Genomic DNA, 57,671 nt, shown 5'->3' with positions numbered 1-57,671 from the left:
TTTGTCTTAAATATCCTTTTGAATCAAAATAATAATATGCACCACAAACTTCATGCATTAGATTTGATATATATTCCCTATCTTCCTCTGCAACCCAAATTCCATTATCACTTGGAATACTCCCAGCTTGTTGTAATATATCTTGAGAATTGAATACTGATTTTGATTTATTGTTTAAAGCTGCAAATGTTGCTGTATAATCATTAACTGTTTTCAAAGATTGATTATTGTCTGTTGCACTATTAGGTTTTACATTTATTTTATAAATCCCACCTTGTTTAGGGTAAAACCGCAATACTCTATTTAAAGTGTCTAACTTGCAATACTCCACTTCCTTGAAGCTTCCATTTGTTTGTTTTTGATATACCGTTAATTTAGAATCATCAATTTGTGAACCATAATCTAAAATATATCTTATATCTACAGCATGTCCCACGCTTTGATTTATGAAATCATTGCTGACTTCTACCTCTTCATTAATTGCAACTTCTCCACAGTTTTCTATTTTTTTAATTGAATTTAATTTTTCTTGTGTTCCTAAACTCGATAAAATATTGGTTTTTTTAAGATTTTCTGTTGTTGTAGCTTTAGCCATACTTACACCAACTGTATTAAACAATGTTGCCATAGTAAAAGCTGTTAATGTCACACCACCAATAAATTTTCTGCCTCTCATAATTCTCCCCCTTAAACATTAATATGCATAATATTAACATGCGAGTTTAATTAAGTCAATTAGCTATAAATACGCCTACATTTGCTAATTAACTTTTTTAATATTTTCGATTTATTCCTTAACTATTAATCGTAATAGTGGTAAAATATATAATTAAGCGTACATAAAAATTCAGAATAATTTCAAAAATAAATGTGGGAGGTATTTTTATGTCTAAAGAAGTTAATATCGATTGGGGAAATCTTGGATTTAGTTATATAAAGACAGATTTTCGTTATATTTCTATGTGGAAAGACGGTAAATGGGATGATGGTAAATTAGTTGAGGATAACATGATTTCCATCAGTGAAGCGTCTACTTGCCTACATTATGGTCAAGAATGCTTTGAGGGGCTAAAAGCATACAGAACAAAAGAAGGAAAAATCCAATTATTTAGAGTTGATAAGAACGCTGAAAGAATGAATACTAGCGCTGAAAAATTACTTATGCCAGAAGTGCCAAAGGAAAAGTTCATTGATGCTTGTATGCAAGTTGTAAAAGCAAATGAACATTATGTTCCTCCATATGGAACTGGTGCAACCTTATATCTAAGACCATTCTTAATTGGTGTTGGTGATAACATAGGGGTTAAACCTGCTCCAGAGTACCTATTTGGTGTATTCTGTATTCCAGTTGGACCTTATTTCAAGGGCGGAATGGCTCCTTGTAACTTCAACGTTGCAGACTATGATAGAGCTGCTCCTAGAGGAACTGGTGGATATAAAGTTGGAGGTAACTACGCTTCTTCTTTAAATTCTCACAAAATGGCTGCTGATGCTGGTTTTGCAGATTGTATTTACTTAGATCCTGCAACTAATACTAAAATTGATGAAGTTGGTGCTGCAAACTTCTTTGGAATTACAAAGAATGATGAATTCGTAACTCCAGTTTCACCTTCTATTTTACCTAGCATAACAAAATATTCTCTTATGCAAATAGCTAAAGATTATTTAAAAATGCCTGTTTATGAAAGAGAAGTTTTCATAGATAAATTAGATGAATTCAAAGAGGCAGGTGCTTGTGGTACTGCTGCTGTTATCACTCCAATTGGAGGAATTGAATACAAAGGTAAGTTTCATGTTTTCTATGATGAAAAGGAAGTTGGACCTGTAACAAAAGAATTATACAGAATTCTATGTGGTATCCAAGTTGGAGATGTAGAAGCTCCAGAAGGATGGATATTTGAAGTAAAATAGATAAGTCCATATACTAGTCTATTTTTATATTCCCAAATTTAACAGTAGACAGTTTTAGAATTTATCTGTAAACTATATATGTTTGTATAATCAATAATTAATTAACCCCTACTGAAGTAATTCTTCAGCAGGGGTATTTTTTTGTTTAAGCATTATTCTATATTTAAAACTACTATATCAACTACGAAATAGTATATTTTTCATTTAATCTAATTATTGGGGTTATCAGCAATTGTCTCATCTGCAAAATCTGAAGTTATACCATCTTGAAGAATTGCTTCACCTCCAACATCAATCACTATATCCTCTTTAACATTACTAATTGTTTCATCCTCAGTTCCATTAACCACATATTTTTCTTTTCTAAAGTATACTAAGAATAATACTACCGCTACAACACATAATCCTACACAAAACTTAAAGGATATGTCTAATGACATGTCAGCAGCCTTACCTATCATAGGATTTATAACTGTAGCTACTAAGTCTCCTATAATAGCATAAATTGATAAGATTGTTGCTCTATCTTGAGTAGTTATAGTTTTATTCTCAACATCAGCTACAATGGGATGTATTAATGCCATTGAACCAGACACTATCATCACACTTAACACACTTAAGATAGGACTTCTAGTAAGAACTAATATAATACAACTCATCATCATTGCTAAAATTAATCCTAAAATACTCTTATGGTTTCCAAACTTCTCTGTTATCTTATGAACCTTAGCAGAAGCAAGAGCAATGATCTGCACTGCAGCTAACAAAATTCCAAAATATTTAACATCAATTCCACTTCTAGCATACTGAGGTTGATTTAGAACTACTGTTATAGCTTGATATACCTCTGTTATTAATGCCACAGAAACTAATAAAAAGAAGATATTCTTATTCCCAAGCACTCGTTTAAAACTCTCTTTAAAGTTCTGCTTTTCCTCTGCTTCTCCTTTTACCTCCTTTAGAAATAAACTTGCAATAGTAGCAAGTCCATAAGGGATAATAGTAAGTAACGCTGCTAAGTCCATAGAACAAGCAATTATAGGTGTAGACATCAATGAACAAATCAAAAATCCAGCTGTCATACAAAAACTATATCTGCCAAAAACCTTTTGTGATTCCGCTTCATCTATAGAAGAATATAAAAATGCCATGTCACATCCTGATAAACCTGATAAAGCTATAGCAAGAAATACTCTCTCCAATAAAAACATAGGAAAAGAATAAGCTCCATAAAAAACAATCTTAGATATAAAAAATATAAGGTTAGCAATTACAAGAGTTTTCTTGTACCCAAATCTATCTGCAAACCAACCCCAGGGCACCTCTCCTAAAATTGCTATAATCCAATATACAGACTCAATCACAAATATATCATAAATAGTTATGCCTCTAGCCTGTCTATACAGAGTTGATATAGGAGCATAGAAAACAAAACCTTGTAAAAATACAATCAAGTACATAAGGTACACGTTTTTCTTATTATTCAATTTAATTCACCATCCAATTTTTTGCATAATTAATAAAGGTACTAGAAATTAAATTTTTCTCTACCTTGTAGAACTCTATTAATTATTTACGCATTAAATTGGACTTCTCATAAAACAAACCTCCGTGATTGTAAACTTGCTTTCATATTATCATAACTATGCTATTAATTGCAATATATTTCCTATTTTACTCAATAACCTTATCTAAAACGTCCATAAGCCTTTCATCTGTCCAGTTATTTTTTTCTTTAATTTCTTTGAACTTATTTCCTAGATTGAATTTCAAATTTTCTATATATTCCATACTAAACGGAAGAAACTCTTCTTGAATTCTTATATATTCTTCTGAAAAATACTCCTTACTTAAAATCATAGAAAACAATATTAAAAATACACAATTATTTTTTATAAGATTCTTTAAATTACTAATATCTCTTCCTTCATCAGCTTCATATTCTTCTAATAAACCTATGGTAAAATTAATTAATTTATTTGCTAATGGATCTAAGTTATATTTTCCTGCCAGCTGTGACATTATTGTGATGTGATTATTCTTAAAGTCTTCTTTTACATCTTGCAAATCATCTGCTACCTGAAGCAAAAATCCATATCCAACACAAAATTCTATATTCTTTGATGTAAGTTCTCCATTCACAAGATATCCATCAACAAGAACTGAAGCTCCTCCCTTCTCTATAGATATCCCTAGTATATCTCTTTCATAAGGAATTGTTACCTTGTCCTGCTGAGTTAAGCTTTTAATTTGTCCTTCATGTATTGTGTATAAGCTCTCATAAACTTTAGGATACCGTTTTCTACCAAAAATGCTTTCTATGTCTTCTACCAACTTATAAACCTTTTCTTCATTAGGATTTACAGGTTCTATGTTTTCTCCTCTTAACCTCTTATAAAATCTTTCATTGAATTCCTTCTTATCCTCAATGCTTACTTCTGGACTATCCAAATAATTATCTGTATATGGATAAAGCATACTATATCCATATATGGCCCTGGTAAACTTAATTTCTTCTCCTAGTAAAGACTGAATCATATTTATGATCCAAACATTTCTCATTGCCTGACCAATATCGGCTATTGAAAGATTTTTATCAAATTCTCTAGCTGTCTTAATAAAAGTTTTAGTACTTTCAATAAAATTATCTCTTAACCTATTATCTACGTCACCAATATTGAAATAATCATCTTTTTTTATAGCTTGACCTATGATTCGTCTTCCCTTCTGCTTCCACTTATCTATATCTTCATCATTAACCGGTACACTATCAAGATGTTTAAAAAGCTTATTAAGCATGCCATTCAGTTTCTTTTGTCTTTTTTTCTTTTCCGCAGGTGTAACTCTATCTAAGCATTGTTTGAAATTACTACTAGAATTCCACCATTTCATCCTAAATAATTCGTAATAATCCTCTAAGCAATGAATATCTCTCATTATGTATCCTCACACATTCAAATTTTTCTAATATAATTATACTTCAATTATATACTGATACTAACAACTAAATGCAAGATAGTAAATATATTTAAATTTATGTATTTAAATATATAACTTTAAACATACATTTATAGATATATATATAAATATTTATAGTTAAAATGCCACTTTGTATAGAAATTTAGAGTCTAACCTCTAATTTAAAATCTGACTCCATTTTCTTATAACATTGAATAATTTTTTTAAAAAAAATCATTTTCCAAACTTAAATAGCTTCCTGTGAAATTCACAGGAAGCTATTTAACTATTATATATAAGCCTTCTCTTACTCAATTTGTATTCTATTATTATTTTCAATAACTTTATTTATCTTTGGTAAAATAATCTTCAATTGTCCATAATGTCTTTCTCTCCTAATATAATTATCTTTGCTTTCATCCAATGTTTCTTCTCTCTTTGCAGAAATAATTAAATTATTATCTCTGTATTCTAGATTTATGTCCTCTTTATTAACTCCTGGCAATTCAGCATCCACCAAATATTCATTTTGAGTTTCCTTTATATCTGCATTGAAGTTTCCTGGCATATTCATATTTCCAAAGAAATCATCATTGAAAAATCCATTAATAAAATCTTCAAAGGAACCTCCTGTTGTTTTGACTCCATTAGTTTTAAAAGGTATTAATCCAAACATACTAAAGACCTCCTTAAAATATTTATTCTTTATCTTTTTTACAATTACATTTTAATTTTAAAGTCAAAGAAAGTCAAAGTTAGTAAGAGCTATGTTTTGAAACTTTATTATCATTATCATCCATTACATGAAAATATCTTAAATTTGCTGCTATTTACTCAAAAATTCTAAATATAGCTTCAACTAAATGTAAAAATGCTAGAGAACCTTGCTCTCTAGCATTTTTAACTTAAACATCTTCAAAAATGACATATAAACTTACTTACTTTTTAGGTTTCCTTAACTATTTAACATTTTAAGTAACTCATTAACTGAACTTTTTGCTCTGTCTGGCAAATGATCAATAGCCTTCTGTCTCTTTTTTTCATTATCTATTTGTGCAATTTTCATTACTTCTTGTTGCAATCCAGGAATAGAGTTAAGTTCGCTGGCTATAGCATTAAATCTTTGTGCAAAAGCTGGATCTTGCATCTTTTGTCTTAACTTCATGATTAATTCAAAGCCATTCATCTCTGCATTCTCCTACTAATATTTCTATATTATAATATTCAATTTAACGAAAGTTGTTACAACAAACTTATACCTCTATCACTAAGATTTAATGAGTGCTTTATTTCATATTTTATCTATTTTCTAAGATTGTATTTATTTTAATATCATCATCAAATAAATCCTTCTTATATTTATTCTTAAGTTTTAACAAATAAATATCATTGTGAATATGCTCTGAAACAATAGATGCAAATAAGCTATTTTCTGTGAATGCTCCCATAAATTCTTCTCTGTGAGGACCTCTATCTGCCACCAATGTTCTTTTGCAATCTATCACTAACATTATTCTTGTTTCCTTACCTACACATTCTAAATTCCCATGATTATATAACTCTACAGGAAGATTTTCTGCTTCCATCTTTGAAAAAGAAAACACTATAATTCTAACTTTTCGCTCTTTAAGTTCCATAAATTCCTTTTCAAATTTATATAAATTAATATCAGTATTTATATATACCTCTTTTTCCGCTGTTAGTAACAATTCTTTTATCTTTGAAATAATATTATCATAACCTTGTATATTCACATATCTCTCTTCAGAATTCGATGTTTCTATTTGCTCTAGTTTTGTTTCAAGCATATCTGCAGTTTGGATAAAATTGTTCTTCATATTATTTATTAATACATTAGGGTTTTCTGCCTTATATATCTGAGAATCTCCTGGTAACAAAAACACTACCCCTCTTTTATATAAATTATCTAATGCTGAATAAACTGATGACCTAGACATATTTAATATTTTTGCAATTTGATAACCATTTAGACTTCCATTTTTTAATAAAGTTATATAAACTGCTGCCTCAGTTTTTGAGAAATTCAGTTTTTCTAAAAGACCTATGATTTCGTCCATAACAAATATCCCTTCTTTACACAACTAATTTTTCTTTTGCTAACAGCAACTTTCACTTAATGTTATATACTATTATTATTTAGTCGTACACCATGTTCTGCTAAATAAAGTCTATTTTATTCATAGTATTTAGTCAAGATTTATATTCAATGTATCCTCAATAATTACTCTTATAATTTTTCCTATTGTTTAAGATATAAACTTATTTGAAATTTAAGTTTTACATTTTTGTCTTCTATCTTCTATTGTTTTTTTTAGATTAATAAATAGAATTATATATATACTCAAATTTGATTTAACGTATCATAATGATTTAAAAATATTTTATTCTGTTAAATCATTTGTTATAAATTTTATCTAAATATATAAAGGAGATCTATCTTATGGCTTCACTTTTTAAAGAACAAATAAATATTCTTGTAGTAGATGATGAACAAAGTATCGTTGATTTTATCAAAATGGGCTTGGAAGCGGAGGGTTATACTGTACATACCGCCTTTGATGGTTATGAGGCAATAAAAGCAGTTCAAGAGATTAATCCTCATGTTGTTATATTAGACATAATGCTACCCGGCATGAGCGGCTATGAAGTTTGCTCACAAATCAAAAAACTTACTAAGGCAGCTATAATTATGCTTACAGCTAAAGATGAAGTTGATGATTTAGTTAAAGGCTTGAGTTTAGGCGCAGATGATTATATGTCTAAACCCTTTAGTTTCAAAGAATTAATTGCTCGTATTGAAGTAAGACTAAAAAGTACTTTTCCGGAACTGAGTGAAACAAATACTATGGGAAATTTCTCTATAGATGATGGCGCTCATGAAATATCCTATAACGGCAATATATTAGATTTACCACCTACACAATACAATCTTCTTAGATACTTGCTTTTAAATAGAGGCTTAGTTATCAGTAAATCTACAATACTTGAAAATGTTTGGGGTTATGATTTTAACGGCGATGAAAATATCGTGGAAGTTTATGTACGATATCTACGAGATAAAATTGGAGATAAGGATCATAACATCATAAAAACAGTACGAGGTGTTGGATATAAGGTGGTAATCTGATGAAAAAATTCATTCCCAAAATTAACAAGAAGAGCTTACAATGGCAGCTACTATCTAGATTTTTTGCTATATTAATCACTTCTTTAGTAATAATACAATCTGCACAATTTTTACTTATGAGGGACCATCTATATAAGAGCAAAATGCAAATTTTATTATCAAGATTTCATGATGAAAAAATAAAATCTCTGTTCTACTTACAAACCATGGATGGCATAAAACAAAATAGTTCAGATTTAATCCAACAGCTTATTGATGTAAATATGAGCGTTGCAATTATTGATTCAACTGGTAACATAATTGATAGTTGCGGCAAGGTAAATATATCCAACATGGATGAACACGATCAACATGAGTTACATGAGAAAAAAGTCAACTTAATAACTCCTGTTCCTAAATTATCGAATGATAAGTATATAGAACTTCTTAATAGCAAGGAGAACTTAGAAAAAAGCTATAAGGTTATTGAGGATGAAACTGATTCTTGTCAACTTGTTATATGGAGAAAAATAGGTCCAAAGGATGCCCCTATTGGATTAATTCAACTAAGTACTTCTGTAAAAGATATTGATTCTATGCTTCACAATCAATTATATATCTATATTACTTCCTCCATTCTAATTCTATTTATAGGAATTACTGTAGGTGGCACTGTTATAAAAAGAACCTTATTGCCTCTTCACAACATGACCAATACTGTTGAAGAGATAAATGTAGGGCAGCTAAACACAAGGCTTCCTGAAAATAATGAACAATTGGAGATTGATAAATTATCTGTTTCTTTTAATAACATGCTTGAAAGAATAGAAACATCATTTGATAAAGAACAAAAAACTCAAGAAAAAATGCGAAGCTTCGTTTCAGATGCCTCACATGAATTAAAAACTCCTCTTACATCAATACATGGGTTTGTGGAAATCTTATTAAGAGGTGCTGCTAAAAATGAGGATCAATTGAATTTAGCCTTAAACAGTATTTTATTAGAAAGTGATAGATTAACAAAGCTAGTAAATGACCTTTTATTATTAACTAAGCTTGATCAAAAAGTTTCTATAGACTTAGTTCCAGAAGACATTAACAATGTGATCAAAGAGGTACTGCCACAACTTGAAGTACTTTGTGATAAAAGAAAAGTTAATCTACAACTTCATGATGATATAAAAGTAAATATAAATAGAAACCAAATAAAACAAGTTATATTCAACTTGGTACAAAATGCTGTACGACATACTGATCCTATAAATGGCTTAGTAACTATATCTACAAATACAGAGAATATTGCATCTGAAACCTATTCAGTATTAAGAATATCTGATAACGGTACAGGTATTACCCCTGAACATCTGGATAAGATATTTGATAGATTCTTTAGAAGTGAAACTCACAGAGCTAGAAAAGATGGCGGCTACGGGCTTGGTCTTTCCATCGTAAAATCTATAATAGATGCTCACGAAGGAAAAATTAATGTAGAAAGTACAGTTGGCGCTGGAACTACGTTTATAATTTATCTAAAAATATTTGATAGACAGTAAGTCTATTATTTTACTCCTTGCAATTTAAAAATTTCTTCACTTACAGTTAACTCAATTCTCAGCAAATTCTCAGCCTACACTCATGGATAATTAAGATTGCCTCTCTATAATCTTAATTATCCTAGTAATCAATTTACTTCAGGTGGGGTTCTCGCTTTCCCTATTAATAATCCCCACCTGAAAATTCTTTTATAGGTGGTGAATTTTCTTGAATCCAATTAATTTAATTCTACTGATTACCATAGGAATTACAGCTCTCATTTTGTTATCAATCTTAATTCTTAGAAAAAAGACTTATGAACCTATAACTAAAAGTTTTTATGCTCTAGGCACGTTGATAAACTTAAAAGCTATCGGCAAAAATGCTGAACTTGCTATAGAAGAAACTGTTCTAAAGCTTAATGAAATTGATGATAATATGTCAGCTTTTAAATCCTCTAGTGATATATCAAAAATAAATATGAGTTCCGGAAAAAATTTTCAATCAGTAAATGAAGATACCTACTCTGTAGTGAAAAGTGCTGTAAAATACAGTGAGATATTAGAAGGAAGCTTTGATCCTACAATTCGTCCTTTAGTTACTCTTTGGAACATAGGTAAAAGCAACGAATCAATTCCTGCTCAAAAAGAAATTGATGAAAAAAGAAAGCTTGTTAATTACAAAGACATACTATTTGATGACACTACTTTTTCAATTAAGTTAAGCAAACCAAATCAAGCTATTGATGTAGGTGGTATCGCTAAAGGTTTTGCTGCTGATGTGGTTAAAAATATATTTTTAAAACACAAGATTAACAGTGGAATAATCGATTTAGGTGGTAATGTTTATGCCTTAGGCTGCAAAGATGACAGAACTGATTGGAAAGTTGGCATCCAAGATCCTTTTAAACTACGTGGAGAATTCATGGGCATAGTTACTGTAAGGAATAAATCTGTAGTTACTTCAGGTAATTATGAAAAATACTTTATGAAAGATGGTAGAGTTTTTCACCATATAATTGATCCTACAACTGGCTATCCTTCCGAAAGTGAAATCATAAGTGCCACAATAGTATCAGATAACTCTATTGATGGAGATGGATTATCTACTGGAGTATACATTCTTGGTGTAGAGAAATCTATGAAACTTATAGAATCTATGGAAGGTATAGATGCATTATTCATAACTAAAGACAAAAAAGTCTTTATTACCTCTGGATTAAAATCATATTTCCAAATTGCTAATAAAGATTATACATATAAACCATTATAAAAAAGAAGTGAGAAAAGGAGTAAAATCTATGAAAAAGAAGATACAAACAACGCAAATTTTTAGACACATTGTTCAGATAGTTTTATTTTTCCTGCTGCCAGGATTATATATCTTAACCTTCAGTGAACTTAAAAACATTTATAAAATGATAATAAGTGGCAACTTCCACTTCCTTCAAGCCTTCCCTGCATTGATTGAATTCACTACAGTTATTTTTGCTACTATCTTGTTAGGCAGATTTTTCTGTGGTTGGTTCTGTGCCTTTGGTACATACAATGATTGGATTCATCTAATTTCAAAAAATATCTTTAAAATAAACTACAAAGTAGACGAGCAACTTGATGCTGCATTAAAATATGTTAAATATATAATTCTAATAATTATCTTAGTTGTTTCTTGGAGCTTTGGTAGTACTATTTTTAGTAGTACAAGCCCTTGGGATACCTTTGCTCAAATAACTGATTTTTCATATGTTTTATCAAACTTAACTTTAGGTCTTATACTTTTAGCATTAATAACAGTAGGTGCAATATTCATAGAGAGATTTTTCTGCAGATACTTATGTCCTTTAGGTGCTGTATTCTCTATAATCTCTAGATTCAGTATTTTTAAAATAAGAAAACCAAATGAGAAATGCGGAAAATGTAGAATATGTACAACTAACTGCTCAATGGGACTTCCACTTTATAAAATGCAACAAGTTCGTGGTGGTGAATGTATTAACTGCTTAAAGTGTACAGAAGTTTGCCCAAGAAAGAATACCAATGCTAACCTACTTGGAGAAGATGTTAACTCAAATTTAGCAAGCACAGTAGCTCTAGCTACAATGGTTGGTCTTTATGGTGGTAACAAATTAGGTGCATCTGTTTTAACTAAAGCAGGTATAGCTTCTACTACAATATCAAGCAACGCAAGCACTGCAAAGACTTATAAGGATGGTACTTACACTGGTACTGGTACTGGTTTTAGAGGTGCTACAACTAAGGTTTCAGTTACAGTAAGCGGTGGTAAGATTACTAAAATCGAAACAGTATCAAATGGAGATACTCCTGATTTTTATGAAAGAGCTATTAATACTATTTCCGGAGAAATAATTTCAGCACAATCTGCTTCTGTTGACACTGTTTCTGGTGCTACTTTTAGTAGTAATGGAATTATTGAAGCTGTACAAAATGCTTTAAGTCAAGCTGAATCTGGTACTTCTTCAAACAATGCAACTACTTCTGATAACAGTAATTCAACAAATGGAAACAATACAACTAATTCAACTGCTACTCCAAAGGTTCCTTACAAGGATGGTACTTATATAGGGACTGGTACTGGCTTTAGAGGAGCTACAACTGAAATGTCCGTTACAGTAAGTGGTGGTAAAATCACTAAAGTTGAGACAGTATCAAACGGAGATACTCCTGATTTTTATCAAAGAGCAATTAACACTGTTTCTCAAGAAATAATTTCAACACAATCTACTTCTGTTGACACTGTTTCTGGGGCTACCTTCAGTAGTAATGGAATTATTGAAGCCGTACAAAATGCACTATCTAAGGCTGCATCTGGTTCAACATCAAGTAACTCAACAACAACTAATGACTCAGCTGCATCAAACAACAGCAGTTCTGAAAGCAATACACAAACTAATGAACAAGCAAGTAAAACTGAAGATAGCACTTCTACTGAATCAAATGATAATAACACTACTACAAATAACAACACTGCTAATTCAAACACTACAAAAAGTACTACTGATTCAACTTCAACTACTAAAAGTAGTTTAAAGAACGGAACCTACACTGGAACTGGTACTGGCTTTAGGGGTGGTACAACAAAAATCTCTGTTACAGTAAGTGGTGGTAAGATTACTAAAATTGATACAATTTCTTCTGAAGATACCCCTCGATTTTATAACGGTGCAATTAGCACAATATCTGATGAAATAATATCTACTCAAACTGCTTCCGTAGATACTGTTTCTGGTGCTACTTATAGTAGTAATGGAATCATTGAAGCTGTACAAAATGCTTTAAGCCAAGCAAAATAAAAGAGGACCTGAGTATACATTGCCTTTCCTAACGAGACAGAAGAAATTATATTTATTCATCTTGCAGCTAATATTTTTCTGCTCATTGATACACTCATATGCAACTCCTGTGATTTAGTATAATGGTCACAACAAAAATAGACCCTATAAGATGTGGGCAGTTTTAAACTGTCTATCTTATAGGGTCTATTTTAATAGTGTGTAGTTTCTTTTTTAATATCCGTTATAAATTTCTCCAAAACCATTATTACCAAACTGATTATTAGAATCGTCATAATTTTTAGTGAATTTTAAATTGGCTCCTGATATACTGCTACTTTTCCCGTGAATTACCACTTGTCTAGGAGAATTAGGATTATTCCCTATTACATTAATTGAACCCCATTCGTTATCTCCATACCAATGTTTAATAACTACTGCATAGTTAATATTAGAAGTGTCAGGTGGAGTATATTCAGCCCATTGACGTAAATTTAACGTTACTACAGAACTAGAATTATTTACATCAAATGTATTTATAGAATACATAGTTCCATTTAGGTTTGAGAAATTCCATGAAGTAAGCTTTGACGATGAAATACTATTAATAGTATTTGAACTTTTAGAGATAATAGCCTTTTGCATTACAGTAAAATCTTTATCTTCAAGAGAATTAGCAGTTACAATAACCTTCCATTTATTGTTGCTAAATTTCACATTAAATGGAACCTGAGATATACTACCATCTTTCATCTTTAGCTTTGTAATAAATTTATATTGGTCTTTTCCTAATTGTTCCTGTCTTAAAATTGAATAAGACGATAAAACTTCTCTATCATTATTAAAATTTTTTTTGTGCCAATCTGCTAATTCTGATGAATCTAACCTATCATCTTCTTCCAAAGAAATTATTTGTTCAATATTTTGAGATTTGACAGCATTTAAAAATGACTTAATGGTAGACCCTGGACTATTAGCAATAGTTGTACTTGCATAAGCTTGTGAAGGAATTATTAAAATGATTGATAGCATAAGTATTAGTATTTTTGACTTTAGTTTTAGTTTATTATTCATAAAAAGCACCTCCATATTTCCGACTTGAATATAATATTCTACATAAAATGAAAAAAACCTCTTATATTCAATAAAAAGTAAAAATATATTTATACTTCTATATACATCTGATTGCGATGTATGTTATAATAATTGTAAATACTTCAAATGAAAGGTGGTAAAATGTATACAGAAATATTAAAAGGAAATATTGACACTATTATGTTAGCTTTAATATCTAATGAGGATATGTATGGATATGATATTGCTAAATTAATCAAACAAAAAACTGATAATTCATATCAAATTGGTGAAGGAACTCTTTATCCTGCATTAAAAAGATTAGAAGATAAGAATTATTTGCAATCTTATTGGGGAAGTTCCGATGGAGGCGTGAAAAGAAAATATTACAGCATTACAGAAACCGGCAAAAATGAGTTGCTTATAAGAATAGACAGTTGGAGAAAAATTAATAATCTAATAAATAGTTGTGTAGGAGGGGGGATATAGTTTATGGATAAAATATATGACCATATTGAAATGATTATGAGTAATTTGGTTTGTAGTAAGAAAGAGAAGGAGGATTTTAAATCACAGTTTATAGATCATTTAAATTTGCTAAAGGATGAATATATTAAGAATGGAGTTAATGAAGAAGAAGCTACAAATTTAGCTATAAGAGATTTTGGCGATGGAAGTAGTATTATAAATGAACTTAATTATAATAGTCTCAAATACAGTAAGAAATTAAGAATTTTCTGTGGGATTTGCTTTAGCGTATATATTATTTTTTTATTTTTTGTTTTATTAAATCCTTTACGAAATACAGCTCGATGGGTTGCTACTGCAAGAAGTGGTGGAGGATATTTAGGGGTTACTATTAATGTAATTCCACTAAAGACCATAATCGGTTACTGCGCTAATATTTTTAGAAATAATCTTAGTGTATTTTTGTATAATATTTTCGGTGAAATAATTTTATTTGTTCCCCTAGGAATTATACTTCCTTTTATTTTTATAAAGGCGAGGTTGTTTAGAAAAAATATTAAAATTGCTTTCTTAATTAGTTTACTTATAGAGTTAGTAAAAGTTATATTACCTTTAGGAGTTGCAGATGTTGATCACATTATTCTGCATATAATTGGATCTATAATTGGTTGGCTAATTTACTTATTTCTATCATTAAAAGTGATTAAACCCAAATACGTACAACAAAGATTTTATTAATTATATCCACTCAATATCAAGTAGCTGCTAGAACTTGAATCAGCTACTTTTATTGATAAGACTAAAAACAGTAGATAGACTTTGTAAAAACAAATCTACCTACTGTCTCTTTTTCTATTCTATATTATTATTTTATTAAATTGCAAACGTCATTAGCAAATTGTACTGGGTCTTCTATTGAAAGTCCTTCAATTAATAAAGCTTGATTATATAAAATGTTAGAAAGTACTTTCAATTTGTCTTTATCGTTAGCGAAAGCTTCTTTAACAGCAGTAAACATCTCATGATTTGTATTCACCTCAAGAATCTTTTCTGCTTTTAAATTAGGATTGTCTGGCATCATGCTAAGAACCTTCTCCATCTCAATAGAAAGATCTCCTTGGTTTGCAAGGCAAACTGGATGAGTCTTTAGTCTCTTTGAAGCTTTTACTTCTTTAACCTTTCCACCTAATGCATCCTTCATGAATTCAAATAAATCTTTATTTTCTTCAGTATCCTTTTTGCTGTCTTCTTCATTATTTTCAAATCCTAAGTCGCCACTAGATACTGATTTAAATTCTTTTTCTTTATACTTCATAAGCATCTTGATTGCAAATTCATCCACATCATCAGTGAAGTATAGAATTTCAAAACCTTTGTCTTTTATCATTTCAGTTTGAGGTAATTTTTCAATTCTATCTATACTTTCACCAGTTGCATAGTAAATATACTTCTGATCTTCTTTCATTCTAGAAATATATTCATCAAGGCTTACAAGTTTCTTTTCTGTTGATGAATGGAACATAATTAAATCTTGTAAGTCCTCTTTGTTAGCTCCAAAGTCAGCATAAATTCCATACTTTAATTGTCTACCAAAGTTGCTGTAGAATTGATCATATTTCTCTCTATCATTCTTAAGCATTAATAATAGTTCACTCTTTATTTTATCTTTTATCTTCTTAGCTATAAACTTAAGTTGTCTGTCTTGTTGTAATAACTCTCTTGAAATATTAAGTGAAAGATCTGCAGAATCCACTAACCCTTGAGCAAAGCTGAAGTAATCTGGCAATAACTCTGCACATTTCTCCATTATTAATACTCCATTTGAGTAAAGTTCTAGCCCCTTCTCGTATTCCTTTGAGTAAAATGCATATGGTGTTCTAGCTGGTATGAAAAGTAAGGTATTATAACTTACCGCACCTTCAACACTTGCATGAATTACCTTAAGAGGCTTCTCATATCCAAAGTGCTTATCCATATAGAATTGATCATAATCTTCTAGTTTCAATTCATTCTTATTTTTTCTCCATATAGGTACCATACTATTTAAAGTTTCATCTTCAAGATAATCTTCGTATTCTTTATCGCTGTCTTCTTTTAACTTGCTCTTCTTTACAAGCATCTTTATTGGATACTTTATGAAATCAGAATATTTTTTGATTAATGCTTTTAATCTGTATTCCTCTAAATATTCATCAAATTTTTCATCTTCATTGTTTTCTTTAATCTTTAATATAATTTCTGTTCCTACAGTTTCTTTACTACATTCTTCAATATCAAAGCCTTCTGCACCCTTTGATTCCCATTTATATGCCTTATCAGAATCAATAGATTTACTCTTTACTGTGACCATATCTGATACCATAAATGCAGAGTAGAAACCAACTCCAAATTGACCTATGATATCTACGCCTTCTTTTGCTTCAGCTTCATTCTTAAATGCAAAAGAACCACTCTTAGCTATAGTACCAAGATTATTTTCAAGTTCCTCCTTTGTCATACCTATACCCTTATCTTCTATTGTAAGAGTTCTATTCTCTTTATCGGCAGTGATTCTAATATAAAAATCATCTTTATTAAAACTAATATTTTGATCTACAAGTGAACGATAGTAGCTTTTATCAATTGCATCACTTGCATTAGATATTAGCTCTCTTAAAAATATTTCTTTGTTAGTATAAATTGAGTTAATCATTAAATCTAAGAGTCTTTTTGACTCTGCTTTAAATTGTTGTGTAGCCATTGTATCATTTCCTTCCATTTTATTTTATTAAATACAAAGTAATTTAAAGGCTTTGTATTTTGCTTACATAAGCACAAAATAACCACCCAGCGATTATATCTGGCGTGGTTATTTTTATTTAATCAAGCCGTTCTTATAAATTCACTGGTTTAAATCAATCTTATTTAATATAAACATAAAAAACGTCTTCTTTTTAACTTTCTTTTGTTAGCACTCCTTACTGTTGAGTGCTAACTTTATTTTAGCAATTTATACTTTTTTGTCAATATATTTTTATAAATTTGTCAATTTACACTAAGCGATCTATTATTTCAGTATAAAAAATAGAGACAATAGCAAAAAACCATCATCTCTATTTTGGATTTACTAAAAAGTATTTTTTTCAAGTGAAACATTAACATCAATAATCAGGTCACCAACTCCCATTGTTATACAAAGGACTTTATCTGCACTTGCATTTGCTGTAAAAGTACCTTCTATAAGTGTAGGCGTTGAAATATCAATAATTATATTGTCCTTTGAAAAATTAGTAGCCATATTAGCAGTTAACATATTAATTAACTCTGAAATTGCACTTTGAGACAATTCATCAAAAGTTTCTACTGGCATTCCCATCATCATTGTAGATGCTATCTTCTTTGCATCTTCTGTGCTAATTGCATAAATAATATTACCTTTGATATCACCTATAAGTCCAATGATAATTACAACACCAGGACTTTCTATGTATCTTCCCTTTACCCCGACATTAAGTCTTCTAATTTCACTAAAGCCTAATTGAGGTAATATATTAGTAAATGATTCCAATATTGGATTTATATGATTGACATCCATTCCCCATCACCTCTTTTAAAGCCTATATTTATAAATAAATCACCAAATTGTGTTTTTACATGCGCTGAATATGTGTTTTCTAATTCGGCTTTTGATATATTAATTGATTCTCCATGGAATGTCGTTGGTGGAGCAACTCTTAAACCAAATAACTTATTCTTCTTATTTATCATTGAACATGCATTTCCTGCAAACATGTTAGCTATTTCAGACATTACATTAAGCACTTCTTCGTTATTCTTAGGATCCCTTCTAAGTAATACTTTTGCAAGATTATTAGCTGTTTCAAAAGACATATCAAATATTAATCTTCCTGAATACTTTCCTATTATACCCATAACTATTGAAATACCTTCACTATGTATCGCTATATCTACAGTACTTTCATCTGTAAACTCAGGTACAGTTTTAGTTAACTTGTTAAAAAGATCTAGTACTGCTTCTTTAAAAACATTTGCATACATACCTTCTAACTCTAGATACAATTCCTCATCAGCCATAACTCTGTTAATTAATAGTGTTAATTCTTCTGCATCAACTGGCTTTTGTACATATCCAGATACATGAGTTCTTTTAGCCTTTTTAATTAATTCTTCATCCATCATTGAACTTACAATAATAACTTTTATATTGCTATCTATATCATGGATTGCTCTTGTACATTCAAATCCATCTGTTCCTGGAATGGTCATGTCCATAGTAACTAAATCTGGCTTTACTCTATTTACCTCAGAAATAACTTCCTCTAAAGATTGTGCTTCTCCAACTACATTAAATCCATTTTCAGTAAGAGTATCTCTTAATAATGCTATTTGGAAAGGTGAATCATCAACAATTAAAATTTTAACATCTTTCATATTTCTATCTACCCCTTCAACATTTTTATACAAAGTTCTTATTAATTTGCAAAATCTACAATAAACGCAAAACTGTAATATCTGTTATTATTACTGGCCTATATATAAATTTATCCTTATAAATATTATATTTAATAACGAAGACTTATTCAATGTTTTTTTATTGAATTTTAAATATGATTTAATTTATTTTTCACTATTCCACCCAGCAATATTTACTTCGATACATAGAAGGAGATAATCCTACATATTTTTTAAACATTCTCCAAAAGTTTGCATCATCATTAAAACCAACCTTCTCTTTGATTTCTGAAATTGGAAGTAATGTATCTCTTAAAAGAGTAGCCGCAATATTAATTCTATGTTTAATAAGATAATTTATAATTGATATATTCTTTGCTTCATAAAACTGCTTACTTAAAGTGGTTCTATTCGTATTAAAAGTTAAAGCCAATGAATTGAGGGTAATCTTATTCTGATAGTTATCACATAAATAAGTAATAATATCCTCAACTATTTGAGGTTCATTAGCTTCTTTATTATCAGAAACATAATTATTTTTATCAAAAAGTCTAGTTGTTAAAACTAATATTTCCAAAAGAAATGATCTTGAACGACATGGCCAAAACATATCCCTTTGCAAAATAAGTTCTTTATTTACACACTCAAAAAGCTTAGCTATATAATTGGCTGTTTCAAAATCAAGATTAATAATTCCACTAAAATTATGATTCCGCTCAAGCCATGCAGTAAGCAAATAGGAATCCTGAAAATCTGTATATGAAAAATTGTTTTGTTTTTCTCTAATGTTATAAAAATTAAACTTGCTATTAATATTGCCTGGATGAAAACTTATTGATTTAGCTGATATATCAAAGCTGTATTCCAGCTTTGGATACTCATTCTCATTCATACATAAAATTGCAGGTGCCGCAATGCTAACTTTATCTTCATTAAGGATTATTATACAAGATCCATTTTCTATGTATATCAGTCTAAACCTTTCACAATTTTCCTTCTCATCTGCAAAGGTTTCATTAGCATTATAGCTAATTAAACTTTCAAATCCATTAAGTTTTTCTTTTTCTCCAATAACGTCCCCCATACTCCACTCTCCACGATGACTTTTTACCATTTTACCATATGTGTAATATAATCTCAAAGTACAAGTTTGAATTATAACGCCAATAAATCTTACATAAAGTTTTATTAATTTTAATTTTGTAAAAATGCAAAGACCTTTTGTTGATATACAATGTAATCCATTATAAATATTCATTATAATTCTATTAAACACAAAAAATGTTAGGGGGATTAATAATTATGAAATTAAAAATAAAAATATTATTGCCATTATTAACACTCACTTTGTTATGTGGTGGCATGACTTCCTGCTCCACATCTAATAAAAAGGCTAGTGACTCTGCCGCACCAAAGACTCAGAAAGAATCTAAAGTAGACTCATTAAAAATTAAATATGTTGGGAACTCATGTTTTTACATTGCATTTCCTGATGGCACTAGACTTATTTCTGATCCTTATGGATCAGCATACGCCTCAACTTTTGCTCCTTTTCCTAGTCTTGAAGCTGATGTTATGACAATATCTCATACTCATGAAGATCACACAAGTGGAATTAATGAAGTTAAAGGCAATCCAAAAGTCATAAATCCAGAGGATATAGATAAAACTTTTAAAGTAGGTTCAGTAGAAATAACTGGGTATAAAACTGAGCATGTTGCTTCTATGGGTGATAACACAGTTTTCGTTATGAAATTTGGAGATTTTAAAATAGTTAACATGGGGGAAACTGATAACATGGATTCTCCTCAACTCATAGAGAAAATTAAAGATGCTGATGTAGTGCTTGCTTATGCTGGTGAATATGGAACCATAAAAAATAAAACTACTTTTGAATTCTTAAATAAAATAAATGCTAAAGTCATTATTCCAGAGCACTATAGCATGAGCTCAGATAATATATTTTATAATGAACCAACTATTGATCAAATCATCAAGGAACTTCCGGAAGGCACAACCGTTTCTAAATTAGACGATCTTACTGTAAGTAAAGACATGAAAAAGCAGTTTGTTGTTCTATCTGCTATGGGAAATAAAAAATAGTAAAAAGCCCTCTTAATTTGTATCTATAAATTTAAGAGGGCCTTTCACTATCTAAAAAATTATTTTTGTTGTAATAAATCTTCAACTAATTCTTTTACACTATCTACGCATGCTCCACAAGCTGTACCAACATTAGTAGCTTCTACAACTTCATCATATGAGCTAGCTCCATTGGCAATTGCATCCTTTATATCCTTTACTGTTAAGCCAAAGCATGAGCATATTTCTTCATTATCATCCATTTCCTATTCCTCCTTAAAATTATATGTTACTTTTACTTGGTAAATAAGGCATCAGAAAACAAATAACAATTCCAATATACTTGCATATGGACTTACTTATTTTTTGAAGATGCCCAAACACTAAAAATTCTTTAAAAAGAACATTAGCATTAATTTCAATGAGATTAGTTTACCTTCTATCAAAAATAATATTCATAAAATTAATCACTTTATTTTCAAAGTTATTGGTGATAGTATATAATATTATACAAATATTGAAAACTACATCGGATAAATAATTCTTTTAAAAACATTACATTAAATTCATAATAATAAACACCTGATGACGCGCAAAATTATGCGATATTTATATAACATAAAGGAGTAATTATAATGGACAGATTATACAAAATGGTTGAAGGCTCTTTTAAGCGTTTCCCTGATGGTGTTGAACCTTTTCAAATGGTTACAAGAGTTTTAGAAGAATGTGGGGAGGTTGCAAGTGAAGTTAATCACTTTGAGGGTAGCGGTGTTAAAAGACAAAAACATGGTGAACCTAGCAAAGAAGCTTTAGCTGGAGAAATAAGACAAGCGCTAGTAGCATTAATGCAAATTGCTGTGTACTATTCAGTAGAAGATGAACTTGAAAAATCAATTGATGCCTCTATTAAAAGAATGAAAGAAGAAAATTTAATAGACTAAGATGTTCAAAATGGTTAAAAGCAGCTGCTTTTAACCATTTTCATTTTATACAGATATTATACTTTATAATAAAGAATAAAAGATCAATACAAGGACAAAATATTAATGAAAGGAAGTGATTTCAATGCCAATCAGTGAAGATAAAAAATCTAGAAATAACCCTAAAAATAAAAATCCTAAAACTTCAAATCCAATTACAATGGATTCTGAGAAAGATATGCACAAACCTGTTAGAGGTTTACCAAATAAATAGAAAATGGGATTATAATTTTCATTATAATCCCATGATACTTTTATGGAGTAGTTACTGCTAATTTAGCTGATTGCATTTGATTTGCTGTTTTTCTAGTTACGTATAAAGTAGTTCCTGAAGGTATTCCAGTAAAACGTACCACTATGTTAGTATATCCTGTTGCAACTGTACCGTAAGTTATTAATCTATATCCATCTGTAGTTGTTGCATATACTGATATTTTATCACCTGCTACTAGCTTATTTACAGTTATTGAACTGTTAGTAACAGACAAATTGCTTGACTCAAGTGTTGCTGTTACTGCTTGAGCTGCATAATCCAATTCTGTTTTTGTACTTGTATCTTTATTATAGTTCTTTACTGTTATAAATGCTTTTCTAGTTGTCTCATCTAACTGATATGGTAATGTTATTGTAAGATCACCATCTACTAACGCTACAACGCTCTTAAATACTGTAGTTTGATTAGATCCATATATAGTTACTACATCCTTTGCCTTTAGGCCTTTAACTAATACTGTATCTAACTTATCTACGTTATTTGTTACTACTATATCTCCTGCTGTCTGTATTGAACCATCTCCATTTAATACATCTAACCCTAAAGGTGCTGTTGTTACTTCTTGTTTAGAATATGTTATTGGTGTTTTAGGAGACGTCATCTTATTATAGTTCTTTATTGTGGCTTCCACCTCTAAATCAGTCTCACTTAATTTATATAGAAGATTTAATGTTAAATCTCCATCTACTAATGCTGTTGCCCTTGCTAACACTGTAGTTCCATTCTTTGCATATACTGTAACCACATCTTTAGCCTTTAAACCAGTAAATGTTATACTATCAGCTTTATCTACATTATTAACTATTGTTGCTGATGGAGCTGCAGATACTTCTTGTGCTGCATAGTCCAATTCTCTTTTTTCACTTGTATCTTTATTATAATTCTTTACTGTTATAAATGCTTTTCTAGTTACTGCATCTAACTGATATGGCAATGTTATTGTAAGATCACCATCTACTAACGCTACCACTCTCTTTAGTATTGTAGTTTGATTAGATCCATATATAGTTACTACATCCTTTGCCTTTAGGCCTTTAACTAATACTGTATCTAACTTATCTACGTTATTTGTTACTACTATATCTCCTGCTGTCTGTATTGAACCATCTTCATTTAATACATCTAACCCTAAAGGTGCTGTTGTTACTTCTTGTTTAGAATATGTTATTGGTGTTTTAGGAGAAGTCATCTTATTATAGTTCTTTATTGTGGCCTCTACCTCTAAATCAGTCTCACTTAATTTATATGGGAAATTTAATGTCAAATCTCCATCTGCTAATGCTGTTGCCCTTGCTAATATTGTAGTTCCGTTCTTTGCATAAACTATAACCACATCTTTAGCCTTTAAACCAGTAAATGTTATACTATCAGCTTTATCTACATTATTAACTATTGTTGCTGATGGAGCTGCAGATACTTCTTGTTTAGAATATGTTACTGCCGCTACTGGAGATACTAATTCGTTATAGCTCTTTATTGTAGATTTAACTTCTAAATCTGTCTCACTCAATTGTCTAGTTAAATTAAAGGTTAAGTTTCCATCTGCTAATGCTGTACCTCTGCCTAAGACAGTTATTCCATCCTTAGCATATACTGTTGCTACATCCTTAACTTTTACTCCAGTGAATGTTATACTATCCGCTTTATCTACATTATTGGTGATTGTTGCTGCTGGCACATCAGATATTGCTTCTGCACTATAATCTACAGATGTTCTTGAACTTTCAAATGCTCCAACATTTTTTACAGTTACATAAATTGATCCAGATGCTTGTCCTAATTGAGCTACATTTATTGAAGCTGAAGTTTGTCCTAATGGAACTGTTACTGATGCAAGTGCTGTAGTAGCAGAACTATCTTTGTATATCCTTACCACATCTCCAGTTTTTACGTTTGTTACAGTTATTTTATCTGCAAATATAACGTTGTTTACTATTGTTACATCACTTGAATTTGGAGAACTTGTAACTATATCTGATTTTCTTCCACCATCAATTATCTGCTGATCTGTAGTTATATATGGGGAATTAGCTACAGGATAATATGCAGCATTCCATCTATGTGCACTTGAAATCATTCTACTATCTTGAAGATTGAAATAACTATATCTTACTCTTCCTGCTACATCAGGTATTGGATCATTCCATGTAACATCCAAGTCATACCACTTCGGATTTTGTCCATTTTCATCATTAATTTTAACCATATTCCATGCATGACCTACACCATTTGCACTTCCAACAACAGTTCTAGCTTCAAGACCTGCAGCTGTAAGCATTCTATATGCTAAAAGAGCATATCCTTGACATACAGTTCTTTTGTTACCAAATAAAGCTGCATATGCTGAATGTTGAACCAATGTTGTATCATAACTTACATTTGCACAAATATATGCATTTATCGCTTTTTCCTTTTGTTCGTCCGTCATACCAGGAGTTATTATAGACGCCAATATAGTGTTTACTTGATCACTCACCTGTTGTCTTTGATTTGCTGTTTCCCAATAAGTAAACTTGTATGTAATAGTGAATGCGTTATTTATTGGATATGAATATGTATAACTCCATGACTTTAATAAAAGCTTTTCATAATCATTACCAGCTGTTTGAGTTATTTGTCCTATCATACTGCTAAGTGAACTTGGAAACCCTGTAAATGCTGTGCTTCCTGTATAACTTAATGTTATAGAATCTGCACAATTAGATATAGCGGCTTTTAGTTGCTGCTTAAACTCGTCCACTGTAGATACATAGTAAGTACCCGCATATAAATTAATGGAACTTCCTGTAACAGTTACAGTTCCATTTGATTGAGCATTACCATAAGTCGTAAATGTTTGATTAGTTTGCGTCAATGTTTCTGCTTTAACTTCTGTTGAATTATAAAAATTAAAAAAGATGCACAGAGTTGCTATCAGATACACTACCGACATTTTCCTTTTAAACATAGAATCCCCCCTAATTGAATTAATTATATAATTAATTATCGCAATAAAAGGTTTCTTCTTTATGAATAGAATTCTAATTACATTAAATTTATCTATTATTTTTTTCAAACTTTGCATCTTTGAGATTACTTTTCCTATACATATAGAAATATATTGTAAAATTTTGTCGTAATTGACAATGCTATATTAATAAACACTCTCTACATACTTATTTAACATATCCTCGAAAATTAAAGTTGCCTTTGAAGGTGTTCCACCTTTTGGGAATATATATGAAAAACTTCTAGTATACTGTTGTTCTGTTTTTAGAATACATATTTCTTTATTCTTAACTGAATTCTCTGTAACTAAAGAAGATATAAATGTAATTCCTAAGTTGTTTTTCACTGCCTCTTTTACAGAATAATTACTACCAAATACTATAAAATTCTTAGCTTTAATGTTATTTGTAGATAGAAATAAATCTAGATACTCTCTTGTGCCAGACCCTATTTCCCTGGTAATCCACGTTCTATTACTTAACTCTCTAATTGAAAAGTCTGTATTGTTTAAATAATATCTATATGGCACAGCAACTACCATTGTATCTGTATAAAAATCTTTAATAGTAAAATTAGAAGATGGTACTGTACCTTCAACCAATCCTAAATCCACTTGAAAATTTTTTACCTTCTCACAGATATTATGAGTATTCTCAATAGTAACTTCTAATTCTATATCTGGATATACTTTATTGAATTCTCCTAAAAAAGCAGGCAAGAAGTATTCACCTATTGTAAAACTAGCTCCTATTCTTAAGCTTCCTCTTATTCCTTTACTATAATCTAACATCTCATCCCTTGTATCTTCTAACATTTTAATCATTTGCTTTGCTCTCTCATAAAGCAAACAACCTGCTTCTGTTATATATATGTTCTTCTGCTTAATTGAGCGCTGTACTAATATTGTATTAAAATACTCTTCAAGATGCTTAATATGTAAACTCACACTTGGCTGAGATAGATTTATTGATTCTGCTGCCTTAGTAAAATTTTTATACTCAACTACTGCAATAAAAGTTTTTAATTCATCTATCATAATTACTACTCCTTTAACCATTAGATATTCTAATCATTATTATGATATATATTTATTTTACTTATAATTATATATCTATTATACTCAAACATGTAAAAAAAACACCTTATATGAGGATAACTTCGAAAGGATGGCATAAATGTTTAATAATTTACATAAAACTAATAAAATCACTAAAATCCTGCCTGGGCTTGTTATGTGTATACTCATCGCATATATTGCAAAGTTTATTGGAAATTATATTCCTAGCATAGGTGGAGCTTCTCTTGCAATATTCATAGGAATGGCTGTTGGAAATACTTTTGGAAACAAAGAAATCTATAATCATGGATCTAAGTTTGCTGAAAGCAACCTATTGTCTTATTCTATAGTCTTACTTGGAGGAACTTTAAGTGCTCAAACTATATTAAAGCTTGGAGCATCAGGGGTAGGTTTTATAATCTTACAAATGATAATAACAATTACTTCTGCTATATTAATAGGCAAAAAACTTGGTTTTGCAGAAAACTTTAGACTTCTTATGGCAGGAGGTAATGCCGTTTGTGGTTCTTCAGCTATAGCCTCTATAGCTCCTGTAATAGATGCAGATGATAATGATAAGGGAATTGCTATAACTATAGTAAATGTTATGGGCACAGTGTTAATGCTTCTATTGCCACTAATAGCTAGTCTTATATTCTCATCAGGGACACTGAAAACTTCTGCACTAATTGGTGGAGTGCTGCAGTCTGTTGGACAAGTAGTTGCAAGCGGAAGCTTAGTAAATGAACAAGTAAAGAATCTTGCCACTATATTTAAAATAGTTCGTATAATATTTCTTGTTCTTGTAGTTTTAACTTTTGGAACTATGAAAAATAAATCCTCCCAACCAAAACATACCCAAGCTGCTTCTAAAGTAAAAATACCTTGGTATGTAATGGGCTTTTTCATTATGTGTTCTTTATTTACAGTTGGCATATTTTCTCCACAAGTTGCAAACACCTTCAAACTTATAAGTAATAACTTTGAAGTAATTGCTCTTGCAGGAATAGGTATGAGGGTTAACTTTAGACATCTTATAAATCAAGGAGTGAAGGTTTCCTTGTATGCGTTGTGCATAGCTTTAGTTCAAGTTTTATCCGCTATTACATTAATAACAGTTCTTCTATAAGATAATGTATTTATTTATATTAAAAATAGAGCTATCAGATGTTGGATAGCTCTATTTTTTAAACAATCTTATAAATTTTCTTTTCGCATTACAGATATTACATGTTGAGGAATACTAGCCAATGAAGCTTGCTTTTCCACAGCTCCAATTTCAAACGCTACTTTGGGCATACCATAAACTACAGAAGTATTTTTATCCTGGCCTATAGTACTTGCTCCCATCTTCCTCATCTTAAATAATCCTTTTGCTCCATCATGTCCCATTCCAGTCAATATTACGCCTACCGCATTAATACCAGCTTCCTTAGCCACAGATTCAAATAGCACATCTACTGATGGACAATGTCCATTCACTTTCTCCCCTTCAAAACATTCAACTTTAAATCTATTACCAACTCTCTTAATCTTCATATGTCTATCTCCTGGAGCAATCAACACCTGACCATCTTCAAGGAAATCTCCATTTTTAGCTTCTTTCACATTTAAATTTGTTGAATTATTAAGTCTTTCTGCAAACATCCTAGAAAATACAGGTGGGATATGCTGAACTATAACAATAGGCGGCATTTTAGATGGAAATGCCTTTAAAACAGAATATATAGCTTCTGTGCCACCAGTGGATGCCCCTATAGCTATAACCTTTTTACTATAATCATTCAAATGATTACCCAATGTATGTTGCACTTTTTCATTAAAATTACCTGCTCTTGAAATCAAAGCTGTAGAGGCTACCTTTACCTTTTCAATTAATTCATTTATAAATAGCTCCACACTTCTCGCAGATTGTACATCCGGTTTTGTCACAAAATCAACTGCACCTGCATTCATAGCATCAAACACCGTATTGCTTATAGTGCTTACTACTATAACTGGTATAGGATGTTGCGGCATAAGTTTGCTTATGAATTTGATTCCATCCATCTTGGGCATATGAACATCACATATCATTACATCTGGATCAAACTCTATAATTTTATCTCTTGCATCAAATGGATCATTAGCTTTTGCTACAACTTCAATAGATGGTTCTAGAGAGATTCCTCGTGAAATAACCTCTCTAAATAAAAGTGAATCATCAACTATAATAACCTTGATTCTTTTCATGCTTTATTCCTTTCTATATACTCCTGGTCTTACATATTTAAACTTAGTTTTTTCTCTATTTAAAGCTTCTGAATGACTTATTATCAGGTATCCGCCAACCTCTAGACAATCATAAAACTTATTCACCAAATTATCTCTTGTTTCACTATCGAAATAAATCATAACATTTCTGCAAAATATCAGATGAAATTTTCTTTTAAAAGGAAATGTATTTCTCATTAAATTAAATTTTCTAAATATTATTTCATTTTTTATTCTATCAGTAAACATAAAGTTATTATTATCTAGACTCTTCAGATATCTCTTTTTCCAACTTTCAGGTAGCACTTCAATGCTTTCATCACTGTATTCTCCCCTCACCGCTATTTCTAAAACTTCATTTGATATATCAGTAGCCAATATTTTAGTATCCCAAAATACCTTTGCTTTACCAAAAAACTCATCTATAACCATAGCAAGTGTATATGGTTCTTCACCACTTGAGCATCCAGCACTCCAAATATGAATATCTCTATTTTTTATAGTTTGTAATAGATATGGTAAGATATTATCTCTCAAAAAATAGAAATGATCTATTTCCCGTAAAAAATACGTATGATTAGTGCTTATTTTATTTATAAGCTCTTCTATTGATTTTCCTGTTGAATCATTATATATATACTTAAAATACTCAGTAAAATTATTAAAATTATTCTCCATCAATATATTTTGTAGTCTGCCATTTACCAAAGATTGTTTTTTTGTACCTAAATTTATTCCAAAGTTTAGCCTAATAAAATCTACTAATTGTTTATATTCCTTCTCAGATATATTTATCATTTCATCACCTAATTTTCCACAATAATAAAGAAGGCATAAAAACCTTCTCCATTAGCTTTAACTCATATTTATGCAATCCTAGTACTTTCCAAAATCCACATCATTTAGGTTTATGTTTATTTTGGAACTTTTCTTAGTTCCATCGTTATTATTTAAACTTGATATTTCATTTTTACTTAAGAATCTAAGAACCTCTGGATTTAATCCTTCCAACCCTTTATAGATTGAATCTTCTCTATTTAATTCAAACTTGCTTACTAGATTCTTAAGTGACTCAGCCTGACTTGCCAATTGTTCACTTGAGGATGCACCTTCTTCTGAACTAGCAGAATTGGCTTGGACCACTTGAGAAACTTGCATAATTCCCTCATTAATTTGAGAAATACCTGAAGCTTGTTCATTAGAAGACGTAGCTATTTCCCCAACTAAATTACCTGCCTGAGTAACAGCTTCTACTATCTTATTTAAATCATCTGCTGTTTCTATGGCAATCTTTGTTCCTTCTTCAACTTTTTTAATTGACCCCTCAATAAGAGCTGTTGTTTCCTTTGCTGCATTTGCACTTCTTATAGCTAAATTTCTTACTTCTTCAGCTACAACTGCAAACCCTTTTCCATGCTGGCCTGCTCTTGCCGCTTCAACTGCTGCATTTAAAGCCAAAATATTAGTTTGGAATGCAATATCATCAATTACTTTAATTATCTTAGAAATATTGCCCGATGACTCATTTATCTCATTCATGGATTCTAACATTTCTCTCATATGATTGTTGCCCTTTACTGCATCTTTTCTAGCTAATGAAGACATTTCATTTGCCTTATTTGCATTTTCAGCATTTTGATTTGTTTGGGCAGAAATTTCTTCAAGAGCAGCTGTTAGCTCTTCAATAGAGCTTGCTTGTTCTGTAGTTCCTCTTGCTAATGCTTGAGCAGAATCAGATATTTGTTGAGCCCCTGCAGATACTTGCTCTGAAGCATTGTTTATGTCATTTAACACTTCATTAAATGATGAAATTGTGTTATTTAGGGAGTCCTTTAACTTAGCATAAGCTCCACTATACTCCCCTTCCATTTTGCAAGTGAAGTTTCCCTTAGCCATTTTGTCTAATACATGAGAAGCTTCTTCTATTGGTTTTACAATGGCATTTAAAGTCTTATTCATTCCTTCAATAACATCTCTGTATTTACCATTAAACTTATTTACATTTCCTCTTACAGATAGTTCACCATTTATAGCGGCAGATGCTAATGTTTCTACCTCATCAATTAACATCTCTATAGCTTCCATCATGTCTATATTGGATGGAATCAACTTATCATTTTCACTTCTTTTTCCTATCTTTTTATACTCTTCAAGTCTGCTAGTATCTCCATTTGCTGTTCTAACAAACATATCTTGAGCATTTAATAACCTCTTACGGACATCATTAATAGCAACTGCTAATTCATTATACATTCCATTATACTTTTCAGGTGCTTCTAAGGTATAATCATTTACTGCCATCTTTAATAATACTTTTTTTGTTTCTTCAAGAGGGTCACATATTGACTCTAAAGTCCTATTCATTCCAACTATTACCCTTCGATAACTACCTTTAAACTTATCAACATCACCACGTACATCTAATGTTCCCTCATCTGCAGCAGTCGCAAGCTTTTCTTGTTCTTCTAAAAGATTGTTAAGCGCTTTCGTAACTTTGTTAACAGAGCTACCTAAACTTCCTATTTCATCTTCAGATTTAATCTCTATTACTTCATCAATAGACCCTTCTGCCATTTTTTCTAGTATGTCTACTAACTTAATAATAGGAGTACATATAATTCTTGATAAGAATAATCCAATAAGTATAGCTAAAACCATTCCAGCAATTATTACTACTATCATAATAATAGATGCACTTCTTGCAGTATTATTATTAGATTCAGCCGTATCCTTTGCTAAAGTCAACTGAAAGTCTGTAATTTTCTCTATATCAGCTTCAATTCCTTTAGATATTTCAGGACCAACAGTATATATTTTATTATTAGCTTCTTCATAATGATTTGTTGAAACAAGCTGAATTACACTATCCTTTAGCACCGTATATTTTTTAAAATTATCTTTTAAATCCTCTATATAACTTGCTACTTGCTTATCCCTATTGGATTGAGATACAAGCATCAAATCATTGTCTATACTGTTTTTCAATTCAGTCATCTTATTTATTGATTCTTGTCTTGCTTGTGCATCTTTATTTAAAATAATATCTCTTAATTTAACACGTTGTGTCTCATAGTTTTTTACCAACCTAGAAAGATCCTGAATTGCAACTGTATTAGTTTTATACATATCCATGTCAAGGTTTTTCACTTTATTTATGCTAATAATTCCAACTGTTCCTACTACACATGCTATCAATGCCACTGTAATAAACGCTGTAATCAGCTTCTTAGAGATTTTTAAATTATAATACCACTTCATTACATTACCCCTACCCTCTATATATTATATCCTTTTCGTTAAAGCTTCCATATCATCATCATTTAATAACTTATCACAGTCTAAGATAAGTTTCACATCATTTGCCATCTTGCCTATGCCCTTAATATATCTATTATTAATATTGTTAAACTCTGGTGGTGAGACAATATCAGCATCATTAATTAAAACAACATCTGATACCCTATCAACAATAAGCCCTACAAGCATATCTTGAACCTCTACCACAATAATGCAAGTTCTATCATTATATTCTAAAGCTTGCTTTTTAAATCTAAGTCTAACATCCATAACAGGTATAATATTTCCTCTTAAATTAACTATACCTTTCACATATTCAGGTATTTCAGGCACTTCTGTTATAGGCTGAATTCCTATTATTTCTTTAACGTACATAACTTCTATACCATAAGATATTTCCTCTATCATAAATGTAAGAAATCTACCTTTTTGAGTGTCCTCTTCATCTTCCAAGAACTCTTGCTTAACATCATCATTCATTTTAGTTTTCACTCCTTATAACCATTAGTGAGTTGTCAGCATAATTCTTAAATCAAATAAGCTTTACTATTCAATAAGCTGCTCAACATCAAGTATTAAACTTATGCTTCCATCACCCAAAAGGGTGCAACCTGTAATTCCTCTTGTATGATTAAATTTTCTTATGTAACTAGGCAATGCCTTTACTACTACTTGATGCTCTCCTATTAATTCATCTACCAGAATGCATATATTTCTGTTTTTGGTTTCCACTATCATAACTATTCCATCTGAAACATTAGTAACCTCTGTTTTAACTTTATATACCTCATATAACCTTATAACTGGGTAGCACTCACCTCTTACCATTATCATTTCATTACCATTTGGATCAGTAATTATATCTTTTTCAGCTACTCTGAAAAATTGCTTTATAATAGTAGTGGGTATTATATATTGTGATTTTCCGACTCGTACATTCATACCTCCAATACTAGCTAAAGTCATTGGAATCTTAAGTGTAATTGTTGTTCCTTCATTTAGTACAGAATCAATAAGTACTGTTCCCCCAATTGATTCTATATTCTTGCACACAACATCCATTCCTACACCACGTCCAGAAAACTCACTTACACTTTCCTTTGTTGAAAATCCTGGTTGAAAAATAAGATTATATACTTCCTTATCTGTCATTTCATACTCTGGTTTTCTTAGCAACCCATTTTCATTAGCTTTTTTAAGTATTTTATTTCTATCTAAACCTTTTCCATTGTCCTTTACTAAAACTAAGATATCTTCTCCAGAATTCTTAGCCTCTAAAATTACCTTTGCCGAATCAAACTTACCATTAGCTAACCTTTCTTCTGTACTCTCAATACCGTGATCTATAGAATTTCTTATAAGATGCATTAGTGGATCTGATATATGCTCGATGATTTTTTTATCAACTTCTGTCTCTTTACCTACTAGTTCAAGCTCTACGTCCTTATTTAGTTTTTTACTCATATCTCTAACTATTCTTTGCATCTTATTAAATGTATTTGCAATAGGTACCATCCTAATTGACATTACACTATCCTGCAATTCACTTATAATCTTATGAAGCTGTCTTGATGCCTTTTTAAAATTTTCAAGTTCTAAGTCTTTAATTTCAGGATTTTGAGTAACCATAGCCTCTGCAATTACTAACTCTCCAACCAAGTTCATAAGATTATCTACTTTTCCTATGTTTACACTTATAATATTCTCATTTGATTGTGTTTGTATATCTTTTGATACCTGCTTCTCTACTCTTTCAACAGCATTTCTCTTAACAGCATTATATGCATTTTCAGATTTTGCTTCTTGCTGAACAACTTCTTTGACATCCTCAACCAATTCTTCTAACTTAGTCAATTGCAATTTATCTAATAAAATAGTTGTATTTACTAAATACTCATAAATTTCATCATAAGTTTTATCCGAATTAAAATATATATCGAAACCACTTTCTCTTATTGTTTTGCAAGTATCATCATTATCTTCTATATCCTCTGGAAAATAACATAAATCATCTGTTATCTCCTTTAAATTATTAACTACCATAAGTGCTCTGAAGTTTTCCATCTCGCAGCCTTCTTCAAAGATAACTTTAGCTTTAAAAGATTTACCTTCCGCAATGTTCTGATTACTTCCACTCTCATATACATTCGCGCACTCTATGCTACCATCATTACTTTTACACGCATTAGCTTCCTTTAATGCGCTTAATAACAGTTTTATATCATTTGTTAAACTTGTAGCATCACCATCCAGTTCAACACCACTTTTTAGTTTTTCAATTTCTCCCTTAATGAAGTCAACTCCATAAAGAATTAAGTCTGATATATTAGAGAAGTCTAAACTTAAATTTTTCTCCTCCCGTATAAAATAAAATAAATCTTCTATGGAATGAGCTAAAGCTGTTATATTCTGAAAAAACATCATAGAGGATGAGCCCTTTATGGTATGCATAATCCTAAATACCTCATTAATGTATTCTGAAGAATAATCGTTTGTTTTTTCACAAGAAAGAATTAGTTGTTCTAGTTGTTCGATAAGTTGAACAGTTTCAAAAATATATATATCTGTTAATGACTCATCTACGTACTTCTCTGACACTATAATCCCCTTCCCTTTTTAGCCCACTACTACATAGCTGCTACCTTTCTTAAAGCATTGATTACATATTCATCATTTAATGGTTTTACTATAAATGATTTTGCACCGCTTAATACAGCTCTTTTAACTTGAGCTTCTTGTCCTAAGGCAGAAACAACTACAACTTTGGCTTTTGGATCAAAATTTAAGATAGATTTTAGAGCTTCTATACCATCCATTAGTGGCATTGTGATATCCATGGTTACGATATCAGGCTTGTACAACTTATACATATTTAATGCCTCAATCCCATTTTCTGCTTCGCCTACAACTTCAAAATCATTTTGTTCTACTAGTAATCTAATCTTTTTTCTTACAAATGCAGCATCGTCAACTATTAATATTTTTTTCATGTTATTACTCTCCCTACAATTACCTAAATATTTTTGGATTAAAAAAATATGGCAAGCAATCAATCTTGCTTACCATATTGAAACAACGTTCATTATCTTAACTAATATCAATTTATACTTTATAATTCATAATTAAAATTATAATATAAAACTTCAATTGGTTAATCTTTTCTATGGCAGCCTGACAATCATAGCACTTATTAAATAATTGCTTTAGACTCATGGCTTTGCGTCTCCACCTTTCGATAGATTTGCTCTTTTTAATTATAATAATTCTATAACATTTTAATTTTCTTGTCTACATATTATGAGAACTTTTATCATTTTGCGATATATTTCTTTGTTTTGTGACATTTCATTCTTTTCTTAAACTTTATTTTTTTCAAATATGTTAATTTAATTTTACATTTATATATTTAAATTAGATAGAACTCTATCGTGTAAAAAAATAAACTGCAGATATTTTTATCTACAGTCTAATTCCTAATTTTCATCTACTAACTTATATATACTGTTTTCTCTCTGGAGTATATTGAACCCAACCATCTCTCGCCTAATAGTACAAAAGTCATCATTGAAATCAGCAATAATAATATTTACTTCCCTCTCGGTATATTTTCTGTTTGTTTCAAAACTCTTTGCGATTTCTTCTAATACAATTTTTCTTTTCTTCTGTTGTACAGGAATAGATTTAAGCTTACCATACTCAAAAAAAGCTGCTATTACACTATCTCTATACTGTTGTTCTCTTTCTCCTTGCTCATCAACTTCCGCTTCTTCTACATTAATTAAGTCATTCAAACTTAAAGAAAGAATTTCACTATTTAAATGATAAACCACATAATATTGCTCCTTAAGGGAATGAACTAAATTAACTGCTTCAAGTTTTTTTAGATGAAATGATATTGTGGATGGTGCTAAATTCAATCTCTGGGACAATAATTCAACATACATCGGACCTTCCATCAAATTATTTATAATAAGTAATCGTGACTTATCAGCCAGACATTTAAAAATGCTTATACAATCTATATCCATTTAATTCTCCTTTACATCATCTGAAAATAAATAACAAGTCCAAATAGACTCGCATATAAACCTATTTGCTTTCAGATGCTCAATACTTATCATGATATTCTAAAAAAATTGCCTTTACTTTTTCTGCTGTTTCAAGCTTAATTTCTTCTATATAGTATTCCTCCATCATATCATGCTCCTTATCTTTCGCCATCTTTTCCTTCCATGGTGCTGAAATTTTATCAAAGAAAGCAAGATACATCATTGACAGATCATTCAGTTTATCCTTCTGTGCTTTATTAGATTTACATGACTTATTATAACTCACATTAAAAACCTTTGAAAATATATCTACTATATTTCCCTTTATTGTCTCCAATATAGCTTCATCATTTGCTCCTTGCTTTCTCAATTCTTTTGATTTTCCATTATAAACATTTAATAACTCTTCAAGTTTATCTAAGTAGTCTTTCTTTAATTCCTCACATAATTCCATTTTCTTTATTCCCTCCATATAATTCACATTGAACAATTAGTTATCTTTTATATAACTATGTTTGGTCCATTCATAAACAACTCATCATCTATTTCAATTTTAATTGGCTGAAAAATAAAATCTAGATGAAGGTTAGATGAATTTTTTCCTCCAAACATATCATTCATTCCTATTGCTATATGTGCAGTTCCTTTACACTTTTCATCTATAACTGTACATCCTATAAGCTTCCTAACATTTTCATTTAGCCCTATTCCAAACTCAGCAATAATATCACTGTCACCTTTAAACCCATTTACAAATTCAAATACTTCATTACAAGAACACTTAACCAATTTCCCCTTGTTAAATTCTAATAATATATCAGAAAACTTTTCACCATTTAAAATAAATTCAGTAATTAGAATTGTCCCCTCTGCACTCTCTTCTATTGGAGCTATATAAATCTCTCCACAAGGAATATCACCTGTTCCATCATCCTTATACCATTGCCTATTTTCTAAATTGAATGAAAGTACATTGCTATCTCTGCTATAAATTTTAACCTTATTTCTATTCACCAATTTACCCACAAGGCTTGTGCACTCATCTTTAAGTTGATTAAAATCAATATTCAAAGCATTATACATTGCATCATTATAAGTTCTAAAATCTAATTCTTCATCCCTAGCATTTTCCTCTGTTGGTATTCTAATTTGAATAAACATTTGCTTATCCTTAGTAAGAGTGCTAAAGAGTTTCCTTAAATGCTCAGAATAAAACTCGAATTTATCCTTAGGAAAATCTTTATGTGGTCTTGGATTATACATGAAAATATCTACCACAACATCAGCTATTTTAAATATATCATAATATTTTTCTGGAAAATTTAAATGGTCTCCTGATACCTCAGAAAAGTAATTTTTAATAAATTCTCTAGATTGTTGCCACTTAATTGGGATTCCTCCCACCTTTGCAATTTGAATTGCCATTTTATCCAAAATATCTAAATCCTTATTTTCTCCCCAAAAATTTAAAAATACTATTTTACCTTTTTCTATCTCAAACCCACTAACTATCTTTGGAATAACATCTACAAACTCCATAATATCCCCCAATCTATTTCATATTATTTAGAATTATACCTGCGAATCTATTTCTATGTTTATCTAATTAAATTTTATCCCTATTTTTATTTTTTGTCAATCTATTTTTATATACATCTAAACAAATTCTTTAATTATATATTAGTGTTTATCTTTCATAAAAAATAAGCCGGTGACTTTATATCACCAGCTTATTTCTAATATCTAATCATTAAATATTCAAAGAAATCTAAACTTTATTTTTGTGCAACTATAATTGAGGTACCGTTAAATCTCCATTTTAATTCCGGATTACTAAACCCTGCTTTTTTCAACAACATTATTATATTTTCAACTGTACAAGGTGTATCATAATGGTAAAATCCTTCTGTTATATTATTTTCAACCTTTATACGCTCTAACTCTGCAAAGAAATGATTCTCATCTTCTTGATCTAATGCTGTATAATCTGTCTCAATATATATTCCCCCACAAATCAAACTATCATATATCTTCTTGTATATATTTAGCTTTTCATCATGAGTAAAATGATGCAATGTCATAACCGAAACAGCTGCATTGTATATTTCTTTATTATAATCCACATCAAAATAAGACCCATTAATCAATGTAATTTGTTCTTTTTTAGAACTATACTTTTGTGTAAGTTTTTCTAACATCTTTGTTGACAGATCTATACCTGTAACACTAACTGTAGGATTAACCTTAAATATTTCCTCTAATTCAAGACCTGTCCCACATCCTAAATCTAACAATTTTATTTCATTACCCTCAGGAATATATTTAGCTGTTTCCTTATAATATCTGTCAGCACCATCAACTTCATTCATCATATGTTCTTCATATCCATCGACTCTTTTATCAAAAAAGCTACCCATTTCTTCTAAATCAAAACTCTCATTATTTTCTATACTCATATGCTCTCCCCCACAAATACAATAATTCATGTTTATATTAACATGTTTTTTAACATATGAGTTGCTCTTATTTATTTAGTAAATAAATAAGAGCAAAAGAAACACCATATTTTTCTTATATGCTAGCAGCAAAAGGATTAAACTTAATGGCACTATTATATTGATAAGGATAGAATTGTTTTAAATGTTCAAGATAATTTATCCATTGAAAAGTTAATTCTTTATATACTCTAATAAGATCTCCTCTAAGATGATTGCAATCCTCTGTTGTTAATTCCTTATGCTGTATAAACATAATTTCATCTCTTAAATGCATTAATGACATAAGCAAGTTAGCAAAGGTCTCATGCTCTAAAATATTCTCATTACTTATAAGATTGGATAACATATCCCTGCCACTAATTACAAGGCTTTTAAGCTCAGGATAGTCTATTTTATAGAAATTAACCTCATGATCATGACTACTTAACTTATTTCTACAAGTTTTTAGATCATTGAAATCCAAATCCAAAGCTTGCACCTTTTCATCTCCTGCTACTATTAACTTTAGCAGATAAAACCCAATATCACTAAAAAATAATCCAACCAACATATTTAACTTGCTTATCCTTTCTGCTCGAATACGTTTTTGAGCCAAACTTTCAAAGACAATAGTAACAGCAAGAATGTTTATTGGAATAAAGCATAAACTCATCAAAGAATAATATAAAGTGTTTTCCAATTGCCCAAATATTAAATAATGTACTAAAAACATTACAAAAGATAAAAATAATAATATCCCTGAAGCTGCTAAATAACGTTTAAATTTTTTCATTGTTCGATACTCTCCCTTCTTTGGTTTATCTTTGATATCTCTTTTGGTCTATACATTATAGTAGATTTTTTATCAACTCTATAACCCATTTCCACATATGAGGTTTAGCTTTCTTTATTGCAGCTACAACTTCATCTGGATTCGCTGGAGATTTAAACATATACTGTCCAGTTCCATGCTGGTTAAATGCAGCTACTATACCATTACACACTCCTCCAATAGATATGTCAGCACTAGCATATCCACCTATAGATATATACTTTGCAATTGCTAATCCCCCTAAACTTACAGTATATGATATGGCTGCTCCTCCCATAGATAATATACCTGAAAGAGCCACACCTCCCATAGCTACTAAAATCCCTAAAGCAATTGCTCCAAAGCTTAATACACCTATAGAAATAGCTCCAAAACTAAAAACTCCTATTGATGTAATTCCAACTGCAAATATTCCTTTAGCTACACCAAATGGATTTGTATTTACATGAACAAGCGGAATGCCAAAAACTTTTGTTTTTGATATATACTCAAATGGATATCTAAACCCATTGTAATACACTCCTCTTGACTTAAGCTCTAAATTTTCCCTAAACTCTTCCGCAACATCCTCAGGATTACCTAGTAAACTATAAGGATCACTCTCTCCTGTACTCTGTTGCTTTTCTATAAGAGATGATATTAAATCTTCCCTAATTTGCTTTTCTCTTCTTCCTGTCACTCCTATGCTTCCTATAACTCTATCTATATAATCATTAAACTCACTACTCATTTATATCACTCCCAAACTTAATGCTCAAAGCTTTATTTGTTGCTCTACCAAAATAAATCCATAGATTTATCTGTTCCTTAAGTGCTTCCCTACCAGCCGAAGTAATTCTATAGTATTTTCTTGGAATCTTTCTTTCCTCTTCTGGTATAACTCTATAACTTTCAATCCAACCACTATCCTCAAGTCTGTATAGTATTGGATATAATGTACCTTCCTTCACTCTATAGTATCCTTCACTAATTTTATCTAATAGCTGAATTATTTCATAACCATACATATCTTTTTCACTAATTAATTTCAAAACAATTATGGCTAATGTTCCTTTCTTTAGTTGATTATCAATCTCTGACAAAAAAGTTCATCTCCTTATATACTTAGCATTGCTAAATATATTCTAATAGTAATTATGCCCTTTGTAAATATTTATAAGTTGTTTTATGTAAAAATTTCTTAGTATGAAATTATTTTAACCTCTGAATGCGAACCATTACATTTAATAACCACAAGTAGATAAAAAACTGCTCAAAATTGAGCAGTTTTACTTCTTCCAACCCTTCCATCCCCTCCAACTATTTCTATTATCATTAAAGCAAAAATTTTTAATTAGAAAAACAACAATTAATATTCCCCCTCTACTGCCTAAAACCAAACCAAGGATTAATAATAATGCCCCTATCAAAATACTTGCCCAAAAAATAAATTTTATTAATTCTATAATTATCTTGTATGCTAATCCTCTTTCTCTCACACCTTTATCTTTATCTCTTGAAAAAATAAGAAAAATAGAAACTAGAATTCCCTTAGGTGTTATTTTAAATATAGCTAAATTGGGAGGTTGCCCAATAATCGTATATACGCGCTTTAATTCTTTTCTCATTTTGAAACTTAAAGGATATTTTCTAAGATTTATCTCAAGGGCTCTCGCTAATTCAACTAAGCTTCTTTTTGTCTCCATATCATTTGGCTTAACTTTGAGGTTATTCGCTAAAATTTCTCTTGCTGCTGTCCAGCGTCTAATCTTAACATATGCTTTTCCCATTAAACAAAGCACTTTAAAATCTGAAGGATTTACGTTTTTAATCTGCTTACATATGCTAATTGTTTCACTAAAGCTTCCACTATTGTACATAATATGAGCTTTGTAAAAAATAGTATCCATATCTTTTGGATTTATTTGCTCTGCTTTCTCAAAAGCTATCTTTGCCTTTTTTATGTTCTTTGCTTTTAAATGATATTCAGCCTCCATACACCATAAATCCGGGTCCCCTGCAAATACTTCCTTTGCTATATAAATGTACTTCCAAGCCTCTGTTAAATTATTTTGCTCCAATGCATCAAATGCTTTTTGTCTAGCTTCTAAATATTCCTCATGATTGAATTTATCTCTACTGCTAAAGTAACAATAACGCGGTAACATCTCATTACTTAAGTTTCTAAACATAAACTTAGCATATTTCTCAGAATAACGAGAATATATCTCCCTTTCCTGCTCGTCCCAGTGAAAGCTATTATTTAGAAGTGTCCAAATATTTTGTGGTATGTTATGACTATACACCAAAAAATCCAACATTTCATTATTTAACAATTGCTTGCAATCTAAATTCCACATTATAGCATCATCTAAAAGCTGAATCCAACTCTCTTCTTGAATTCTTGCAAAGAAATCATCATATAGTATCTCAACATTATTCATAAATTCATACACTAGCTGCCATCTACTATGAGGTTTATCGGCTTCATCAATACCATTTTCTAAAATATTAGGCTGCGGTAATTTTACTTTAGGGACAATATTCTCCTCTTCTGAATAATCAAAAAAATGTTCAATTAACTGAGTTTTACCTAAAACTTTAATTTCTTGTTCTGAGATGTCCTCATCATTAATTATTTTCTCCTTCTCATTCTCATTATTTATAGTTTCTTGTTGTATTTCACATTCATTTTCTAAATTTTCTACAATTTCTATATCCTTCAGAACTTCTTTGGGTTTATAGCTTTTTGCCAGCTTTAATGCCCTATCGTAAGATTCCCTTAACCTTTGAAATCCCTCTGGATCATCTTCCGGATGATATATCTTTAATTTCTTTGCATAGGCCTTTTTGATTATTGATGCTTCTCCTGTAGGTTCAATTCCTAACATCTCCCATGGATCCATTAATAATTGCCTCCCCTCTAACTGTGCTAAAATTCCTTTTAATCTCTTTTCTATCTTTGCTTTTGGTATACTACCGGAATTCTTCTCATTAACTATTCTCTCTTCAATCCCTGTATTAACTACTGTAACTTCCACTTGCAAACATTAATACAACATTCCATATTCAAAATTGTAGAGAAAGGTGGTAAAATCCTATTAATTTTACCACCTTCTTTATTATTAAATTTATTTTTTTCTTTTCCTAATAGCATTCAGAACATACTGTGTAAGTATTATTATTCCTACTAATGCTTTAACATATTTAACTGCATGATTTAATGTTGGTCCATTAATTAATGGAACTACAACTATTATAACAATTACCATTATAAAATAAGCCCAACGTTTGTTAAGTATTATACCTTCTGTAATTGTACCAGATGTTGTCTGAAATATCTTTGAATTTTTAGATTCACCAATAAACTTATATACAGCTCTTAACTCTTTTCTAACTTCCAAACTGAGAGGATATCTTTTCAAACTAGCTTCAAGTTCCCTTGCCAATTCTATAAAGCTTCTCTTAGTTTCAATATCATCGCGCTTAATGCTTAAGTTATATTCCAAAACCTCTCTTGCCTTCTTCCATCTCTTGAGTTTTACATAGGATTTGCTCATTAAGCAAAGCACTTTAAAATCTGAAGGATTTATATTTTTAATCTGCTTACATATGCTAATAGACTCACTAAATCTTCTACTATTATACATAACCTGAGCTTTATAAAAAATAGTATCCATATCTTTTGGATTTATTTGCTCTGCTTTCTCAAAAGCTATCCTTGCCTTTTTTATGTCCTTTGCTTTTAAATGATATTCAGCCTCCATGCACCATAAGTCAGGGTCACCTAAATATATTTCTTTGGCAATATAAATATATTTCCATGCCACTGTTAACTTGTTTTGCTCCAATGCATCAAATGCTTTTTGTCTTGCTTCTAAATATTTATCATGACTGAATTTATCTCTACTGCTAAAGTAACAATAGCGTGGCAACATCTCATTACTTAAGTTTCTAAACATAAGCTTAGCATATTCTTTAGAATAACGAGAATAGATCTCCTTTTGTTGCTCATCCCAATGAAAACTATTAATTAAAAGTACCCAAATGTTTTGTGGTATATTATGACTACAAACTAAAAACTCCAACATTTCCTTGTTTATCGATTCCTTGTAATATAAATTCGACATTATAGCATCATCTAAAAGCCGAATCCAATTTTCTTCTTGAATTCTTGCAAAGAAATCATGATATAGCCTCTCAACCTTATACATAAATCTATAAACTAGTTGTTGCTCTCTATGAAGTTTGTTGAATTCATGAGTATAATTTTCTAAAATATTATGCTGCGGTAATTTTACTTTAGGTATAATGTTCTCTTCTTCTATATCATTTGCTAAAATATTATGCAGCGGTAATTTTACTTTAGGTATAATGTTATCTTCTTCTAAATAATCAAAAAATTGTTCAAATAATTCAAACCCATCTGAAACTTTAATTTCTTGTTGTGATATACCCTCATCATTAATTATCATCTGCTGCCTGTCTTCGTTATTTATAGTTTGTTGTTGTATAGAAGCCTCCTTTTCTGAACTTTCTACAACTTGACTATTATTCTGAGTTTCTTTTTGTTTATAACTCTTCGCTAGCTTTAATGCTCTATCATAAGATTCTCTTAACCTTTGAAACCCCTCTGGATCATCTTCGGGATGATATATTTTTAACTTCTTCGCATAGGCCTTTTTAATTATTGATGTTTCTCCTGTAGGTTCAATTTCTAGTACTTTCCACGGATCCATTAATAATCAAACCATCCCTCTAACTGTTCTAAAGTTTCTTTTAATTGTTGTGCTGCCTTTTTAACTTCTCGTTCATCTTGGCGAGAAAGAACAGCTTCAAACTTCTGTAATAAATCACCTATAAATTCACGTTTTTCTCCTAAAGATTCTTCATACAGACGTTCTCCCCTAGCAAGTAATAATCTATTTTCCATTTTATCTCTAGGGTGAATTTTTATATTTTCTAGATCCTTTAATCGTTTTTCTATATTTTCTTTTGACATACTGCCAGGATTCTTTTCAATAACTATTCTCTCTTTGATGCCAGTACTAACTACTATAACCTCCACTTCTAATATTCCATTAATATCATAAGTATATCTAATATCTATTTGCTCTTGTCCAGCTTTTGCTGGTGGAACCTTTACACTTAATTCTCCTAACTTAATATTTCCATCAACACGACGATTCTCACCTTGATAAATATCAATTTGAATTACTGTCTGATTATCTCTTACTGTACTAAGACGTTCTACCCTGCTCACAGGTATAGGAGTATTGCGTTCAATTATAGGCAAAAAGTAACCAGACTCATAATTATCTCTATCAATCCTCTTCACTACTCCTGTTCCAAGAGTATAAGGGCATACATCTGTTAATATAACCTCACTTAACGATTCATTTCTTTCCTTCAACGCAACCTGAATTGCTGCTCCTAAGGCTACTGCCTCATCAGGATTTATATTTGAATAAGGTAACTTTCCAAATATTTTTCCTACAGTTGACTTAATTACTGGCATCCTTGTAGCACCGCCTATAAGAATTACTGCATCTAAATCATTTGGAGTAAGCTCTGCATCCCTTAAAGCTCTTTCAATGGGACGGCGTAATCTTACTAAAAGTGGTACCACTAATTTATCAAATTCTAGTGGAGTTATAATTTTCTCATGATTTTCATCATTTAATCTAAAGCTCATTATCCCTTTTTCATTGCTAGTAATAGCTCTTTTGCATAGTTCTGCTTGCTTATAAAGAGCTGATTTTCCCTTATAATCAAGAGAATTTACATCTATATTTTCACATTCTACAAAATAAGATACGAGGATGTTAGTAAAGTCTTCTCCTCCCAAAAAGTTATCTCCAGCTATGGATTTTACCTCCATAACCCCTTCAAATAACTCTAAGATTGAAACATCAAAGGTTCCTCCACCTAAATCAAAAACAATAAATTTAGTTTCTGATTCTTCTTGATGAAGTCCATAGGATATAGCTGCTGCTGTTGGTTCACTAACTAATCTCTCAACCTTTAAACCTGCAAGCTCAGCTGCCTTTTTAGTAGCCTTTCTTTGAGCATCATTAAAGTAAGCTGGTACACTTATAACTGCTTCTGTTACTTCTTCTCCCAAAAATGCTTCTGCATCTGATTTTAAAGATTTCAAAACAAAGGAGGATAGCTCCTCTGAAGAAAATGAATATTTACCCAAATGGAACTGTTTTTCCGTTCCCATATATCTTTTGAATGCAAATGCTGTTAATTGAGGATGAGTGATAAGACGCTCCTTAGCTACTTGTCCTACAATTATTTCATTATTTTCATCAACACTTACAACAGAAGGTGTAAGATTAGATCCTAAAATATTTGGTATTATCTTTGCTCCCTCTTCAGTCCAATATGCCACAAGACTATTTGTTGTTCCCAAATCTATTCCAATAGTTGTCATTACTTTTATCCCTCCCACATTTTATGGCTAATATCTTCAAATTTTTCAATTATATATAATCATTATACTGTTACCATTAATTATCAGCAACTATTGTGCAACTACTTAATGCCAATATTTTTTATATTTATAAGGTTTGATATGTATATATGGACATGTTATAATAAAAAAATCTCAGGCAACTGCGAATCCACAGATTTTTTACGCATGTGCCTTTTAGAACAAATTCAAGATAAACTTGTCAGATCAGTATAATTTCTTTTTTATTCTTTTCCCATACTAAACCTAATCAAATAGCCTTTTTATAAGTTATCTACAAATTTGATTTTATTATAATTTCCTAAAGAATAAAAAAATTCAATATAATATAAACACAAATTTATATTATATTGAATCTTTTTATATAAATCATTCCTAATATTACTTAAATTAACAAAAATAATTTTAAAAAGGTGTACATACTATGAGAAATATCACAAAAAAATCAGTTTTTATCTTATTTCTATCCTTACTACTTATAACAAACTATTTAAGCACTACTGATGTAAGTGCAGTTACAATAAGTACTGCTCAACGAAAGATTAATGCTCAAAAGTTAGTTAACAGTAAAGGATTATCTTCAAAGACAAAATATTTAATCTACGTAGATTTAAAATCAAGACCTCAAACAGTATATGTATTTAAAGGGAAGTATCAACACTGGAGTTTGATTAACTCCTTCACTTGTTCTGGTGGATTACCTGGTGGAAAAGAAACTGTAACAGGACAATTTACAGTTCAAGCAAAAGGTTCTTGGTTTTTCAGTTCAAAATATCAGCAAGGTGGAAAATATTATACTCAGTTCTGCGGTAATTACTTGTTTCATGGATTACCAATGAACAGATATTATAAAGTTGTAGATTGGACTTTAGGAAAACCTGCATCTCATGGCTGCATAAGACTAGCAGTTTCAAACGCAAAGTGGATATATAACTATATGACTTATGGGACAAAAGTGTATATACCATATGCATATTAGCTGCCAATTTTAAGTCAAATTAAAGCAATCAATATAAAACAGTATATATCTAAATAAAAATTCTATTTTCTTTGTCGAATATAGAATTTTTTTCTTTTATTTTGGCAAATAAATATAAACTTACTGAGGTTGCATCCGATAAATATTTATAAATATAAACTTGAGTATATTTCTTAATATCGTATATATTCTATAAAATTTCTTCATATCACATTAATATGTATTTTTAAGACTTGATAATATAGCTCACTTGTAAAATATGAATTAATTTAATTAGAAGATATACACCATTTTAAACTTGTTGAAATTTAATAATTTGATGAAAGGAGAATGATGTTGAATAGAAAAAAAAGCTTTGTATCCCTAGTTATCTTTTGCCTATTAGCCCTTCTAATAGGTCTCTCTGATAAAAATGCAGGAATAAATAAAAGTCTTCATAATGGCTATAAACTTTCTAAAAATGAAGAAACTCATATAAATCTTTTATCAAGCTACACTATTGATTCATCATGGTATGTTATCAGTCCTGCTGATACAGCCACTACTCCTTTGGACGATATTATTAATCAAAAAATGGCAGAAGGAGAAACAAAATTTTATATAAAAAATGGCGACTATTACCTTAATAGCAGTATAAGAATCACCAGTCCAAATGTAATTATTTATGGGGAATCTAAAGAACACACACAAATTATACAATTAAACTCTGGGAATAATAATATAGAAGTAACAGGAAGTAATGTAGAGGTTTCAAACTTAACTATAAATAACAAAAATGGTGCTGCAGCTTTTACTTCTAGAGATGCAGATTATGTTACTCTTCAGGATTGTATAATATATGGCTCTTGCAATAATTCAGCGGTAACATTTTGGGGAAGAATTGGTGTGACTGATCTTGATGCTGTTGAAAATAAAAATTTAAGTGATCATAATGTAATACAAAATAACATTATACATTCTAATTTAAACTCTTCTGAAAAAGATGGATTAGTATTTTTAAAACAAATAAACGGAAGTATAACAAATAATATTATAACTGGTAATAGAATTGCATTTTATCTATGTAGAAATTCTGACGTAAGCTACAACTCTATTAGTAATTCAGATACAAATGGAATTAGATGTACAGTTCCTGCTTACGATAATACTATTATGTATAATACTATAGATAATACTTTGGCATCTGGAATTTGTGTAGTAAGAAATGATCAAGGAGCTACTCCATCGAGCTATAGAGCTCATGGATTCAAAATCAGTCATAATACTATTACTAATTCAAGATATTTCGGTATAGAAATATCTAACTTGGAAGATGATTCCAATAATCCAGACGATTCTATAGATAGCAACACTATAAGCCAAGTAGACTTTGATGGAATATACTTGCTTTATTCCACCAATTTAAAGATTTTGAATAATAAAATTGCAGACGTTGGATTAGCTACTGCAACTAATGGTCGTAATATATGGGGTTGGAATTCAAACTTAAATTCAGGAATATTTCTAGATTATTTGGCATCTGGTTCAATTATTGATTCCAATGAAATAACCAACAACAATAATGCTTGCCTTAATGGAATTAAAATACCAAGTAATAACTTAAATCAAAATAACGTCATAACTCATAATACTATAATCGGTTATTTTTCTAATCCAATAGCAGGTAATATAAACAGTCCAGACTATACTACTATATCTGATAACCTAATACTACTAGAACCTGAAAATATAAGAACAGCTTCCGATGTAGATAATATTACTGTGGCTTGGGATTCTGTAACTAACGCTACAAGTTATGAAATTCAAGTTAATAATGATATACCTATCAATGTTGGAACTGACTTAGCTTATGATGCAAAAGGATTAACTAGTAATACAGACTACACATTCAAAATCAGAGCAAAACTAAATGATAAGGTTGGTCCATGGAGCAACACTACAACAGCTACAACTTTAATGAGTGCTCCAACAAATATAAATACTGAACCTACAACTGATAGTATTAAAATAAGCTGGGATTCTGTACCTGGAGCTACAAGCTATAAAATTCAGATTGATAACGGTACACCTGTTGACATAGGAAACAACACATCTTATACTCATACAGGTTTAGACAGCAATACTAATCATACTTATAAGGTTTGCGCTGTTGGTGGTATTTGGAGTAATGACATTCCATCTACTACACTTTTATTCGCTCCTACTAATATAAACACCATTTCCGATGTTAGTAATATTTATTTGAGTTGGAATCCAGTAACAAATGCTACTCAGTATGAGATTGAAATTAATGGAGTAATTCTTAACGTTGGTACTGATACTCACTATTCTCACACTGGCTTGGATAGCAACACAGCTTACAAGTACAGAGTGAGGGCCGTTGATGGCACTTGGAGCAGTGTTTTTACCGCCAATACCCTATTACTTGCTCCAACAAATATAAATACTGAACCTACAACCAATACCATTAAAGTAAGTTGGGATTCTGTGCCTGGAGCTACAAGCTATAAAATTCAGATTGATAACGGTACACCTGTTGACATAGGAAACAACACATCTTATACTCATACAGGTTTAGACAGCAATACTAATCATACTTATAAGGTTTGCGCTGTTGGTGGTATTTGGAGTAATGACATTCCATCTACTACACTTTTATTCGCTCCTACTAATATAAACACCATTTCCGATGTTAGTAATATTTATTTGAGTTGGAATCCAGTAACAAATGCTACTCAGTATGAGATTGAAATTAATGGAGTAATTCTTAACGTTGGTACTGATACTCACTATTCTCACACTGGTTTAGATAGCAACACAGCTTACAAGTACAGAGTGAGGGCCGTTGATGGCACTTGGAGCAGTGTTTTTACCGCCAATACCCTATTACTTGCTCCCACAAATATAAATACTGAACCTACAATTGATAGCATTAAAGTAAGTTGGGATTCTGTGCCTGGAGCTACAAGCTATAAAATTCAGATTGATAACGGTACACCTGTTGACATAGGAAACAACACATCTTATACTCATACAGGTTTAGACAGCAATACTAATCATACTTATAAGGTTTGCGCTGTTGGTGGTATTTGGAGTAACGATATTTCAGGGACTACCTTGTCACCACCACCTCCTCCAGACCCAGTTGTAATTCCTGCTCCTACTAATATAGTTGCTATTGCTACAGTTAATAGTATTAAGGTGAGCTGGAACTCAGTTATTAACGCTACTGGGTATGAGATTGAGGTTAATGGAGTAATTCTTAACGTTGGTACTGATACTCACTATTCTCACACTGGCTTGGATAGCAACACAACTTACAAGTACAGAGTTAGAGCTATTGGCGGTACTTGGAGCAGCATTATTACTGCTACTACCTTGCCACCACCTCCTCCTCCAGATCCAGTTGTAATTCCTGCTCCTACTAATATAACTGCTATTGCTACAGTTAATAGTATTAAGGTGAGCTGGAACTCAGTTATTAACGCTACTGGGTATGAGATTGAGGTTAATGGAGTAATTCTTAACGTTGGTACTGATACTCACTATTCTCACACTGGCTTGGATAGCAACACAACTTACAAGTACAGAGTTAGAGCTATTGGCGGTACTTGGAGCAGCATTATTACTGCTACTACCTTGCCACCTCCTCCTCCTCCAGATCCAGTTGTAATTCCTGCTCCTACTAATATAACTGCTATTGCTACAGTTAATAGTATTAAGGTGAGCTGGAACTCAGTTGCTAACACTACTGGGTATGAGATTGAGGTTAATGGAGTAATTCTTAACGTTGGTACTGATACTCACTATTCTCACACTGGCTTGGATAGCAACACAACTTACAAGTACAGAATTAGAGCTATTGGAGGCACTTGGAGCAGCATTATTACTGCTACTACTTTAGTACCAACTCCTAAGCCTAAGCCAACTCCTGCTATAGTTCCAAGTAAGTCAAATCCATTGCCAACTATTAAACCAAATATAACCACAAAACAACCAATTCCAACAAAGAGAACATACTATACATTAAAAAAACACTCAGATAATATTACTTCTAACTTAGGAAAATCAGAAAACACTTTAGATATAGTAAAAGAAAACTCTAAAATATCTGATAAAAAAGATTTAGAGAAAAAAAATTCTACTAAAGATGTTATTAAAAATACTACCTTGGGTTATTCTAAGAAACTTATAATAATAGTACTCACTTTATTTACTTCTTCATTAGTTGCGAGTATAATTATAAAAAGATTTAAACATAAAAAATAAGCAAGTAATTCATTTATATTGTTGAATTACTTGCTTATTTGCTTTAAGAATCCTGTGAGATATTCTTATAATCTTTAACTGAAAAACTTATATTCACTACTAATGTCATAGTGAATTTCCTAGGCATCATTAGATTTTAAAATGTTCTTTTAATTTTTGTAATCTACAAAGATATTGTTCTTCTGTAAAATACCCAACATCTTTGATTCCTTCCAATGTCTCTAAACATTTGTTATAACTTTCATACTGCTCTCTTTCTTCATTCCTTTTTTTAACTAACTTAATTACATCTTCAAGCTCATTGTCATCTAAAATCTTTAAATCTCGTAGCTTTACTAAGTCACATTCCTTTTTATGCTTTATGTTATTATCTACATAATCCAATAAAGGATTAATTGCTTTCATAGTTGCACAATAATTAATAATAAATATGATAATAATTATTAGTATAAATTCAGCTAGGTCCATACAATTCTTCACCCTTTTCTCTTTAATCAAACGTCAACCGAAAACTTCTCTTATTTAATTAATTTTGAAATACTCTTTAAGTTTCATTTTTCTAACCAAATACTCCTCATCATTTAAATATCCTATTTCTTTTAGATCTTTTAATACATTTGAATATTTTGTATACTTTTCATAATGTCCTACTTCAAGGCCTCTCTTTTCATATAATTCCATTACCTCTTCAAGTTCAGCATTGCTTAATACATCAAAATCTTTGAGTTTCATCAAATCAAGCTCTTGTTTATATCGAATCTCCCTTTCCTTGGAATTCTCCAGTAATTGTTTAACTGCTAACTTAGTTGCACAATACACAATAATAAACAGTAGGAACACTCCTAATAAAAATAAAAAAATGATTTCCATTCTATATCTCCCATTCTAAATTATTAACTTAAACTCATCAATAACACTACTATATTTTACATACATTCCTCATCCATTGTACTCTATGCAGAAAAGCTACCACTCTGTACTATTTGAGTGATAGCCTATTTTTACTTATCCTTTGTATACACAATTTTCTTTATACTATCTATAGAAAGGAAGAATTCTTCTGCTAAATCCTTTATCTTAAATCCATTAGAATGCTTATTTCTTATTTCTTCATTTCTACCTTGTATATAACTACGACTTCCAGAGTTCTCTCCCCATCTCTTCTTTTTTTCTGCTTGAGATGGAATGTATATATACTCACCTTGAATATACTTCTGAATTTCTTTAATTAAATTATCTGGTAAAACTGTCTCAACCTTTACATATTTCACAACCCTCAGCTCCTTAAATTTATCTTTTAAATTTAAGAGGCAAAGCCTGCACAATATGATTATAATCTCTAAAGGTGACTTTATCTATTATCTCTGTGCAAATTGTCACCATACACCATATTTACAGGCTTTGCACAGAGTACTTTAAGTTGTTCAAATTCCATTAGTAGATATTTCATTTACCTACACCTCCAATAAATCTCTTCTTAGATAATACCAAATAATACATGTTTTATCAATTTATATATGTGTAAATTTTTAAATATGTATATACCTTTTGTCCAATTGTAGACTATATTAAACACGAGATTTTATATCAAGCTTCATTTGTTTAAATTCTTGTTTTGAAAACTTTATGTAACTATTACAATTAGGGCAAATAGCACAATATATCTTTTTATATGGTATAACAGGAATAAAGTATATTGAAATCCACCTTCTCTTAATATATAAATTCCAAGTTCCTGTACTACCGCAATAATCACACTCATGTTGAAAAATTGGTCCTAAATCCTTATTAGTTTCTTCTCCCCATCCCCAAAGCATCTTTTTATCACTTCCTACACCTTTTTGATAATTATACCATTTTACTGTTTTCATTAACAATGCTGAAAAAACAAACATTAATTATATTATTTTATGTCTTTCTCTGTTATACTTGAAGTTAAACAAATATAGTAAAAGAGGTGTTTTTTATAAATACTAATTATAAAAACGTAGAAAACAAATATAAAATTGAAGGAGATGTAGCCTTAATTACAATTCTTAAAAAGAATGGATCTGAACTTATAGCCAAAATAGACGTTGATGATTTGGATAAAGTTAAAAAAACAGGAACTTGGTTTGCTGAGTGGAATAAAGACTTCAATAATTATCTAGTTCAAAGCATTAGTTCAACTAAGATGAATAAAAAATCTAAACCACTTAAACAAAGTCTACAAAGCATTATTTTAGATACCAATCCTAAAACACCTATTAAGCACATTAACGGAGATACCTTAGATAATAGAAAAAACAATCTAAAAATAGTTGAAAGAAACATTAAGAATGATTATGAAATTTTAGATGAAAATACTGTTGCCATACTTTTAAGAGATAAGCTTGGAAACATTTCATCTAAAGCTTTAATATCAAAGGAAGATCTAAATCGTGTAATTACCGATGATTTTAGTTGGGTAGAATATAAAACTCATAGTAATATTCACGTTGTAGCTAACACTCCTAATGGTAGAATCTTTTTAGACAAAATGCTTATGCAGCCTAGTGATGATCAAATTATTCACCATATTAACCTTAATCCATTGGATTGTAGAAGAATTAATATGGAAAAAAAAGATATAGAAAATGTAGAAATTTAGCATTTTTCTTTGTTAATGTACAATAAAAGCAGAAGAGATACTTGTATAAAATTTACATATATCTCTTCTGTTTTTATAATAAATTTTAATTAATTATACTAATTAATTAAAATTTATTTTACTTTTTTTAAATTTAGTGTTCATTTTATGTAGTAAATGCTATAATATCCATAAACTATATTTTTTTCTAATGAGGTGGTTTAATTGTCAAAATTATATAAATACTTATCATTGAGGTATCCACATATTGACACAAATCAATATTACGATAACTTTGATTCTCTTAGAATATCTATTAATAATGACCGATGCAAAAGAATGGTTAATATATTGTTACTATTAAATATAATTTTTATAATAGTAGATTTGACAATTTATAAGTCTATGCGAGTAAAAGCACCTTCATACGTATACTTATACTATTCTCATATTATTATATCTCTTTTAATAATACTTTGGCTTGTACTGTTAAACCTCCAGGAAAATAAGAGATTTACTTCCCTTAACCCTAAATTCTTCTATTCTTCATTTTTAAATCTTATACTATATTGGGGAGTATTTATGGGGTTGAATAATGCATATATTAGTGGTCAGATTACAGGTTATATTGTTTGTGTTCTAGCAACTTCAGTTTATTTATACTTAAAACCTGTTGAAGCCTTCCTTACATACTCAAGTTCTTTAATTATTCTTATTGTAAGTTTGGTTTTTACTGTTAATAATGAAAACTTGCTATATACTCACATTATCAATGCAAGTATTGTTGTTATTCTATCTTATATAATTTCAAAAATAAATTTTTTAAATTTCTTAAAGGAATTTATTCATAAGAAAAAAATATTACAAAGTAAACAAGAATTAGAAAAAATAAATGTTAAATTGAAAGAATACGAAAAGCTAAGAACAGACTTTTTCGCCAATATATCTCACGAATTAAAAACTCCAATAAATGTTATCTTCTGTGCTGAACAAATTATTGATTTTTCACTTAAACAAAATCAATGTAATAATGATAACCTTAGTAAGTATCTTAAAATGATTAAACAAAATTCATATAGATTAACCAGATTAATTGGAAACCTTATTGATATCACTAAGATTGATGCTCTTAATTTTGAAGTTAAATTAATTAATGCAGATATTATACAAGTGGTTGAAGATATAACTATGTCCGTAGCAGCTTTTGTAGAAGATAAAGGAATATCTCTTGTTTTTGATACAGAAATAGAAGAAAAAATTATTGCATTCGATCCAAATCAAATTGAAAGAGTTATTTTAAATCTTTTATCAAATGCAATAAAATTCACAGATAAAGCTGGAGAAATTTTTGTGTCTATTTATCTGAAAGATAATAATGTTTGTATTTCTGTAAAGGATACCGGTATAGGAATCCCAAATGATATGTTAAATTCAATCTTTGATAGATTTATTCAAGTAGATAACGCATTGCCTAAAAATCATGAAGGGAGTGGTATAGGATTATCGCTAGTTAAATCCCTAGTTGAGATGCACAAGGGCAGTATTAATGTAAACAGCAAGCTTGGTGAAGGCAGCGAATTTATAGTTTCACTTCCCGATACAATCATCTCCAATAGCCAACAAACTCTAAATTCAACTAACATGGAAGATGATTATATTAAAAAAATAAATATAGAATTTTCAGACATTTACCAGTGAACTAAGATAACTTCTAGTTCACTTATTTGCTAAAAAGGTTGATTTTTTTAATTTCTACACAATAAAAAAGAGGTATATAATCATACCCCTATAATACATTTCATTTAAAATTATCTATTAATTTCATTCTTAGAAATTTTCTCGATTACTAAGGTCCCTATTCCGTCTCCATTTAATATGTTCTCAAGTTCATATACATTTCTAAATTTCATATATATATCACCTTCCATCTCCATGGTATGTCCAGCTAATATTTCAGCTTTTGATTCATATACATAATTAAATATATTTTCAAATAAATTATATACCTCTCCTGTTTCTTCAATAGTTCCATAATAAGCGTATTCATAAATATCATACAAGTTATTACCTTTTGTCACAAACCATACTCCATCATTATAAGGAACCTTCACAAAACTTCTCCATACCATCATAGCTGGTATAGAGATTAATTCTTTAGCCTCATCATCTTCTACCATTTCCTTTATCAGCGAAGGAATTATAGAATTCCAACTGTATGGATTTGCCATACCTAATAGATCATATTGTAAAAAGCCATATGCCAATTTAGAGTAAGCATTAAAAATATGCATTTGATCTTTGCTATTTCCTTTATAAAAAGCAATAATATGATACTTATGATCTCTCATTCTCTTTAATTCTACTTCATTCCCATAAGCACAATTAACTGTATAATTATATATTTCTTCTGGTAATGGAGCATCTAATCCTACTAACTGAAAAAGATCATCATTTATTTTTACATTACATAATAGTGCGTCTTTTCCATCTAAGTCGTATTCAAAATCAATATTAACCTTTGAATTATCAATCTCACTTATTGTTTTAATAACAGCTTCCTTATCTACTACAAATGATTTGTGAAATAACAAATATAACGCAAAGACCTTCTCGTCTTCTATCTTTTCTTCTTCTGGCAAAATATCTATATTTTGTTCTAACTCAACTTGCTGCTTATGCTTTTTCTTAAATAAACCAAACATCTCATCCCTCCATGATAAATCTTTCTATATTTAATTTTACCACTTAACTATTGTTAAGCAATTTATTTTATTTAAATTGATCCTCCATGGAAAAAACATTCATAAATCTTGTTATTACCCAAATAAATTTCCTCATAGCCTTGAAACCAATTAAAATCTCCATGAACAATGCAATGGTACTTATACTGTCCGTTCTCATACATTACTGGCCCTCGATAAGGGAAGTCTCTAGATACTTCCCTTAGAGCTTCTTTTAGAAAATCCCCAGAGAATCCTTCCCCCAGGATTCTCCCAATATAATTCATTGTCCAAAATGGAATATCCCCTTTCCACACTGCCTCCTCTCCTGCAAACTTTTCTCCTCCAAGGTATGTGTCATAGTATCTAAGTTCACCTTCTGAATACTCCAAATCATGAGAATTAGGCCTAGATGGCTTTGTTTCTGCCCCCTTTCCAGCATATGTGGCTTTTTTAGCTCTGCATAGAAAATCTATGACATCCTCGTTTATATAACTGATCTTAGATTCCTCTATGTTTAACCTGCAATTTTCTTCATAATCATTAACTAGCTTATCTATGCTCACTTTAAAAAAATCACTTATTGCAATTAGTCTAGCTATATCAGGGTAAGATTGCCCAACTTCCCACTTGGCCACAGCTTGTCTTGATATACCCAAAACCTCAGCTAACTTCTCTTGTGATAATCCCTTTGATTTTCTTAATGTTTGCAGTTGTTCTTGAAAACTCATTTCTAATCACCTCTAAAATTAGTATACTGGTACTATTTCCTCTACTCTACCAATTAGATATAACAACTTTGACAACTTATAGTTGCAAAAATTATTTTTTTATTATCTTTTCTAACATCTATATCTTTATTCATATCCATAAACACCTTCTGCCTACGCAATAATTAATTCTTATCTTCTATTTTATCAATTGATGTTAAAAGAATCCAATTGACTTTACAATTTTTTCATATGGTGTATTGACATATTTTTGATTAAATCATATACTCTAATTAATGTTTAGTTACTAAACACAGGAGGAGAAAGAAATGTCTATTGAATATACTACTGAACTAATGATAAAAAAATTTGAAAAAGTAATGAATAAATATAACAAATCAGAAAAGAAGCCTAGATATTATGGAACTTCTGATTTATTATATAGAGCTGAAGTTCATACAATTGATGCTATAGGAAAAAATAATGAAATTAATGTTACTGAATTAGCTCAATATTTAGGAATTACTAAAGGTGCTGTTTCACAAATGGTAGATAAATTGATAAAAAAAGATATGGTAATAAAAAATGCAGCTTCTAATACTGAAAATGAAGTTTCTTTAAAACTAACTGAAAGAGGTCTTGCAGTATATAATGGCCATGAAAAATATCATAAAGATTTTTATACTGAAATAAGTAAAACATTGAGTCACCTATCAAATGAAAATATAACTGCTTGTTTTAATATGCTTGATTTATTGGATAACTTTTTAGAAACAAAAAAATAATTTTTTTATCCTTGTGTTTAGTAACTAAACACCTAATTT

Annotated in this window: 52 protein-coding genes and 1 riboswitch (1 of these 53 running past the window's edge); of the genes, 16 read left to right on the top strand and 36 right to left on the bottom strand. The window is 30.2% G+C overall.

All coding sequences use genetic code 11. The annotated features are described in order from the left end of the window. Nucleotides 1-676: the beginning of an Ig-like domain-containing protein gene (locus tag OCU47_RS19530; RefSeq protein ID WP_261830242.1), read on the bottom strand. Its footprint begins 1,460 nt before the window's first position; 676 of the gene's 2,136 nt are visible here — the first part of the coding sequence; the start codon lies at nucleotides 674-676; its stop codon lies beyond the left edge, outside the window. A gap of 209 nt (nucleotides 677-885) precedes the next feature. Between OCU47_RS19530 and OCU47_RS19525 the strand changes: the two genes are divergently transcribed. Then, the gene (locus OCU47_RS19525; RefSeq protein WP_261830241.1) at nucleotides 886-1,911 is read left to right on the top strand and encodes a branched-chain amino acid aminotransferase; all 1,026 of its coding nucleotides are present in this window, start codon (nucleotides 886-888) and stop codon (nucleotides 1,909-1,911) included. Nucleotides 1,912-2,120: 209 nt separating this feature from the next. Here the strand turns inward: OCU47_RS19525 and OCU47_RS19520 are convergent, their stop codons facing one another. From OCU47_RS19520 to OCU47_RS19500, 5 genes are all read right to left on the bottom strand, one after another. Further along, nucleotides 2,121-3,398 (bottom strand): MFS transporter, encoded by a 1,278-nt coding sequence (locus tag OCU47_RS19520; RefSeq protein WP_261830240.1) that lies wholly within the window; start codon nucleotides 3,396-3,398, stop codon nucleotides 2,121-2,123. A gap of 187 nt (nucleotides 3,399-3,585) precedes the next feature. After that, nucleotides 3,586-4,848, bottom strand: coding sequence for a hypothetical protein (locus tag OCU47_RS19515; protein WP_261830239.1), 1,263 nt, complete (start codon nucleotides 4,846-4,848; stop codon nucleotides 3,586-3,588). A gap of 328 nt (nucleotides 4,849-5,176) precedes the next feature. Further along, entirely contained in the window at nucleotides 5,177-5,545 is a 369-nt protein-coding gene (locus OCU47_RS19510; protein WP_261830238.1) for an Hsp20 family protein, read from the bottom strand. 279 nt (nucleotides 5,546-5,824) lie between these two features. Then, complete coding sequence (locus OCU47_RS19505; protein WP_261830237.1) at nucleotides 5,825-6,055, bottom strand: hypothetical protein; 231 nt, start codon at nucleotides 6,053-6,055, stop codon at nucleotides 5,825-5,827. A gap of 112 nt (nucleotides 6,056-6,167) precedes the next feature. After that, nucleotides 6,168-6,947 (bottom strand): TrmB family transcriptional regulator, encoded by a 780-nt coding sequence (locus OCU47_RS19500; protein WP_261830236.1) that lies wholly within the window; start codon nucleotides 6,945-6,947, stop codon nucleotides 6,168-6,170. 383 nt (nucleotides 6,948-7,330) lie between these two features. On the opposite strand from OCU47_RS19500, the gene OCU47_RS19495 reads away from it, so the two are divergent. The 4 genes from OCU47_RS19495 to OCU47_RS19480 all read left to right on the top strand — a co-directional run bounded on the left by OCU47_RS19495 (nucleotide 7,331) and on the right by OCU47_RS19480 (nucleotide 12,839). Continuing rightward, nucleotides 7,331-8,017 (top strand): response regulator transcription factor, encoded by a 687-nt coding sequence (locus OCU47_RS19495; protein ID WP_261830235.1) that lies wholly within the window; start codon nucleotides 7,331-7,333, stop codon nucleotides 8,015-8,017. Beyond that, a complete protein-coding gene (locus OCU47_RS19490; RefSeq protein WP_261830234.1) occupies nucleotides 8,017-9,549 on the top strand; it encodes a sensor histidine kinase in 1,533 nt (510 codons plus the stop codon). Before OCU47_RS19495 ends, OCU47_RS19490 begins: the two co-directional genes overlap by 1 nt. 208 nt (nucleotides 9,550-9,757) lie before the next feature. Next, the gene (locus OCU47_RS19485; RefSeq protein ID WP_261830233.1) at nucleotides 9,758-10,801 is read left to right on the top strand and encodes an FAD:protein FMN transferase; all 1,044 of its coding nucleotides are present in this window, start codon (nucleotides 9,758-9,760) and stop codon (nucleotides 10,799-10,801) included. A gap of 28 nt (nucleotides 10,802-10,829) precedes the next feature. Further along, nucleotides 10,830-12,839 carry an FMN-binding protein gene (locus tag OCU47_RS19480; protein WP_261830232.1) on the top strand — a complete coding sequence of 670 codons (2,010 nt, stop codon included), beginning with the start codon at nucleotides 10,830-10,832 and terminating at the stop codon, nucleotides 12,837-12,839. Between the two features lie 213 nt (nucleotides 12,840-13,052). Here the strand turns inward: OCU47_RS19480 and OCU47_RS19475 are convergent, their stop codons facing one another. Further along, nucleotides 13,053-13,892: a hypothetical protein gene (locus OCU47_RS19475; protein WP_261830231.1), complete on the bottom strand. Its 840-nt coding sequence runs from the start codon at nucleotides 13,890-13,892 to the stop codon at nucleotides 13,053-13,055. Nucleotides 13,893-14,054: 162 nt separating this feature from the next. On the opposite strand from OCU47_RS19475, the gene OCU47_RS19470 reads away from it, so the two are divergent. Both OCU47_RS19470 and OCU47_RS19465 read left to right on the top strand, forming a co-directional pair. Next, the gene (locus tag OCU47_RS19470; protein WP_261830230.1) at nucleotides 14,055-14,381 is read left to right on the top strand and encodes a PadR family transcriptional regulator; all 327 of its coding nucleotides are present in this window, start codon (nucleotides 14,055-14,057) and stop codon (nucleotides 14,379-14,381) included. 3 nt (nucleotides 14,382-14,384) lie between these two features. Further along, entirely contained in the window at nucleotides 14,385-15,098 is a 714-nt protein-coding gene (locus OCU47_RS19465) for a VanZ family protein (protein WP_261830229.1), read from the top strand. A gap of 127 nt (nucleotides 15,099-15,225) precedes the next feature. On the opposite strand, the gene htpG is transcribed toward OCU47_RS19465, so the two are convergent. From htpG to OCU47_RS19445, 4 genes are all read right to left on the bottom strand, one after another. After that, a complete protein-coding gene (gene htpG / locus OCU47_RS19460; RefSeq protein WP_261830228.1) occupies nucleotides 15,226-17,100 on the bottom strand; it encodes a molecular chaperone HtpG in 1,875 nt (624 codons plus the stop codon). A gap of 366 nt (nucleotides 17,101-17,466) precedes the next feature. After that, nucleotides 17,467-17,934, bottom strand: a complete 468-nt coding sequence (locus tag OCU47_RS19455) for a chemotaxis protein CheX (protein WP_261830227.1) — start codon at nucleotides 17,932-17,934, stop codon at nucleotides 17,467-17,469. Beyond that, entirely contained in the window at nucleotides 17,916-18,791 is an 876-nt protein-coding gene (locus OCU47_RS19450) for a response regulator (RefSeq protein WP_261830226.1), read from the bottom strand. The genes OCU47_RS19455 and OCU47_RS19450 overlap by 19 nt, the downstream gene beginning before the upstream one ends. A gap of 196 nt (nucleotides 18,792-18,987) precedes the next feature. Continuing rightward, a complete protein-coding gene (locus OCU47_RS19445; RefSeq protein ID WP_261830225.1) occupies nucleotides 18,988-19,896 on the bottom strand; it encodes a helix-turn-helix domain-containing protein in 909 nt (302 codons plus the stop codon). A gap of 218 nt (nucleotides 19,897-20,114) precedes the next feature. Here OCU47_RS19445 and OCU47_RS19440 point away from each other — a divergent pair, with 218 nt between their 5' ends. Then, nucleotides 20,115-20,915 carry an MBL fold metallo-hydrolase gene (locus OCU47_RS19440; RefSeq protein ID WP_261830224.1) on the top strand — a complete coding sequence of 267 codons (801 nt, stop codon included), beginning with the start codon at nucleotides 20,115-20,117 and terminating at the stop codon, nucleotides 20,913-20,915. Nucleotides 20,916-20,974: 59 nt separating this feature from the next. Here the strand turns inward: OCU47_RS19440 and OCU47_RS19435 are convergent, their stop codons facing one another. Beyond that, nucleotides 20,975-21,157: a (2Fe-2S)-binding protein gene (locus tag OCU47_RS19435; RefSeq protein WP_261830223.1), complete on the bottom strand. Its 183-nt coding sequence runs from the start codon at nucleotides 21,155-21,157 to the stop codon at nucleotides 20,975-20,977. Nucleotides 21,158-21,529: 372 nt separating this feature from the next. Between OCU47_RS19435 and OCU47_RS19430 the strand changes: the two genes are divergently transcribed. Together OCU47_RS19430 and OCU47_RS19425 are read left to right on the top strand one after the other, a co-directional pair. Beyond that, nucleotides 21,530-21,838, top strand: a complete 309-nt coding sequence (locus OCU47_RS19430; RefSeq protein WP_261830222.1) for a nucleoside triphosphate pyrophosphohydrolase family protein — start codon at nucleotides 21,530-21,532, stop codon at nucleotides 21,836-21,838. 124 nt (nucleotides 21,839-21,962) lie between these two features. Next, nucleotides 21,963-22,091 (top strand): hypothetical protein, encoded by a 129-nt coding sequence (locus OCU47_RS19425; RefSeq protein ID WP_261830221.1) that lies wholly within the window; start codon nucleotides 21,963-21,965, stop codon nucleotides 22,089-22,091. A gap of 40 nt (nucleotides 22,092-22,131) precedes the next feature. Here OCU47_RS19425 and OCU47_RS19420 read toward each other — a convergent pair whose 3' ends face one another. After that, a complete protein-coding gene (locus OCU47_RS19420; protein WP_261830220.1) occupies nucleotides 22,132-25,098 on the bottom strand; it encodes a transglutaminase domain-containing protein in 2,967 nt (988 codons plus the stop codon). Between the two features lie 186 nt (nucleotides 25,099-25,284). Continuing rightward, the gene (locus tag OCU47_RS19415; RefSeq protein ID WP_261830219.1) at nucleotides 25,285-26,175 is read right to left on the bottom strand and encodes a LysR substrate-binding domain-containing protein; all 891 of its coding nucleotides are present in this window, start codon (nucleotides 26,173-26,175) and stop codon (nucleotides 25,285-25,287) included. Between the two features lie 139 nt (nucleotides 26,176-26,314). Between OCU47_RS19415 and OCU47_RS19410 the strand changes: the two genes are divergently transcribed. Further along, the gene (locus OCU47_RS19410) at nucleotides 26,315-27,325 is read left to right on the top strand and encodes a YeiH family protein (RefSeq protein ID WP_261830218.1); all 1,011 of its coding nucleotides are present in this window, start codon (nucleotides 26,315-26,317) and stop codon (nucleotides 27,323-27,325) included. Nucleotides 27,326-27,393: 68 nt separating this feature from the next. Here OCU47_RS19410 and OCU47_RS19405 read toward each other — a convergent pair whose 3' ends face one another. The 16 genes from OCU47_RS19405 to OCU47_RS19330 all read right to left on the bottom strand — a co-directional run bounded on the left by OCU47_RS19405 (nucleotide 27,394) and on the right by OCU47_RS19330 (nucleotide 45,522). After that, on the bottom strand, nucleotides 27,394-28,428 hold the full coding sequence (locus OCU47_RS19405) for a protein-glutamate methylesterase/protein-glutamine glutaminase (protein ID WP_261830217.1): 1,035 nt from the start codon (nucleotides 28,426-28,428) through the stop codon (nucleotides 27,394-27,396). Between the two features lie 3 nt (nucleotides 28,429-28,431). After that, a complete protein-coding gene (locus OCU47_RS19400; RefSeq protein ID WP_261830216.1) occupies nucleotides 28,432-29,247 on the bottom strand; it encodes a CheR family methyltransferase in 816 nt (271 codons plus the stop codon). A 78-nt stretch (nucleotides 29,248-29,325) separates the two neighbouring features. Then, nucleotides 29,326-31,707 carry a methyl-accepting chemotaxis protein gene (locus OCU47_RS19395; protein ID WP_261830215.1) on the bottom strand — a complete coding sequence of 794 codons (2,382 nt, stop codon included), beginning with the start codon at nucleotides 31,705-31,707 and terminating at the stop codon, nucleotides 29,326-29,328. Between the two features lie 24 nt (nucleotides 31,708-31,731). Continuing rightward, nucleotides 31,732-32,226, bottom strand: a complete 495-nt coding sequence (locus OCU47_RS19390; protein ID WP_261830214.1) for a chemotaxis protein CheW — start codon at nucleotides 32,224-32,226, stop codon at nucleotides 31,732-31,734. Nucleotides 32,227-32,292: 66 nt separating this feature from the next. Further along, nucleotides 32,293-34,344 (bottom strand): chemotaxis protein CheA, encoded by a 2,052-nt coding sequence (locus OCU47_RS19385; protein ID WP_261830213.1) that lies wholly within the window; start codon nucleotides 34,342-34,344, stop codon nucleotides 32,293-32,295. Between the two features lie 29 nt (nucleotides 34,345-34,373). Continuing rightward, nucleotides 34,374-34,736: a response regulator gene (locus OCU47_RS19380; protein ID WP_261830212.1), complete on the bottom strand. Its 363-nt coding sequence runs from the start codon at nucleotides 34,734-34,736 to the stop codon at nucleotides 34,374-34,376. 172 nt (nucleotides 34,737-34,908) lie between these two features. Further along, nucleotides 34,909-35,002: riboswitch (cyclic di-GMP riboswitch) on the bottom strand. Nucleotides 35,003-35,219: 217 nt separating this feature from the next. Beyond that, nucleotides 35,220-35,774, bottom strand: a complete 555-nt coding sequence (locus OCU47_RS19375) for a DUF2087 domain-containing protein (RefSeq protein ID WP_261830211.1) — start codon at nucleotides 35,772-35,774, stop codon at nucleotides 35,220-35,222. A 79-nt stretch (nucleotides 35,775-35,853) separates the two neighbouring features. Beyond that, complete coding sequence (locus tag OCU47_RS19370) at nucleotides 35,854-36,249, bottom strand: hypothetical protein (protein ID WP_261830210.1); 396 nt, start codon at nucleotides 36,247-36,249, stop codon at nucleotides 35,854-35,856. Between the two features lie 47 nt (nucleotides 36,250-36,296). After that, nucleotides 36,297-37,334, bottom strand: a complete 1,038-nt coding sequence (locus OCU47_RS19365; RefSeq protein ID WP_261830209.1) for an aminopeptidase — start codon at nucleotides 37,332-37,334, stop codon at nucleotides 36,297-36,299. Nucleotides 37,335-37,570: 236 nt separating this feature from the next. Beyond that, on the bottom strand, nucleotides 37,571-38,251 hold the full coding sequence (locus OCU47_RS19360) for a class I SAM-dependent methyltransferase (protein ID WP_261830208.1): 681 nt from the start codon (nucleotides 38,249-38,251) through the stop codon (nucleotides 37,571-37,573). Between the two features lie 115 nt (nucleotides 38,252-38,366). Further along, the gene (locus tag OCU47_RS19355) at nucleotides 38,367-39,065 is read right to left on the bottom strand and encodes a hypothetical protein (RefSeq protein ID WP_261830207.1); all 699 of its coding nucleotides are present in this window, start codon (nucleotides 39,063-39,065) and stop codon (nucleotides 38,367-38,369) included. A gap of 55 nt (nucleotides 39,066-39,120) precedes the next feature. Then, complete coding sequence (locus OCU47_RS19350; protein ID WP_261830206.1) at nucleotides 39,121-39,834, bottom strand: hypothetical protein; 714 nt, start codon at nucleotides 39,832-39,834, stop codon at nucleotides 39,121-39,123. Continuing rightward, nucleotides 39,827-40,186: a PadR family transcriptional regulator gene (locus OCU47_RS19345; protein WP_261830205.1), complete on the bottom strand. Its 360-nt coding sequence runs from the start codon at nucleotides 40,184-40,186 to the stop codon at nucleotides 39,827-39,829. The genes OCU47_RS19350 and OCU47_RS19345 overlap by 8 nt, the downstream gene beginning before the upstream one ends. A gap of 186 nt (nucleotides 40,187-40,372) precedes the next feature. Then, nucleotides 40,373-42,130, bottom strand: coding sequence for a J domain-containing protein (locus tag OCU47_RS19340; protein WP_261830204.1), 1,758 nt, complete (start codon nucleotides 42,128-42,130; stop codon nucleotides 40,373-40,375). An 84-nt stretch (nucleotides 42,131-42,214) separates the two neighbouring features. Beyond that, on the bottom strand, nucleotides 42,215-43,822 hold the full coding sequence (locus OCU47_RS19335) for a J domain-containing protein (RefSeq protein ID WP_261830203.1): 1,608 nt from the start codon (nucleotides 43,820-43,822) through the stop codon (nucleotides 42,215-42,217). After that, entirely contained in the window at nucleotides 43,822-45,522 is a 1,701-nt protein-coding gene (locus OCU47_RS19330) for a molecular chaperone HscC (protein WP_261830202.1), read from the bottom strand. Before OCU47_RS19330 ends, OCU47_RS19335 begins: the two co-directional genes overlap by 1 nt. Nucleotides 45,523-45,985: 463 nt before the next feature. Here OCU47_RS19330 and OCU47_RS19325 point away from each other — a divergent pair, with 463 nt between their 5' ends. Together OCU47_RS19325 and OCU47_RS19320 are read left to right on the top strand one after the other, a co-directional pair. Beyond that, complete coding sequence (locus OCU47_RS19325; protein WP_261830201.1) at nucleotides 45,986-46,540, top strand: L,D-transpeptidase; 555 nt, start codon at nucleotides 45,986-45,988, stop codon at nucleotides 46,538-46,540. 336 nt (nucleotides 46,541-46,876) lie between these two features. Beyond that, the gene (locus OCU47_RS19320; RefSeq protein ID WP_261830200.1) at nucleotides 46,877-50,809 is read left to right on the top strand and encodes a fibronectin type III domain-containing protein; all 3,933 of its coding nucleotides are present in this window, start codon (nucleotides 46,877-46,879) and stop codon (nucleotides 50,807-50,809) included. A gap of 129 nt (nucleotides 50,810-50,938) precedes the next feature. Here the strand turns inward: OCU47_RS19320 and OCU47_RS19315 are convergent, their stop codons facing one another. From OCU47_RS19315 to OCU47_RS19300, 4 genes are all read right to left on the bottom strand, one after another. Further along, nucleotides 50,939-51,277 carry a hypothetical protein gene (locus OCU47_RS19315; protein WP_261830199.1) on the bottom strand — a complete coding sequence of 113 codons (339 nt, stop codon included), beginning with the start codon at nucleotides 51,275-51,277 and terminating at the stop codon, nucleotides 50,939-50,941. Between the two features lie 54 nt (nucleotides 51,278-51,331). Then, complete coding sequence (locus OCU47_RS19310; protein ID WP_261830198.1) at nucleotides 51,332-51,679, bottom strand: hypothetical protein; 348 nt, start codon at nucleotides 51,677-51,679, stop codon at nucleotides 51,332-51,334. Between the two features lie 131 nt (nucleotides 51,680-51,810). Beyond that, nucleotides 51,811-52,080 (bottom strand): CD3324 family protein, encoded by a 270-nt coding sequence (locus OCU47_RS19305; RefSeq protein ID WP_261830197.1) that lies wholly within the window; start codon nucleotides 52,078-52,080, stop codon nucleotides 51,811-51,813. Between the two features lie 297 nt (nucleotides 52,081-52,377). Beyond that, complete coding sequence (locus OCU47_RS19300) at nucleotides 52,378-52,680, bottom strand: zinc ribbon domain-containing protein (RefSeq protein ID WP_261830196.1); 303 nt, start codon at nucleotides 52,678-52,680, stop codon at nucleotides 52,378-52,380. A gap of 95 nt (nucleotides 52,681-52,775) precedes the next feature. Here OCU47_RS19300 and OCU47_RS19295 point away from each other — a divergent pair, with 95 nt between their 5' ends. Continuing rightward, on the top strand, nucleotides 52,776-53,438 hold the full coding sequence (locus OCU47_RS19295) for a hypothetical protein (RefSeq protein WP_376778063.1): 663 nt from the start codon (nucleotides 52,776-52,778) through the stop codon (nucleotides 53,436-53,438). Nucleotides 53,439-53,999: 561 nt separating this feature from the next. Further along, nucleotides 54,000-55,115 (top strand): sensor histidine kinase, encoded by a 1,116-nt coding sequence (locus tag OCU47_RS19290; protein ID WP_261830194.1) that lies wholly within the window; start codon nucleotides 54,000-54,002, stop codon nucleotides 55,113-55,115. Between the two features lie 110 nt (nucleotides 55,116-55,225). Here OCU47_RS19290 and OCU47_RS19285 read toward each other — a convergent pair whose 3' ends face one another. After that, a complete protein-coding gene (locus tag OCU47_RS19285) occupies nucleotides 55,226-56,119 on the bottom strand; it encodes a DUF4261 domain-containing protein (protein ID WP_261830193.1) in 894 nt (297 codons plus the stop codon). A gap of 71 nt (nucleotides 56,120-56,190) precedes the next feature. Next, a complete protein-coding gene (locus OCU47_RS19280) occupies nucleotides 56,191-56,868 on the bottom strand; it encodes a DUF5680 domain-containing protein (RefSeq protein WP_261830192.1) in 678 nt (225 codons plus the stop codon). A 308-nt stretch (nucleotides 56,869-57,176) separates the two neighbouring features. Here OCU47_RS19280 and OCU47_RS19275 point away from each other — a divergent pair, with 308 nt between their 5' ends. Beyond that, on the top strand, nucleotides 57,177-57,632 hold the full coding sequence (locus OCU47_RS19275) for a MarR family winged helix-turn-helix transcriptional regulator (RefSeq protein ID WP_261830191.1): 456 nt from the start codon (nucleotides 57,177-57,179) through the stop codon (nucleotides 57,630-57,632). The last annotated feature ends 39 nt before the right edge of the window (nucleotides 57,633-57,671 follow it).

This window comes from Clostridium sp. TW13 (genome assembly GCF_024345225.1).
In the GTDB taxonomy this organism is placed as follows: domain Bacteria; phylum Bacillota; class Clostridia; order Clostridiales; family Clostridiaceae; genus Inconstantimicrobium; species Inconstantimicrobium mannanitabidum.
This window is presented reverse-complemented; position numbering and strand designations above follow the sequence as displayed.

Excerpts from the sequence above, each read along its gene's own strand:
- OCU47_RS19455 (WP_261830227.1), bottom strand. The coding sequence starts at position 17,934 with ATGGATGTCAATCATATAAATCCAATATTGGAATCATTTACTAATATA.
- OCU47_RS19475 (WP_261830231.1), bottom strand. The coding sequence starts at position 13,892 with ATGAATAATAAACTAAAACTAAAGTCAAAAATACTAATACTTATGCTA.
- OCU47_RS19310 (WP_261830198.1), bottom strand. The coding sequence starts at position 51,679 with ATGGAAATCATTTTTTTATTTTTATTAGGAGTGTTCCTACTGTTTATT.
- OCU47_RS19495 (WP_261830235.1), top strand. The coding sequence starts at position 7,331 with ATGGCTTCACTTTTTAAAGAACAAATAAATATTCTTGTAGTAGATGAT.
- OCU47_RS19290 (WP_261830194.1), top strand. The coding sequence starts at position 54,000 with ATGGGGTTGAATAATGCATATATTAGTGGTCAGATTACAGGTTATATT.
- OCU47_RS19465 (WP_261830229.1), top strand. The coding sequence starts at position 14,385 with ATGGATAAAATATATGACCATATTGAAATGATTATGAGTAATTTGGTT.
- OCU47_RS19285 (WP_261830193.1), bottom strand. The coding sequence starts at position 56,119 with ATGTTTGGTTTATTTAAGAAAAAGCATAAGCAGCAAGTTGAGTTAGAA.
- htpG (WP_261830228.1), bottom strand. The coding sequence starts at position 17,100 with ATGGCTACACAACAATTTAAAGCAGAGTCAAAAAGACTCTTAGATTTA.
- OCU47_RS19400 (WP_261830216.1), bottom strand. The coding sequence starts at position 29,247 with ATGATAAATATATCTGAGAAGGAATATAAACAATTAGTAGATTTTATT.
- OCU47_RS19470 (WP_261830230.1), top strand. The coding sequence starts at position 14,055 with ATGTATACAGAAATATTAAAAGGAAATATTGACACTATTATGTTAGCT.
- OCU47_RS19315 (WP_261830199.1), bottom strand. The coding sequence starts at position 51,277 with ATGGACCTAGCTGAATTTATACTAATAATTATTATCATATTTATTATT.
- OCU47_RS19505 (WP_261830237.1), bottom strand. The coding sequence starts at position 6,055 with ATGAATGGCTTTGAATTAATCATGAAGTTAAGACAAAAGATGCAAGAT.
- OCU47_RS19410 (WP_261830218.1), top strand. The coding sequence starts at position 26,315 with ATGTTTAATAATTTACATAAAACTAATAAAATCACTAAAATCCTGCCT.
- OCU47_RS19325 (WP_261830201.1), top strand. The coding sequence starts at position 45,986 with ATGAGAAATATCACAAAAAAATCAGTTTTTATCTTATTTCTATCCTTA.
- OCU47_RS19405 (WP_261830217.1), bottom strand. The coding sequence starts at position 28,428 with ATGAAAAGAATCAAGGTTATTATAGTTGATGATTCACTTTTATTTAGA.
- OCU47_RS19525 (WP_261830241.1), top strand. The coding sequence starts at position 886 with ATGTCTAAAGAAGTTAATATCGATTGGGGAAATCTTGGATTTAGTTAT.
- OCU47_RS19365 (WP_261830209.1), bottom strand. The coding sequence starts at position 37,334 with ATGGAGTTTGTAGATGTTATTCCAAAGATAGTTAGTGGGTTTGAGATA.
- OCU47_RS19510 (WP_261830238.1), bottom strand. The coding sequence starts at position 5,545 with ATGTTTGGATTAATACCTTTTAAAACTAATGGAGTCAAAACAACAGGA.
- OCU47_RS19380 (WP_261830212.1), bottom strand. The coding sequence starts at position 34,736 with ATGAAAAAAATATTAATAGTTGACGATGCTGCATTTGTAAGAAAAAAG.
- OCU47_RS19275 (WP_261830191.1), top strand. The coding sequence starts at position 57,177 with ATGTCTATTGAATATACTACTGAACTAATGATAAAAAAATTTGAAAAA.
- OCU47_RS19360 (WP_261830208.1), bottom strand. The coding sequence starts at position 38,251 with ATGAGTATAGAAAATAATGAGAGTTTTGATTTAGAAGAAATGGGTAGC.
- OCU47_RS19490 (WP_261830234.1), top strand. The coding sequence starts at position 8,017 with ATGAAAAAATTCATTCCCAAAATTAACAAGAAGAGCTTACAATGGCAG.
- OCU47_RS19300 (WP_261830196.1), bottom strand. The coding sequence starts at position 52,680 with ATGAAAACAGTAAAATGGTATAATTATCAAAAAGGTGTAGGAAGTGAT.
- OCU47_RS19415 (WP_261830219.1), bottom strand. The coding sequence starts at position 26,175 with ATGATAGATGAATTAAAAACTTTTATTGCAGTAGTTGAGTATAAAAAT.
- OCU47_RS19370 (WP_261830210.1), bottom strand. The coding sequence starts at position 36,249 with ATGGAATTATGTGAGGAATTAAAGAAAGACTACTTAGATAAACTTGAA.
- OCU47_RS19445 (WP_261830225.1), bottom strand. The coding sequence starts at position 19,896 with ATGGGGGACGTTATTGGAGAAAAAGAAAAACTTAATGGATTTGAAAGT.
- OCU47_RS19375 (WP_261830211.1), bottom strand. The coding sequence starts at position 35,774 with ATGGATATAGATTGTATAAGCATTTTTAAATGTCTGGCTGATAAGTCA.
- OCU47_RS19280 (WP_261830192.1), bottom strand. The coding sequence starts at position 56,868 with ATGAGTTTTCAAGAACAACTGCAAACATTAAGAAAATCAAAGGGATTA.
- OCU47_RS19480 (WP_261830232.1), top strand. The coding sequence starts at position 10,830 with ATGAAAAAGAAGATACAAACAACGCAAATTTTTAGACACATTGTTCAG.
- OCU47_RS19500 (WP_261830236.1), bottom strand. The coding sequence starts at position 6,947 with ATGGACGAAATCATAGGTCTTTTAGAAAAACTGAATTTCTCAAAAACT.
- OCU47_RS19440 (WP_261830224.1), top strand. The coding sequence starts at position 20,115 with ATGAAATTAAAAATAAAAATATTATTGCCATTATTAACACTCACTTTG.
- OCU47_RS19420 (WP_261830220.1), bottom strand. The coding sequence starts at position 25,098 with ATGTTTAAAAGGAAAATGTCGGTAGTGTATCTGATAGCAACTCTGTGC.
- OCU47_RS19435 (WP_261830223.1), bottom strand. The coding sequence starts at position 21,157 with ATGGATGATAATGAAGAAATATGCTCATGCTTTGGCTTAACAGTAAAG.
- OCU47_RS19355 (WP_261830207.1), bottom strand. The coding sequence starts at position 39,065 with ATGAAAAAATTTAAACGTTATTTAGCAGCTTCAGGGATATTATTATTT.
- OCU47_RS19425 (WP_261830221.1), top strand. The coding sequence starts at position 21,963 with ATGCCAATCAGTGAAGATAAAAAATCTAGAAATAACCCTAAAAATAAA.
- OCU47_RS19395 (WP_261830215.1), bottom strand. The coding sequence starts at position 31,707 with ATGAAGTGGTATTATAATTTAAAAATCTCTAAGAAGCTGATTACAGCG.
- OCU47_RS19450 (WP_261830226.1), bottom strand. The coding sequence starts at position 18,791 with ATGAAAGATGTTAAAATTTTAATTGTTGATGATTCACCTTTCCAAATA.
- OCU47_RS19350 (WP_261830206.1), bottom strand. The coding sequence starts at position 39,834 with ATGAGTAGTGAGTTTAATGATTATATAGATAGAGTTATAGGAAGCATA.
- OCU47_RS19515 (WP_261830239.1), bottom strand. The coding sequence starts at position 4,848 with ATGAGAGATATTCATTGCTTAGAGGATTATTACGAATTATTTAGGATG.
- OCU47_RS19390 (WP_261830214.1), bottom strand. The coding sequence starts at position 32,226 with ATGAATGATGATGTTAAGCAAGAGTTCTTGGAAGATGAAGAGGACACT.
- OCU47_RS19430 (WP_261830222.1), top strand. The coding sequence starts at position 21,530 with ATGGACAGATTATACAAAATGGTTGAAGGCTCTTTTAAGCGTTTCCCT.
- OCU47_RS19330 (WP_261830202.1), bottom strand. The coding sequence starts at position 45,522 with ATGACAACTATTGGAATAGATTTGGGAACAACAAATAGTCTTGTGGCA.
- OCU47_RS19335 (WP_261830203.1), bottom strand. The coding sequence starts at position 43,822 with ATGGATCCGTGGAAAGTACTAGAAATTGAACCTACAGGAGAAACATCA.